Below are 57,671 nucleotides of genomic sequence, written 5' to 3'. Positions count from 1 at the left end.
GATGTCATGACCCCGGGCGGTATCCGTATTCGTCCGGGGACCCTGGCGGTCGATGCACTCAACCTGATGCAGTCGCGTCATATCACCTGTGTACTGGTTGCCGATGGCGACCAGTTACTGGGTGTGGTACATATGCATGATTTACTGCGCGCCGGCGTAGTGTGATAAAGGATAATGAAGTAAATGAATCACCAGACATCCACGGTTGAAACCTGCTATGGCCCGGTAAGCGCCAGCGTAATGGAAAAAGCGCGGCATATACGGCTGTTGATCCTCGACGTTGACGGCGTCATGTCCGACGGGTTGATTTATATGGGCAATAACGGTGAAGAGCTGAAAGCATTTAACGTACGCGACGGTTACGGTATCCGCTGCGCGCTAACCTCCGGCATTGAGGTGGCGATCATCACCGGGCGTAAAGCAAAACTGCTGGAAGATCGTTGCCAGACGCTGGGTATTGCCCATCTCTATCAGGGGCAATCGGACAAACGTCAGGCGTTCGATGAACTGTTGAGTAAGCTGGCGCTGAGCGCCGACCAGGCGGCCTATATCGGCGACGATTTAATTGACTGGCCGGTTATGGAGCAGACCGGGCTCAGCGTAGCAGTCGGCGACGCGCATCCGCTGCTGTTGCCCAAAGCCGACTATGTGACCCGCATCAGCGGCGGCCGCGGCGCGGTGCGTGAAGTGTGCGACCTGATACTACTGGCGCAGGACAAACTTGATCAAGCCACAGGGCAGTCGATATGAGTAAAACCAGGCGCTGGATCATTACCCTGCTGGCACTGCTGGCGCTGATTCTGATCGGCGTCAACCTCGTCGATCGCGACGAAGCGCCGCCGCCGGTGACCAGCGACAATGAACCGACCTACAAAAGCGATCAGTCCACCACCCTGGTATACAGTCCGGAAGGCGCGCTGAGTTATCGCCTGGTGACGAAACACGTTGAATACTTCTCCTCAACCTCGGTATCGTGGTTCACGCAACCGATCGTGACCACCTATGACAGCGATCAAAAAGCCACCTGGTCAATCCGCGCCGATCGCGCCAAACTTACTCAGGAGCGCATGCTTTATTTATACGGCCATGTGGAAGTGAATGCGCTGAGCGCTGACTCGCAGTTGCGCAAAATCACCACTGACAGCGCCCAGATTAACCTTGTGACCCAGGATGTTACCTCTGATGACCTGGTCACACTTTATGGCACCACATTTAATTCCAGCGGCCTGAAGATGCGTGGTAATTTGCGCAGTAAAACCGCCGAGCTGATTGAAAAGGTTAGAACCTCCTATGAAATCCAGAATAAATAAACTCAGCCTTCACCTGGTACTGGCCAGCACCCTGCTGGCGGGCAGCCTTCCCGCCTTCGCGCTGACCGGCGATACCGACAAACCGATCCATATCGAATCGGATCAGCAGTCGCTGGATATGCAGGGCAATGTGGTGACATTTACCGGTAACGTGGTCGTCACCCAGGGCAGCATCAAAATTAACGCCGACAAAGTGGTCGTTACCCGCCCGGGCGGCGAAAACGGCAAAGAGGTGATTGACGGCTACGGCAACCCGGCGCGTTTTTACCAGATGCAGGATAGCGGTAAGCCGGTAAAAGGCAACGCCAGCCACATGCACTATGAGCTGCAGAACGACTATGTGGTGCTGACCGGCAACGCTCAACTGGAACAACTGGACAGCAACATTAAAGGCGACAAAATCACCTATCTGGTGAAAGAGCAGAAAATGCAGGCCTTTAGCGATAAGGGCAAACGCGTGACCACCGTCCTGGTTCCGTCGCAGCTCCAGGACAAGAGCAATAATGGCAATAACGCCACCCAGAAAAAGAGTCAGTAACTACCGATGGCAACATTAATTGCGAAAAACCTCGCCAAAGCCTATAAAGGCCGGCGCGTGGTGGAAGACGTGAGTCTGACGGTCAAGTCGGGCGAAATTGTCGGCCTGCTGGGTCCTAACGGGGCGGGGAAAACCACGACTTTCTACATGGTGGTGGGCATTGTGCCGCGCGATGCCGGCAATATCATCATCGATGATGAAGACATCAGCCTGCTGCCGCTGCACGCCCGGGCGCGTCGCGGCATCGGTTACCTGCCGCAGGAAGCGTCTATCTTCCGACGCCTGAGTGTATTCGACAACCTGATGGCGGTGCTGCAAATCCGTGACGATCTCTCCGCGGAGCAGCGTGAAGACAGAGCCAACGAGCTGCTGGAAGAGTTCCATATCGATCATCTGCGCAACAACCTCGGCCAGTCGCTGTCCGGCGGCGAACGCCGTCGCGTTGAAATCGCCCGCGCGCTGGCCGCTAATCCCAAGTTCATTCTGCTTGATGAGCCCTTCGCCGGGGTAGACCCGATTTCGGTTATCGACATTAAGAAAATCATCGAACATTTACGCGACAGCGGCCTGGGCGTGCTAATCACCGACCATAACGTGCGTGAGACACTGGCCGTCTGTGAGCGCGCTTATATTGTCAGCCAGGGGCACCTGATAGCCCACGGTTCGCCGGACGAAATCCTCCATAACGAGCAGGTTAAGCGCGTATACCTTGGGGAAGAGTTCAGACTCTGATAGGGTAAGGTTATTCACCAACTGGAACCCCGCAGCGCGGGAGATTCCGGCATGACGAATCGGCATGATTCGTTCTGAGAAAACGCCGCCAGTGACGGCGGCGTTATGATGACATAACAGACTGATATCGCGGCGCGCGGTATCCCGACCTGAGGATGTTTGCTCTGAATATGAAGCAAGGTTTGCAACTGAGGCTCAGCCAGCAGCTCGCCATGACCCCGCAACTACAGCAGGCAATTCGTCTGCTGCAGTTATCGACGCTGGAACTTCAACAGGAGCTTCAGCAGGCGCTGGAAAGTAACCCATTGCTTGAGCAAACCGATCCCCACCTGGAAGTGGAATCCCACAGCGCGCCGGAGCAGGAAGCCCTCGACACCCGCGAAGCGCTGGAACAAAAAGAGATGCCGGACGAACTGCCGCTGGACGCCAGTTGGGACGAGATCTATACCGCCGGCACCCCTTCCGGTACCCGCGCCGATTATCAGGATGATGAACTGCCCGTTTATCAGGGCGAAACTACCCAGACGTTGCAGGATTACCTGATGTGGCAGGTGGAGCTGACCCCCTTTTCCGACACCGATGCCGCTATCGCTACCTCCATCGTCGACGCGGTGGACGACACCGGTTATCTGACGGTGTCGCTGGAAGAGATCCGCGAAAGCATGGGCGATGACGAGATCACCCCGGAAGAGATCGAAGCTGTTCTCAAGCGTATCCAGCGCTTCGATCCGGTCGGCGTGGCGGCCAGGGATCTGCGCGATTGCCTGCTGGTCCAGCTCTCCCAGTACGACAAATCAACCCCCGGGCTGGAAGATGCCCGGCTGATCGTCAGCGACCATCTCGATCTACTGGCTAATCACGATTTCCGCACCCTGATGCGCGTCACGCGCCTGAAAGAAGAGGTGCTGAAAGCGGCGGTTAACCTGATCCAGTCGCTGGATCCGCGTCCCGGTCAGTCGATCCATACCAGCGAACCGGAATATGTTATTCCGGACGTACTGGTACGTAAACATCAGGGGCAATGGGTGGTCGAACTGAACGCCGACAGTATCCCGCGCCTGAAGATCAACCAGCAGTATGCGGCAATGTGCGGCGGCACCCGCAATGACAGCGACAGTCAATTCATTCGCAGCAATCTGCAGGAAGCCAAATGGCTTATTAAAAGTCTCGAAAGCCGCAACGATACGCTACTGCGCGTCAGTCGCTGTATTGTCGAACAACAGCAGGCTTTTTTTGAACACGGCGAAGAACATATGAAGCCGATGGTGCTGGCGGATATCGCCCAGGCCGTGGAGATGCACGAATCCACTATCTCGCGAGTGACGACGCAAAAATACCTGCACTGTCCGGCAGGCATTTTCGAATTGAAGTATTTCTTCTCCAGCCACGTGAATACCGAAGGCGGCGGCGAAGCCTCCTCCACGGCGATCCGCGCCCTGGTGAAGAAATTAATCGCGGCGGAAAACCCCGCGAAGCCGCTAAGCGACAGTAAGCTCACCGCTATGCTATCCGATCAGGGCATCATTGTGGCGCGGCGCACTGTCGCGAAGTATCGAGAGTCATTATCGATTCCACCATCAAACCAGAGAAAACGGCTGGTTTGACTCAACCGATAAGGAAGACACTATGCAGCTCAACATTACAGGACATAACGTCGAAATCACCGAACCGCTACGCGATTTTGTGAACACGAAGTTTGCCAAACTGGAGCAGTATTTTGAACGGATCAATCAGGTCTACATTGTGTTGAAAGTGGAGAAAGTCACCCAGATTGCTGATGCGACCCTGCATGTGAACGGCGGGGAACTGCATGCCAGCTCTGAGGGGCAGGATATGTATGCGGCCATTGACGGGCTGATCGATAAACTGGCGCGACAGTTAACTAAACATAAAGACAAACTGAAACAACATTAAATGGTCCGGGCGTTTATTGCTGCGTCAGCGGCCTGTTGTCTGCCGACGGCAGGCCGCAAGCGCAAAAATGCTTAGGTGAAACTATGACGAATAATGATTCCGCTCTCCAGTTGAGCAATGTACTGAACCAGGAATGTACCCGCAGCCGGGTACACTGTCAGAGCAAAAAACGCGCTCTGGAAATCATCAGCGAACTGGCCGCCAGGCAGCTCGGCCTGCCGCCGCAGGTGGTATTTGAAGCCGTTCTTACCCGGGAAAGGATGGGCAGTACCGGTATTGGTAACGGTATCGCCATTCCTCACGGTAAGCTTGAGGAAGACACGCTACGCGCCGTGGGGGTATTCATTCAACTGGAAACGCCGGTTGCTTTTGACGCGATTGATAATCAACCGGTCGATTTACTGTTCGCCCTTCTGGTGCCCGCCGACCAGACAAAAACGCATCTGCACACCCTTTCTCTGGTGGCAAAGCGTCTGGCGGACAAAACCACCTGTCGCCGCCTGCGAGCCGCGGCCAGCGATGAAGAGCTGTACCAGATTATTACCGAAACCAGCGTTCAGCAAAGTGAAGAAGAATAACAGCAATATTCCGGCCCGGTTGAGGAGCGATTTGCCGGCCGCTACGTGGGGGAGAAACTGTTCATGGTGCTGATGATTGTCAGCGGTCGTTCTGGCTCAGGGAAATCCGTCGCGCTGCGCGCGCTGGAAGATATGGGATTCTACTGCGTAGATAACCTGCCGGTCGTTCTGCTGCCCGAGCTGGCCAAAACGCTTGCCGAGCGCCAGATTTCGGCGGCAGTCAGTATTGATGTCCGCAACATGCCGGAATCGCCGGAAGTGTTCGAAAAGGCCATGCAGCAGTTGCCGGATGGTTTCTCGCCGCAATTGCTGTTCCTCGACGCCGATCGCAATACGTTGATCCGCCGCTATAGCGATACGCGCCGCCTGCATCCGTTATCCAGCAAGAATCTTTCGCTGGAAAGCGCCATCGATGAAGAAAACGATCTCCTGGAACCGCTGCGCTCCAGAGCCGATCTGATCATCGATACCTCAGAAATGTCGGTGCACGAACTGGCGGAAATGCTGCGTACCCGTCTGTTGGGTAAACGCGAGCGCGAACTGACGATGGTGTTCGAATCATTTGGCTTCAAACATGGCATCCCCATCGACGCCGATTACGTTTTCGATGTGCGCTTTTTGCCTAACCCCCACTGGGATCCCAAACTGCGCCCGATGACCGGTCTCGACAAGCCGGTTGCCGCCTTCCTCGACAGACACACAGAAGTTCACAATTTTATTTACCAGACACGCAGCTATCTTGAGCTATGGTTACCGATGCTGGAAACCAACAATCGCAGCTATCTTACGGTGGCTATCGGTTGTACCGGGGGTAAGCATCGTTCGGTTTATATCGCCGAACAGTTGGCAGATTACTTCCGCTCGCGCGGTAAGAATGTGCAATCACGTCACCGTACTCTGGAAAAGCGTAAAACATGACCGTCAGGCAAGTCGTAGAGATCACCAATAAGCTGGGCATGCATGCCCGCCCGGCGATGAAACTCTTTGAGCTGGTGCAAAGTTATGATGCTGAAGTGCTACTGCGTAACGAAACGGGCACCGAAGCCGAAGCCAGCAGCGTGATCGCGCTGCTGATGCTGGATTCGGCAAAAGGGGGGCATATCGAAATAGAAGCTAACGGACCTCAGGAAAGAGAGGCGCTGGACGCCGTCATCGCCCTGTTCAACGCTGGCTTTGACGAGGACTGATTACCTCAGCCCGTGCTGCGCCAGAAAAGACTCCCCGCCCAACTGGCGCATTTGCCGTAAAACCCACTGTTGGCGGTTTCTGACGTAGCCAGAAGGCGCGTCGGCTTTAAAACGAATTGGATTGGGTAATACCGCCGCCAGCAGCGCCGCCTCCGATTGAGTGAGATGGCTGGCGGGCTTGTGGAAATAACGGCGGGCCGCCGCTTCTACGCCGAACACCCCGTCGCCAAATTCGGCGATATTAAGATAGACCGTCAGAATGCGCCGTTTACTCCACACCGTTTCCATACTCAGCGTGACGCCGGCTTCCAGCCCTTTGCGCAGCCAACTGCGCCCATCCCATAAGAACAGGTTTTTCGCGGTCTGCTGGGAAATGGTCGATGCGCCGCGCACCCGCCCGTCGCCGCGCTCGTTGTAACTAATCGCCTGTTGGATCGCCGAAACGTCAAAGCCCCAGTGCTCCGGAAACTTTTGATCTTCCGCGGCGATCACCGCCAGCGGCATCCACGGCGAGATATCATCCATCCCCACCCAGTCAGAATGGGCGACATAGCGGAAATCCCCGGAAAACCAGGCGCTGAGCTGACGTTCGATCATGACGGCGGAAAAAGGGACCGGTAAAAAACTGAACATCACAATACCGGCGACCCACAAACCGATAATGCCCAGCGCCAGGCGCCACAGTACGCGCCTGATGCGCCGCCCGATACCTGGCATCACGCCGTCAAATCCAGTACCCGAGCCACCAGTTTTTCTATCCCCAGCGCCGCTTCATCAATGCTTTTAGCCAGCATATACGCCGGCGTACTGACCACCTTTTGCTCTTCATCCACCACAATGTCATCCACCGGACAGGGGATATGCTCGCCACCCATCTCTTCAATCACCTCCGCGGTATCCACGTCGGTGCCGATGGTCAGGCGCAGCGGTTGCTCCAGCAACTTAGGCAGCATTGCCGGCGCGATACACATAAATCCCAGCGGTTTACCTGCCGCATGGCAGGCCTGCACCAGCTGTTTTAAAGACTCATCCGCCACGCAGGCGCTGCCCTGGCTGGCGAAATTACTGAGGTTTTTCGCCGCGCCGAAGCCGCCGGGCACAATCACGGCATCCAGCTCTTCCGCCCGGGCCTGAGAGAGCGGGCGAATATCGCCGCGGACAATTCGCGCCGCTTCAATCAAAACATTACGGTTTTCCACCATCGGCTCGCCGGTCAGATGGTTAATGACATCAAGCTGCGGTTTATCGGGAGCAAAACAGACGGCCTGCGCGCCATGACGGGCGATAGCCAACAACGTCAGCACCGCTTCATGAATTTCAGTGCCATCATAGACGCCACAGCCACTAAAAATGACGCCGATCTTTTTCATACGTGCTCCTTAACATTCTTTGCTGTAAATCACCTGAAATCGCCGATTTGGGCGCTACGCTTCACACATTTTACTGATCCATGTAACAAATCATTTAAGATTTGCTATCTTATGGGTCTGCAACCCATCGATATCACGCGGCGCTGTACCCAGAACAGCTAATGACTAACAGCGGCGCTAATGTTTCCCTGGTGTTGGCGCAGTATTCGCGCACCCCGGTTCCACCGGGGTCATTTTTTGCCTTGCGCTTCTACCCACGTTTTCAGCCTGGCGACATCGTTTTGCCACTCTTGCTTCAGCTCTTCCACCCAATCGCCAACGTTATCCCACCACGCCGGTAAATCGGGAGACTGTATCTGTTGCGCCACCTGCTGGAGATGGCGCAGCCCGACGGAACCGGCCGCTCCTTTGATCTTATGACCCTCTTCGACAATCCCTTTCTGATCGCGCGCCGTCAGATTCGATTCCAGAATACTCAAATATCCCGGCATCATTTTCTCGAACACCGCCAGGCCGTCAGTAATCAGTTTCGGCCCGACCAGCTCGATATATTGCTCCAGCATGGCCAGATCGAGTAACGCCTCATCGGCATTATCAGTATGTTTCTCAGTGGTCATGGTGTTCTCCTCTTCTTCCGGGGCATCCCAGTATTTTTTGATCATTGCCGTCAGCGCCGGCACCGCCAGCGGTTTACTGAGCACATCATCCATACCGGCATCCAGGTACTCACGCTTATCTTTCAGGACATTCGCCGTCAGGGCCACCAGCGGCGGCAGCTCATCGCTCTGGTAGCGCTGACGCAGTTCTCTGGCGATATCCAGACCGGTCATATCCGGCAACTGGATATCCAGCAACGCCAGGTCAAATTCCCCGGGCTGGAACTTCTCCAGCGCTTCTTTACCGGTCATCGCCACTTCCACGCTACTGCCGAGCTTTTCCAGCACCGAACGGGCGACAATCACGTTGAGCTCAATATCTTCCACCAGCAACACATGCAAGGCCGGCAGCGGCATCTCATCCGCCGGCAGAGTATCATCCACTTCTTCCGCCACCCGCGGCGCATGGACCGTCAGTACAAACAGCGAACCCTGCCCCGGCGTGCTGCTGACGACAATGTCGCCGCCCATGTTTTTCGCCAGCCGGCGCGACACCGCCAGGCCAATGCCGGTACCGGTAGCCGGTTTCCCGCCCTGACTGTCTTTCACCTGGTAATACATGGCGAAAATTTTATCCTGCTCTTCCTGGGGGATACCGATCCCGGAATCCTGCACTTCAAAACGCAGCATATCGCCATCTTCATAACGTACCCGCAGCGTGACCTGCCCCTGCTGGGTAAATTTGACGGCGTTGCTAATCAGGTTCCAGAGGATTTGCCGTAGCCGGGTACCATCGGTAACCACCTGATGAGGAATCGGCGGCGTCGGCTCCATGATAAAGCGCAGCCCCTTTTGCTGGGCCTGCAGACCAGATAAATTCTCCAGATCGGACAGGAAACCGGTAAAGTCGATCGGCTGATTATCCAGTTGGACTTTGCGGCGCTCCATTTTGTCCATGTCGATAATATCGTTGAAGATATTACCCAGCGTGACGGCGGAGACGTGGATAGTTTTAAGATACTTCTCCTGCTCGGGCGTTAAATCGGTATCCAGCAGGATGCGGCTCAGGCCGACAATGCCGTTGAGCGGGGTACGCAATTCATGGCTGATGGTGGAAATAAAGGTGGTCTTGTCACGGCTGGCGCGCTCCAGGGCATCCTGATAACGCTTACGTTCAGTAATATCACGGCCAAAACCCATCAGACCGTGGCGCTTGCCCACCCGGTCATAGTAGGGCACTTTGCGGATCTCAAAACAGGCTTTACGACCGTCCGGATAGTCCAGCCATTGCTCGTAAGTCAGCGACACATTGTGGCGGAACACTTTTTCATCGGTTTCAATCACTTTTTCCGCCGCTTCCGCCGTATAGACATCTTTAGGTTTCAGGCCGATAAGCTGCTTTTCACTTTTCCCGGTCAGCAGTTCCACCGCCCGGTTGCAGCCGGAAAACGCCTGCTCTTCATTGCGATAAAAGACCAGATCCGGCGAAGCATCAAGAAAAGAACGCAGGAAAGAGGACTGCTGTTCCAGTTGAATCTGCGTTTGTTCGCGCTCCTGCATCTCAACCTGCAGTTGTTCGAGCATGGTATGGCGTTCGGCTTCTGCCTTTTCACGCTCGGCGATTTGCTGGTTCAACTGGGCAATATTGTCTTTCAGTTGCACATTGAGCATCAAATCCCGCTCGCGCATCTCTTCAAGCTTTTCCACCAGCCGGGAAAGGCGCTGGCGGGACTCTTCAAGCTGTTCCACCACCACCGAAAGGAAATAGACCGCCCACGGGGTAATCACCAGGCCAAAGAAGATAGAGCGGATCGCGTCGATACTTTCCACTTCGCCACGCAGCAGCATCGTTACCGCCATCTGCACCACCATGGCGAGGATCATCAGCGCCAGTGCCAGCAGCAATGAGAAGCGAACCAGCCCCAGCTTCATCATCAAATCCACGTAATACTGCGCCAGTAAACGTATTTGCTTCATGAAAAAAATCCCGGATGAAGTATGCCCATGGAATCACAGGAGTAAACTAACCGCTACATTACCACTCCCGGGGGCAGAGATCCTGCTTAACTAAAGCGCAACATCACGATATACCGCACAAATATTCTGTTAACTAACCATCCACCAATTTGCCATCCGTTAACAAACAGCCGCCGCCCTGGCCTGCTGCCGAAACGGGTTACAGCGCCGACCCCTGCCCGCCGTGCAAAGTCAGGTAACGTGAAATTTCCACCATCCCGGTCCAGCGATTTTCACACCACAGCGGCGCCAGCAGGGTTGGCCGTCGCGCGCTGGCGGAAACCCGGTGATAAACTATCTCCAGCGGCGTATGGCGAATCATCTCGCCGGCCGTCATCGCGTATTCATCCAGTTCAATGGCGCCGATCCTGCCCGCCTGCCAGGCTTTGGCCATAATGCTACCCTGAACGATATGCAGCGGATGCAGCTTGATACCGTCGACGCCAGTCTCCACTACCCGGTCAAGGGTATTCAGATTATGCTGCGCCGTTTCGCCAGGCAGTCCGACAATCAGGTGACTGCACACTTTCAGCCCGCGCTCCCGGGCCCGGCGCGCGGTCTGCTGATAACAGGCGAAATCATGTCCGCGATTGATACGGCGCAGCGTTTTGTCATGAGCGCTCTGCAGACCCAGCTCCAGCCAGACTTCATAACCGGCTTCCCGATAGCCGTTGAGCAAATCCAGCACACTGTCCGGCACGCAGTCCGGACGGGTACCTACGCACAGTCCGACGACGCTGGTCAGTTCGATAGCCTGCTGATACATGGAACGCAGCACCTGAACTTCCGCCCAGGTGCTGGTGTAGGCCTGGAAATAGGCCAGATAACGGCTGGCGCGGTTAACACGTTCGGCCTGGCTGGCCAGTTGCCGGGCAATGGAATGGTGCTGCGAAGATTCATCGGCAAAAGAGGCGACATGACAGAATGTGCAGCCGCCGCGCCCGATCGTGCCATCGCGGTTCGGGCAGCTAAACCCGCCATGCAGGCTCAGCTTATGGACTTTTTGCCCATAGCGGCGCGCTAAATCACCGCCAAACATATTGACTAATTTCTGTAACTGCATAATCTGATGGGCCGGCCCGTAAAAAGGGGCCCAGCCTGCCATTTTTTATTCGTGCTGGCGATGACCTGGATCAATCGCCGGATGAAGCACATCCATTGCATATTCATGCGAAATAAATGATATTTCATTCAAAGAAAAATTAATGATTTTTTCTTATGACACAGAGGATTATTTAAAAAATATTGTCCACGGTACAAAACAGGCATATTAATCGGAGTTAAAATAATCACCAGCATATCATGCTGGAAGTTTTCTTATTGTTAGCATGCAATGGCGATCGCGCCGCTTTCATATAGTGAGACAGATCACAGCCTGCCACCCGGCTTAATCTTATTCCACTGGTCACACAAAACAACAAAAACATTAACATTCAATAAATTATAAAAAAATCCCGACAAAAATAACAAATAAGGAAGCCATTTGACCTGGATGCGGATTCCCGATAAGTTGGGAATCCGCTGGAAGCTTTCTGGATGGGTGTTCTGCCCATCATATTTATGCAGTAATTGAGATTCCCTCTTATTAAGCAAGTCCTCAATACTTGTGACAGCCGATGCAAAGGATGAAGAGGGCGACTGCGAGGCGCGTACTGAAGCGCCATCTGGTCGCTACGCTTTTTGACGCCCCTGCGCAATCGGTATCGGGGGGATCCGCAAGAGCCTGGGGAGGTTCACTGATATGTTGTACGATAAATCCCTTGAGAGGGATAACTGTGGTTTCGGCCTGATCGCCCACATAGAAGGCGAACCTAGCCACAAGGTAGTGCGTACCGCCATTCACGCACTGGCCCGCATGCAGCACCGCGGCGCGATCCTCGCCGACGGTAAAACCGGCGACGGTTGTGGCCTGTTATTACAAAAACCGGATCGTTTCTTCCGTATTGTGGCGCAAGAGCGCGACTGGCGGTTAGCGAAAAATTACGCCGTCGGTATGCTATTTCTTAACCAGGATGAAGCCCTGGCCAGCGCCAGCCGAAAAATTGTTGAAGAAGAGCTGCTCCGGGAAACACTGTCCATTGTCGGCTGGCGTGAAGTCCCCACCAACCCGGATGTGTTAGGTGAAATCGCCCTCTCCTCTCTGCCGCGTATCGAGCAAATTTTTGTTAACGCCCCGGCAGGCTGGCGCCCCCGTGATATGGAACGACGTCTGTTCATCGCCCGTCGGCGCATAGAAAAGCGTATCCAGGACGATAAAGACTTCTATGTCTGCAGCCTGTCGAATCTGGTCAACATCTATAAAGGTCTGTGTATGCCGGCGGATCTGCCGCGCTTCTACCTCGACCTCGCGGATTTACGTCTGGAATCGTCCATCTGCCTGTTCCACCAGCGTTTTTCGACTAACACAGTCCCGCGCTGGCCGCTGGCCCAGCCGTTCCGCTACCTGGCACATAACGGCGAAATCAACACGATTACCGGTAACCGCCAGTGGGCACGAGCCCGTACTTATAAATTCCAGACCCCGCTGATCCCGGATTTGCACGACGCCGCGCCGTTCGTCAACGAAACCGGCTCCGACTCCAGTTCGATGGATAACATGCTGGAACTGTTGCTGGCAGGCGGGATGGATATCGTCCGCGCCGTGCGCCTGCTGGTGCCGCCGGCATGGCAGAACAACCCGGATATGGATCCGGAACTGCGCGCCTTCTTCGACTTTAACTCCATGCATATGGAGCCCTGGGACGGCCCGGCGGGGATCGTCATGTCCGACGGGCGTTTCGCCGCCTGTAACCTGGATCGTAACGGCCTGCGCCCGGCGCGCTATGTGATCACCAAAGACAAGCTGATCACCTGCGCTTCCGAAGTGGGGATCTGGGACTACCAGCCGGATGAAGTCGTCGAAAAAGGCCGCGTCGGCCCTGGCGAACTGATGGTGATCGACACCCGTGCCGGACGTATCCTGCACTCGGCGGAAACCGATGACGATCTGAAAAGTCGCCATCCGTACAAAGAGTGGATGGAGAAAAACGTCCGCCGCCTGGTGCCGTTTGAAGATCTCCCCGACGATCAGGTCGGTACTCGCGAAATGGACGATGACCTGCTCGCCAGCTATCAGAAGCAGTTTAACTACAGTAATGAAGAGCTGGATCAGGTGCTGCGGGTTCTCGGTGAAAACGGTCAGGAGGCCACCGGCTCAATGGGCGATGATACCCCGTTCGCCGTGCTCTCCAGCCAGCCGCGCATTATCTATGACTACTTTCGTCAGCAGTTCGCCCAGGTGACCAACCCGCCTATCGATCCGCTGCGCGAAGCCCACGTGATGTCGCTGGCCACCAGTATCGGCCGCGAAATGAACGTCTTCTGCGAAGCTGAAGGCCAGGCGCATCGTCTGAGCTTTAAATCGCCGATTCTGCTGTACTCGGATTTCACTCAGCTCACTACGCTGAAAGAAGATTACTACCGCGCCGATACCCTCGACATCACCTTTGACGCGACCCAAACCTCGCTGGAAGAGACCGTCCAGGCGCTGTGCGACGAAGCCGAACGGATGGTGCGCAATGGTACCGTGCTACTGGTGCTGTCGGACCGTAATATCGCCAAAGATCGTCTGCCGGTACCAGCGCCCATGGCCGTCGGCGCGATCCAGACGCGTCTGGTGGAACAGAGCTTACGCTGCGACGCGAACATTATTGTCGAAACCGCCAGCGCCCGGGATCCGCACCACTTCGCGGTACTGCTCGGCTTTGGCGCAACGGCTATCTACCCGTACCTGGCCTATGAAACGCTGGCCAGACTGGTGGATACCCGCGCCATTGAGAAAAGCTACCGTACTGTGATGCAAAACTACCGTAACGGTATCAACAAAGGCCTGTACAAGATCATGTCCAAAATGGGCATCTCGACGATTGCTTCTTACCGTTGCTCCAAGCTGTTTGAAGCGGTCGGCCTGCATCGCGACGTATCCGAACTGTGCTTCCAGGGGGCGATCAGCCGTATCGGCGGCGCCAGCTTCAGCGATTTCCAGCAGGATCTGTTGAACCTGTCGAAGCGCGCCTGGCTGGCCCGCAAACCCCTCTCCCAGGGCGGTTTGCTGAAATACGTTCACGGCGGCGAATACCACGCCTACAACCCGGATGTGGTGCGCACGCTGCAAAAAGCGGTCGAGAGCGGCGAGTACAGCGATTATCAGGAATATGCGAAGCTGGTGAACGAACGCCCGGTGGCGACGCTGCGCGATATGCTGTCCATCACGCCGCAGGGAGAAGCCATCGACGTCAGCGCCGTAGAGCCGGCGACTGAGCTGTACAAGCGTTTCGACACCGCGGCAATGTCCATCGGCGCCCTGAGCCCGGAAGCCCACGAGTCGCTGGCTGAGGCGATGAACAGTCTCGGCGGTTATTCCAACTCCGGCGAAGGCGGGGAAGATCCGGTCCGCTACGGTACCGGTAAAGTCTCGCGCATTAAGCAAGTAGCCTCCGGACGCTTTGGCGTAACGCCGGCGTACCTGGTCAATGCGGATGTGATCCAGATTAAAGTCGCCCAGGGGGCGAAACCGGGAGAAGGCGGTCAGTTACCGGGCGATAAAGTGACGCCGTACATCGCCAAACTGCGCTATTCAGTGCCGGGGGTGACGCTGATTTCACCGCCGCCGCACCACGATATCTACTCGATTGAAGATCTGGCGCAGCTGATTTTCGACCTCAAGCAGGTTAACCCGCAGGCGATGATCTCCGTGAAACTGGTATCGGAACCTGGGGTCGGTACTATCGCCACCGGGGTGGCCAAAGCTTACGCGGATCTGATAACTATTGCCGGTTATGACGGCGGTACCGGGGCCAGTCCGCTGACCTCGGTAAAATATGCCGGCTGTCCCTGGGAGCTCGGGCTGGTGGAAACCCAGCAGGCGCTGGTGGCTAACGGCCTGCGTCACAAAATTCGCCTGCAGGTGGACGGCGGCCTGAAAACCGGCGTCGATATCATCAAAGCGGCGATACTTGGGGCGGAAAGTTTCGGCTTTGGCACCGGACCGATGGTGGCGCTGGGCTGTAAGTATCTGCGCATCTGCCACCTGAACAACTGCGCTACCGGCGTAGCGACCCAGGATGAGAAACTGCGTAAAAACCATTATCGCGGTCTGCCGTTCAAAGTGACCAACTACTTTGAGTTTATCGCCCGCGAAACCCGCGAGCTGATGGCGCTACTGGGTGTCACCCGCCTGGTGGATCTGATTGGCCGCACCGATCTGCTCAGCGTGCTGGAGGGCTTCAGCGCCAAACAGCAGAAACTGGAACTGCACCGTCTGCTGGAAACCGCCCAGCCGCACCCAGGTAAAGCGCTGTACTGTACAGAGAACAACCCGCCGTTCGACAACGGTATCCTCAACGCCCAGTTGCTCAGCCAGGCGAAGCCTTTTGTCGACGAGAAGCAGAGCAAAACGTTCTGGTTCGACATCCGCAATACCGACCGCTCCGTCGGCGCCGCGCTGTCCGGCTATATCGCCCGGAACCATGGCGACCAGGGGCTGGCGGCGGATCCGATTAAAGCGCATTTTAACGGTACCGCCGGGCAGAGCTTCGGGGTATGGAACGCCGGGGGCGTGGAGCTATACCTGACCGGCGATGCCAACGACTATGTCGGTAAAGGGATGGCCGGCGGCCTGATCGCCGTCCGTCCTCCGGTAGGCTCTTCGTTCCGCAGCCATGAAGCCAGCATTATCGGCAACACTTGCCTGTACGGCGCCACCGGCGGTCGTCTGTATGCCGCAGGACGTGCCGGCGAGCGTTTCGCGGTTCGTAATTCCGGGGCAATTACCGTGGTGGAAGGCATTGGTGATAACGGCTGCGAATACATGACCGGTGGTATCGTCTGTATTCTCGGTAAAACCGGCGTTAACTTCGGCGCCGGCATGACCGGCGGCTTCGCCTATGTCCTTGATGAGGACGGCGAATTCCGCAAACGCGTCAATCCGGAACTGGTGGAAGTGCTTGATGTCGACAGCCTGGCTATCCATGAAGAACATCTACGCGGGCTTATCACTGAACACGTACAAAATACCGGTTCCCAGCGCGGTGAAGAGATCCTGGCCCACTGGCCGGCGTTCTCAGCAAAATTTGCACTGGTGAAGCCGAAGTCCAGTGATGTTAAGGCACTATTAGGTCACCGCAGTCGTTCCGCAGCCGAGCTGCGGGTGCAGGCGCAGTAAGGGGTTGTTGCTATGAGCCAGAATGTTTATCAATTTATCGACCTGCAGCGCGTTGATCCGCCGAAGAAGCCGCTCAAGATCCGCAAGATTGAGTTTATCGAGATCTACGAACCATTCTCAGAAAACCAGGCCCAGGCCCAGGCAGACCGCTGCCTGTCCTGCGGTAACCCTTACTGTGAGTGGAAGTGTCCGGTACACAACTACATCCCCAACTGGCTGAAGCTGGCCAACGAAGGACGTATTTTCGAAGCGGCGGAGCTTTCGCACCAGACCAACACACTGCCGGAAGTGTGTGGCCGCGTCTGCCCTCAGGATCGCCTGTGCGAAGGCTCCTGTACCCTGAACGATGAGTTCGGGGCGGTCACCATCGGCAATATCGAGCGCTATATCAACGATAAAGCCTTCGAAATGGGCTGGCGGCCGGATATGTCAGGCATTAAGCAGACCGGGAAACGCGTCGCCATCATTGGCGCCGGTCCGGCCGGACTGGCCTGCGCCGATGTACTGACCCGCAATGGCGTGAAAGCGGTGGTCTACGATCGCCATCCGGAAATCGGCGGTCTGCTGACCTTCGGTATCCCGGCCTTTAAGCTGGAAAAGAGCGTCATGACTCGTCGTCGTGAAATCTTTACCGGTATGGGCATTGAGTTCCAGCTCAATATCGAAGTGGGCCGCGATGTCGCGTTCGACGATCTGCTGAGCGACTATGACGCGGTGTTCCTCGGCGTGGGGACTTATCAGTCAATGCGCGGCGGACTGGAAAACGAAGATGCGCCGGGCGTTTATGACGCGCTACCGTTCCTGATCGCCAATACCCGACACATTATGGGATTTGGCGAAACCAGCGATGAACCGTACACCAGTATGGAAGGTAAGCGCGTCGTGGTGCTGGGGGGCGGTGACACGGCGATGGACTGTGTACGCACATCAATACGCCAGGGAGCTACCCACGTTACCTGCGCCTATCGCCGCGATGAAGAAAACATGCCCGGCTCAAAACGTGAAGTGAAAAACGCCCGCGAAGAAGGGGTGGAATTTCAGTTCAACGTGCAGCCGCTGGGAGTGGAAATCAACGCCAATGGTCGGGTGTGCGGCGTGAAGCTGGTGCGTACTGAGATGGGCGCGCCGGACGCCAAAGGCCGCCGTCGCGCCGAAATCATCGCCGGCTCTGAGCATGTGTTGCCCGCCGACGCAGTGGTGATGGCGTTTGGCTTCCGTCCCCACAGCATGTCGTGGCTGGAACAGCACAGCGTGGAGCTCGACGGCCAGGGACGTATTATCGCCCCGGAAGGTAGCGATAACGCTTTCCAGACCAGTAATCCGAAAATCTTCGCCGGCGGCGACGCGGTACGGGGTTCCGATCTGGTGGTTACAGCGATTGCCGAAGGCCGTAAAGCGGCGGATGGTATTCTGAATTACCTGGAAGTATAACGTTAGCCTGGGCCGGTTTTTTTACCGCTTAACGCGCAGAAAACCCGGCCCTGTTTCTTATTTACCTTTCAGCATTACACATCAACATCTGACGCTGGGTCAGCGTTTACCTACGCCGGAGAGTAAACAGCAAGCCGGGCGACAGTGACGGTTGAACCTGAATTTCAAATGAATCCACTACCGATACCACAGAATTGTGCCGGTCATAACGATAATATTCAGGCTCAGGATGGCAGCAATCCTGTTGCTGTCAGCACGGTAGGTTCAGCGTCGGTCGATTGCCACACTTGCCGCACTGCCTTCCGATATGGCGTATTACTCTACTTTTACCCATAAAAACACCACAACTGTGCAGCCGATAACCACAGCAACGGTGCCCTTAAAGGTATCGGCCACCATCGCCAGCGATCTCTCTTCCGGGAATACCATTCAGTTGAACGGGCAGGCAACAATCAGTCTGATTTATCTTTAAATAACCATCGCCACCTCCTGAGGGGTGACCGGAGAATGGCAATAAAAAAGCCCAAAAAACTGTGATTTTTGGGCTTTTCTAAGATTGAAAAACGATACTTATTTCACGACCCGCAATGCCGGACGGCCCCCACGCGGCGGCGGAGGTTCATCATCCGAACCGTCATCATCGCGATCCGGGCGATCGCCATCAATAACCGACATCACGGGTTCATCATCCGGCGCCAGTCCGGTATCCTCATCCGCGGATTCCAGCGCCATCTCGTCATACGCCGCTTCCGGCTCAAACATGGTGCCAGCCCCATTCTCCCGGGCATAAATAGCCAGCACTGCCGCCAACGGTACCGATACCTGCCGCGGTACGCCGCCAAAGCGCGCATTAAAGCGCACTTCGTCATTCGCCAGCTCCAGATTGCCCACTGCGCGCGGCGCAATGTTCAGCACAATCTGCCCGTCGCGCGCGTACTCCATCGGCACCTGAACGCCAGGCAACGTCACATCCACCACCAGATGCGGCGTTAATTGGTTATCCAGCAGCCAGTCGTAGAAGGCGCGCAGCAAATAGGGGCGACGCGGAGACAGTTGCGACATCTCCATCCGGATCAGCCCCGCCCCTGCAGACGCATTTCACGCTCTGCTTCGGTTAAAGAGGCAAGGAAGGAGTCACGCTCAAACACGCGAGTCATATAGCCTTTCAGCTCTTTGGCGCCGGCGCCGCTGAGCTCGATACCCAACTGAGGCAAACGCCACAACAGCGGTGCAAGATAGCAGTCCACCAGGCTAAATTCATCGCTCAGGAAATAAGGTTTCTGAGTAAATACCGGCGCAATGGCCAACAGCTCTTCACGCAACTGTTTACGCGCCGCATCGGCTTCCTGGGCGCTGCCGTTGATGATGACCTGCATCAGCGAATACCAGTCTTTTTCGATACGATGCATGTACAGACGACTCTCGCCGCGGGCAACCGGGTAAACCGGCATCAGCGGCGGATGCGGAAAGCGCTCATCCAGATATTCCATAATGATGCGCGATTCCCACAGGGTCAGCTCCCGATCCACCAGAGTGGGTACGCTCTGGCTGGGGTTGAGGTCAATCAGATCCTGAGGTAGGTTATCTGTTTCCACATGCTCTATCTCAAAGCTGACACCCTTTTCCGCCAGCACAATGCGCACCTGATGGCTATAAATATCAGTAGGACCAGAAAACAGCGTCATTACCGAACGTTTGTTGGCAGCGACAGCCATGAAAACCTCCAGGTATATTCAGTATATTACTTCGACCAGCCACACCCGTGGCTGGTTTGACTCATGAGCCCCTGGCTGCAATTGCCTGCACGCCGCCCAACAGTGGACGAAATCTGAACAAACGCCAGCATCCGGGCACAAAATTGGCTGATAGTTTACCAGATTTTAGCGCTGATGTGGTGGAGTGATTCTTGATTTCGCCAGAAAGAGTTTGTATTCATCAGGTTACAATGAACATTTTAAATTTCTGGTATAAAAAAACCCGGCGCCAGGCCGGGTTTTTTCGCCAATCGCTCTGCCGTAGCAGAAAGCCATTAACGCTTGGAGTACTGCGGACGACGACGTGCTTTGCGCAGACCCACTTTTTTACGTTCAACCTGACGCGCGTCACGGGTGACGAAGCCAGCTTTACGCAGTTCGGAGCGCAGAGACTCATCGTACTCCATCAGAGCGCGGGTGATACCGTGACGGATAGCACCAGCCTGACCGGAGATACCACCACCTTTAACGGTGATGTACAGATCCAGTTTTTCAACCATGTCGACCAGTTCCAGAGGCTGGCGAACTACCATACGGGCAGTTTCGCGGCCAAAGTACTGTTCCAGAGTACGCTGGTTGATAGTGATTTTACCGTTGCCCGGTTTGATAAATACGCGAGCGGCGGAACTTTTGCGGCGACCAGTGCCGTAGTATTGATTTTCAGCCATTGCCTGTAATCCCGATTAAATGTCCAGAACTTGCGGTTGCTGTGCCGCGTGGTTGTGCTCGTTGCCCGCGTAAACTTTCAGTTTACGGTACATAGCACGACCCAGCGGGCCCTTCGGCAGCATGCCTTTAACCGCGATTTCAATCACACGCTCAGGACGGCGGGCAATCATCTCTTCAAAGGTCGCTTCTTTGATACCACCGATGTGGCCGGTGTGGTGGTAGTACATTTTGTCTTCACGCTTGTTGCCGGTTACAGCAACTTTTTCTGCGTTCAGAACGATGATGTAATCACCGGTATCAACGTGCGGAGTGTATTCCGCTTTGTGCTTACCGCGCAGGCGACGAGCCAGTTCAGTAGCCAGACGGCCCAGAGTTTTACCGGTCGCGTCAACAACATACCAGTCGCGTTTTACGGTTTCTGGTTTAGCTGTAAAAGTTTTCATTAAAAGCTTACCCAATAAATAGTTACACGTTGGTGAACGCCCAAACGCTTTCAATCAGTTGAGGTTCACACGACATTGTCCAGTAAACCTACCCCCTCGGATAGTTTCCACCGGCACTCTAAAGTTTCGGGAAAAAAACTTTGTTGTAACGTGGGGTCGCAGGATTATAGAGAAGTCACCACCAAAGATCGACCCCTTTGTGTGATTTGACCCGGTTTTTTCCACCGGACCGTCGTCGGGGAAAACATCGCTGGCGCGGCAAAATCGCATTTATCCGCCACGGCCAGATGTCTTTGCCTCACTTTCCCGCTCTCAGGGCATATGCGGCTGTTTCAAATACTCTTCGCTCTGCATCTCCTGTAGACGCGACAAACAGCGCTGGAATTCAAACTTCAGCCGCTCTCCCTGATAAATCTCATACAGCGGCGCCGCTGCCGAGACGACCAGCTTCACCCGTCGCTCATAGAATTCGTCCACCAGGGCGATAAAGCGCCGGGCCTCATTTTCCATACGCGTATCCATCACCGGAACGTGGTACAGGAACACCGTATGAAACAGCCGTGACAACGCGATGTAATCATGCTGGCTACGGGCGTCGACGCACAGTGTGGAAAACGCCACCGCCAGCGTCTGGTTGGCAGCCCCCAGTATCGCCAGTGGGCGGTGGTTAATTTCCAGAACCGCCGCCTCGCCCTGCGGGCTACCCGCCAGTCCCTGCCAAAGACGAGCCATTTGCTGCGAACTTTCGGCATTCAGCGGCGCTATCCACAGGTGCGCCTGCGTCAACGTACGCAGACGGTAATCAATACCGGCATCAACGTTCATAATGTCGCAGTGTTGTTTAATCGCTTCAATCGCCGGGAGAAAGCGCGCGCGCTGCAAACCATTGCGGTACAGTTCGTCCGGCGGGATATTCGAGGTTGCCACCAGAGTGATGCCCCTGGCGAACAGCGCCTTCATTAGCCCGCCCAACAGCATAGCGTCGGTAATATCGGAAACGAAGAATTCGTCAAAGCACAGCACATCGGTCTGGTCTTTAAAATCATCGGCGATTTTTTCCAGCGGATCGGCAAGCCCCTGCCGCGCCGTCAACTCCTCATGGACTCGCAGCATAAAGCGGTGAAAGTGCAGGCGCAGCTTACGATCCCCGGGCAGACTCTGGTAAAACAGATCCATCAGCCAGGTTTTGCCTCGTCCGACCCCGCCCCACATGTACAATCCGCGAACCGGGCGTCGCGTCTCCGGCGCAGCTCGCTTACCAAACCACTTCCCGATAGTTGACGTCAGTCCACCTCCCGCCGCGGCGGATGGCGGCTTTTGCGCCGTCAGTTCCTGGAAGATAGTATCCAGCCGGTTTACGGCTTCCCGCTGAATATCGTCAGGCTGGTAGCTGCCCTCATCAAGGGCCAACTGGTATCGCGATGTCGGAGAAAGGCTTTGCATGGTGTTATTTTTATTCCTCGGCCCCCGTTTGCCGGGGGTCACGGTTGTCGAAAAAAGTGCCGTTCTACACTAAGCGATAGCGCCTCAGGATTCCACTTCTGCAGCATTAACGGTTATAGTGCTGGTATCGCGCGTAGGCATGGAAATAATAAACGCACGCCTCGCAGTCACCCCTACGGACTCACAAGACAACGGGAGAAGTTCATGACCTGGGAATATGCGCTAATTGGGTTAGTGGTCGGCATTATTATTGGCGCCGTCGCTATGCGTTTTGGCAACCGGAAACTGCGCCAGCAGCAGGCCCTGCAGTTTGAGCTGGAGAAAAATAAAGCCGAACTTGAACAGTATCGTGAAGAGTTGGTTGGTCACTTCGCCCGCAGTGCGGAATTGCTGGACAACATGGCCCACGACTATCGCCAGCTATATCAGCACATGGCAAAAAGCTCCAGCAGCCTGCTGCCGGAGATGAACGCGGAAGCCAACCCGTTCCGAAATCGCCTCGGAGAATCCGAAGCCGGTAACGATCAGGCACCGATACAGATGCCGCGAGACTACTCTGAAGGCGCTTCCGGCCTGCTGCGTACCGATCGCAGCAAAGTCGACTAATCTCTTCTGCCGACGGAGCGTCGTCCCGCTCCGTCATCTCTCCCGCCAGGCACTATGCTTAATAGAGTACGATCCCGCTAAAACGTCGTTGTGACGCTTCGGGGAATTCAATACTATCAAAACGTTTTTAGCCCCTTTCCTTATTCGGTTGCGAGAGTGCGCGTCAATGAACAAAAAGAACCTGCTATTAAGTGCGTTAACGTTAAGTCTCGGGTTATCTCTTTCCACGCCGGTTTCCGTCATGGCCGCGCTACCGACCCAACTCCCGGGGCAGTCAGCGCTGCCCAGTCTTGCGCCGATGCTGGACAAAGTGCTACCGGCGGTAGTCAGTATTCAGGTTGAAGGCACCGCCTCCCGCAGCCAGTATATTCCCGAGGAACTGAAAAAGTTTTATGGCGAAGATTTACCGGGCCAGTCCCCTCAGCCTTTTGAGAGCCTGGGGTCCGGTGTGATCATTGATGCGGCGAAGGGCTATGTGTTGACCAACAACCATGTTATCAACCAGGCCCAGAAAATCAGCGTTCAGCTCAATGATGGCCGGGAGTTTGACGCCAAACTTATCGGCGGGGACGTTCAAAGCGACATTGCCCTGTTACAGATCCAAAACCCCCAGCGCCTCACCCAGATAGCTATTGCTGATTCCGATAAACTACGGGTCGGCGATTTTACGGTTGCAGTAGGCAACCCCTTCGGCCTCGGGCAGACGGCGACTTCCGGGATCATCTCCGCCCTGGGGCGCAGCGGGCTCAACCTTGAGGGGCTGGAAAACTTTATCCAGACCGATGCCTCAATTAACCGCGGTAACTCCGGCGGCGCACTGCTCAACCTGAATGGCGAGTTGATCGGTATTAATACCGCAATTCTGGCTCCCGGCGGCGGCAGTATTGGTATCGGCTTCGCTATCCCCAGCAATATGGCCCGCATCCTGGCGAATCAGTTAATTCAGTTCGGCGAAATTAAACGCGGGCTGCTGGGGATCAGAGGTACCGAAATGACCGCTGAGCTGGCCAAAGCTTTTAACCTCAGCGCGCAGCGCGGGGCGTTTATTAATGAAGTGTTGCCCCAGTCGGGTTCGGCAAAAGCGGGCATAAAACCCGGCGACGTTATCGTCAGCCTCAACGGTAAACCGCTGGCCAGCTTCGCCGAACTGCGTGCCAAAATCGCCACCACCGAACCGGGAACAACGGTCAAACTCGGTCTACTGCGCGAAGGCAAACCGCTGGAAGTCGATGTGACGCTGGATAAAAGCACCGCTTCTTCGGCCAGCGCCGAACAAATTACGCCGGCCCTGAGCGGCGCGACGCTGAGCGACAGCCAGTTAAAAGACGGCGCCAAAGGTATCGCAGTCGACGAGGTGGAAAAAGATAGCCCGGCCGCCCAGGCGGGGCTCAAAAAAGGCGATATCATTATCGGCATTAACCGCGACAGGATCCGTACTATCGCCGAAATGCGCAAGGCGCTGGAAAGTAAGCCTCAGATCATCGCGCTGCGGATAGTGCGTGGCAATGACAGTATCTACTTGCTGTTGCGCTAAAAATCCCTTCGGATACGGGCATCCAGCATGGGATGTCCGTATAACTCGTGCTATGCTGCGTGCGATTCCCGTTTGACTAGCCTTAATCCATGACTCTTAAGTTTTTACGCCCGGTAATAATTGGTCTGATTGTGGCAGGCCTGCTGCTGACGCTGGTGCCGTCGCTGCGGGTAACCAGGCCGCTTTCTGCGCCAAAATACGACAGCGCTGACGATACCCCGGCGAGCTACAACCCGGCGGTGCGTCGTGCGGCGCCCGCCGTTGTGTACGTCTATAACCGGAGCCTGAACAATGCCACCCGTAATCAACTGGAGATCCGCACCCTGGGATCTGGCGTTATCATGGATGAACGCGGTTACATTATCACCAATAAACATGTTATCAACGACGCGGACCAGATCATCGTCGCCCTGCAGGATGGCCGGGTGTTCGAAGCGCTACTGGTCGGCTCCGACAGCCTGACCGACCTCGCGGTACTGAAAATCAACGCCACCAGCCTGCCGGTGATCCCGATTAACCCGAAACGTACCCCGCATGTGGGCGATGTGGTTCTGGCTATTGGTAACCCGTACAACCTCGGGCAGACCATTACTCAGGGGATTATCAGCGCCACCGGGCGTATCGGCCTTAACCCCTCCGGCCGGCAGAACTTCCTGCAAACCGACGCCTCAATTAACCACGGTAACTCCGGGGGCGCGCTGGTGAATTCGCTGGGTGAACTGATGGGCATCAATACACTCTCGTTCGATAAGAGTAATGACGGCGAAACGCCGGAAGGCATTGGTTTCGCCATCCCGACCCAACTGGCTACCAAGATTATGGATAAGTTGATTCGCGACGGGCGGGTTATTCGCGGTTATATCGGCATCGGCGGCCGCGAAGTGATGCCAATGCATGGGCCGGGCAACAGTCTCGATCAGTTGCAGGGTATTATTGTTAACGAAGTGGCGCCAGACGGCCCGGCAGCGCGCGCCGGTATCCAGGTGAACGATGTGATCATTTCGGTTAACAATAAGCCGGCGATATCAGCGCTGGAAACCATGGATCAGGTCGCTGAAATTCGGCCAGGGTCGGTGATTCCGGTTGAAATCATGCGCGATGACCAGCGCATTACTCTCCAGGTCACTATTCAGGAATACCCTTCAACCAGCTAACATCGTAAAGGAGGCAGAGCCTCCTTTACCCTACTCAATCCTGCTGATGCCCACCACGCGCTAAACCCCCTGAGCGGCGCGCGGCGATGCCGCAGCCGGGATTTTGCGACAATAAAAAACCGGAACCTGAGTTCCGGTTATACCTGGCAGACTTGCTGATGTGAATCAACGATTCACAAAGTCCTCGCCCAGGGCGATGTCTTTCTTCAGCGTATCCAGCATCCCTTCCAGCGCTTTTTGCTCAAATGCGCTCAGGTTGCCAATCGCTTTACGCTCTTCGACGCCGTTTTTACCCAGCAGCAGCGGCTGAGAGAAGAAACGGGCATACTGACCGTCGCCTTCCACATAGGCGCATTCCACCACACCCTGCTCGCCGCTCATGGCGCGAATCAGCGACAGACCAAAGCGCGCTGCGGCCTGGCCCATTGAGAGCGTCGCGGATCCGCCGCCGGCTTTCGCCTCCACCACCTCGGTACCCGCATTCTGGATACGTGTGGTCAGATCGGCGATTTCCTGATCGGTGAAACTGACACCCGGGATCTGCGACAGTAAAGGCAGGATAGTAACCCCGGAGTGGCCGCCGATAACTGGCACTTCAATAGCCGTCGGCTGCTTACCTTTCAGCTCCGCAACAAAAGTATTAGAGCGAATGATATCCAGCGTGGTTACGCCAAACAGGCGGTTTTTGTCATAGACACCGGCTTTCTTGAGCACTTCCGCCGCAATAGCTACCGTGGTGTTTACCGGGTTGGTGATAATACCAATGCAGGCTTTCGGGCAGGTTTTGGCAATCTGCTGCACCAGGTTTTTAACAATACCGGCGTTAACATTAAACAGATCGGAACGGTCCATGCCGGGCTTACGGGCCACGCCGGCAGAAATCAGAACCACATCAGCGCCTTCCAGCGCCGGGGTTGCATCCTCGCCAGAAAAGCCTTTGATTTTCACATCCGTGGGAATATGGCTCAGATCGACAGCCACCCCGGGAGTCACAGGGGCGATATCGTAGAGAGAGAGTTCTGAACCTGAAGGCAGCTGGGTTTTTAATAGTAGGGCAAGCGCCTGGCCAATACCGCCAGCAGCGCCGAGGACTGCAACTTTCATCCTAAACTCCTTATAATCGTTAGCAAAATTGCGCCATTACTTCTTCTGAAGCGACGATAATTCAGACCCGGAAGTATGACAATCTTCCTGCGGCAGGAATGCGATATTACGCAGTCCTTTCCCTGAAAATTTTTCATCCCTCAGGTAACTAAAGGTAGCCTGTTCGGCTCATCGCGCCAGAGTTTGTCGTACTGGCAACTGGTTACATTACACTCACTTTGTTCAGCATAACAACATCAAAACAATAACATTTACGTTACTTTTATCGAATTTATGAGCTATGACACACGGCATGTCTATTCACAGCATATTTTGGTAAGATCGCCGCCTTTCATAACATTATTTCCCGCTTTCTGTGGTTACGCTATTTGAATAAAAATTCATATAACCGCATAATAATGTTAATCCTCAGCCTGATTATCGGTGACTTATGCGAAGCTCCTCTAAACAAGAAGAATTAATCAAAGCCTTTAAGGCCCTGCTTAAAGAAGAGAAATTCAGTTCTCAGGGAGAAATCGTCCAGGCTCTGCAGGAACAAGGTTTTGAGAATATTAACCAGTCCAAAGTATCGCGCATGTTAACCAAGTTCGGAGCAGTACGCACCCGCAACGCAAAAATGGAGATGGTTTACTGTCTGCCGGCCGAACTGGGCGTTCCAACCACCTCCAGCCCACTAAAAAATCTGGTGCTGGATGTCGACTATAACGATGCGGTGGTGGTGATTCACACCAGCCCCGGCGCAGCGCAACTTATCGCGCGATTGCTGGACTCACTGGGTAAAGCTGAAGGCATTCTCGGGACCATCGCCGGGGATGATACGATCTTCACCACGCCGGCACGTAACTTTACTGTTAAACAACTGTATGAAGCGATCCTCGTTCTGTTTGACCAGGAACTGTAATCGCCCCCGGATACTTCTCCCGGAGTATCCGGCCGCTTTCCCCACAATTTCATCAGCATAAAACACCACTCATCCGCCAAACGTCTGCGTTGTCACATTCAAAACATCCTCTGCGCTGAAAACCGCACGAAACGCAAATGGGTTCCATCTCCATGATTTTACACATTATTAACATGACCTGCGTAATAATACAGCTATTTTAATAACTGAAATGAATAAATAAAAGATATCCTTATGATAAAGTTTCATTGATAACAATTAGCAGAGTATTAATTTTTTACGTTATTAGTGTATACTTGTTTTTGTGATGAGAGTCACGAAACGATGACTCCATAAAAGAATACGACGAGGAAAAAATCATGAGCATTAAAACTACTGTTGCCACATTAAGTGTTCTGTCCATGCTGTCTTTTGGCGCTTTTGCCGCTACGCCAATCAACGCTGAGCAGGCCCAGAATCGTGAATCTATCGGCACTATTTCAGTCAGCGAAGTCGGCAGCACACCCATGGATATGAATACCATGCTGAGCAAAAAAGCCGATGAGCACGGCGCTTCTTCCTACCGCATCATTGAAGCGCGCAGCGGCGACCTGTGGCATGCCACCGCAGAACTGTACAAATAATCGTCTTCAACACGCTATCTGAGCAATATAGTCATTCTCAACCACAACGGTCCCAGGCAGAACAATCAAAATCCTCCCCGACCGTTGTTCATACCGAACTCTGGAGTTATGTCGATGAAAACTAAATTAGCAATTGCCGCACTGAGCCTTTTTTCTGTGATTTCTTTTGGCGCCAGCGCCGCAGCTCATCAGGTGAGCAGCGAGCAGGCCCAGAATATGCAGTCCCTGGGCACCATTACCGTTGATGAGATAGGCAGTACACCGATGGATATGAATGAAAAACTAGCACAAAAAGCCGATGCCAAAGGCGCTTCCGCTTACCACATTATTGAGGCACGCACTGGCGACCACTGGCATGTCACTGCAGAACTCTATAAATAAACCCTCGTCGTCTGATCTGACGACTTGCCCCCGCCGCTACGCGGGGGCTTTTTTATCTTAACGAATATTAAAACGCAGCTGACCTTCCAGCTCCTCCTCCGCTTCCTCAAACAACAGAATCAGCGCACCGTAACGCCGGCGTCCCGACTCCGTGAGGTGGATAAATTCTATCTCCAGCGGTAACGGCAACGCGCCGGCGGTGATGATATCCCACAGTGTATCCAGATCGTGAACCGACTGGGTTTCCAGAGCAAATAACCGGGTAAAACTGCGATAAAACTCCCCGGTACTGGTTATCTGTTTAAAATCGAAGGTAAAGATTTTCATTCAGTCACCGCTGCGGAACCATCATAAACCGCCCAGATGCCAGGTCTTCACTTCCATAAACTCCTCCAGCCCGAGCACCGACCCTTCGCGACCGAGTCCTGACTCTTTGACGCCGCCAAACGGACCCAGCTCGGTGGAGACGGCGCATTCGTTAATTCCCACCATGCCACACTCCAGCGCTGACGCCACACGGAATACGCGCTGCAAATTCTGGGTATAGAAGTACCCAGCCAGACCATAAGGCGTGTTATTCGCACGCGCGATCACCTCCTCTTCAGAGGTAAATCGGAAACAGGCCGCCACCGGGCCAAAGGTCTCTTCGCGAGCCAGTAGCATCTCATCGGTGACGTCAACCAGTACTGTCGGCTGCCAGAAATTACCGCCCAGTGGATGGGGTTTCCCGCCCGCCACAACGCGTGCGCCCAGTTCGACGGCATTGTCTACATGCTCGCGCACTTTATCCACGGCGGCAGGCTCAATCAGCGGCCCAACCACTACGCCATCCTCTAACCCATTACCGACCTTCAGAGCATTAACCGCTTCGGCCAGTTCATGAACAAAATGGTCGTAGACGGCATCATGAATAAAGAAGCGGTTAACGCTGACGCACACCTGCCCGGCGTTACGGAATTTATTGGCAATCGCACCTTTCACCGCCGCCTCAATATCCGCATCGTCAAACACGATATACGGCGCGTTGCCCCCCAGTTCCATGGAGACTTTTTTCATGGTCTGAGCGGCATTACGCATTAACGTTTTCCCCACCGCCGTTGAGCCGGTAAAGGAGATCTTCCGTACCTGTTCGCTGGCCATGATGGCGTCGCTGATTTCAGCCGTATTACCGGCTACGGCATTCAGGACGCCGTCCGGCACTCCCGCTTTTTTGGCCAACTCCAGCAGGGCGAAAGCAGAGAGCGGAGTGTTATTTGCCGGCTTGATAACTCCGGTACATCCCGCCGCCAGCGCTGGCCCCAGTTTACGGGTCAGCATCGCCATCGGAAAATTCCACGGGGTAATCGCGGCCACGACGCCGACAGGCTCACGCGTCGCCAGAATACGCGAGCCCGGCTTCACCGGCGGAATAATCTCGCCATTGGCGCGCTTGGCCTGCTCGGCAAACCACTGAATAAAGCTGGCGGCGTACTCGACTTCGCCGGCGGCTTCTTTAAGGGGTTTGCCCTGTTCAGTGGTCATCAGTTCCGCCAGCCAGCGTTTATTTTCGAGAATCAGCTGGTACCAGCGGTAGAGAATCTCCGATCGTTCTTTAGCGGTTTTTGCCCGCCAGCCGGGAAAGGCCTGGCTTGCCGCGGCGATAGCCGCCTCAGTCTCCTGGCGGCCGGCTTTTGCGACCTGAGCGATCACTTCGCCGCTGGCCGGATTAACAACCTCAAAGGTATGGTGTGCCGTATGCCAGACGCCATCGACCAGATAGCCGGTGCGGAAAAGTTCGCTGTCCTGAAGAGTTGTCACCATTTTTGCCTCCTGACGAATAGATGATCCCGTTGTCCGCAGTTAAGTATAGAAAAGCCGACGCAGAGCGTCGGCTTTTAGCTTTCGGGACACACTCAATTATCCGTCAGGGCATTCTGATATTTATTGAGAATATCGGTAAGTCTGCGCACTGGCTCTGTCACCTGCGGCGATGCGTCCCAGACGTGGAGTTTTTGCTGATAAACCTCTAACTCCTCCAGCAGGCGTCCAAAGTAACGCCGCCGTTTATCATCACTGGAGGCGGAGATCACTTTGTCCGCGGTGCGACGCAGCTGGCGGTGAAACGCCGAGAGATCGTCATTGACCGGCACCGGCGCATCCCGCAGTCGTTGATGGGCAATAATCAGCGTCAGCGCGAGGCGGAACTTAGCGATATCCCCGGGGAACTTATTCAGCAACAGGAACAACTGCTGGTATAGCGCCGGCAGGTGGTTTTCATTACGACGCGCCATATTGGTGGTCAGTGAAGACACCGCCGCCGACATGAACTGGTTGAGTATCGTGCGACCGGTACGCTCCCGGGAATTATCCCGGATAAGTAAGATAACCAGCATCGCCACAAAGCAACCCACCAGTTGCCCCAGCGCACTGTCGAGAAAGGTACTGAAATGAAAGGTCATGGGGTTATCCAGCACAATAATGTTGATGGTGCTGGCCAGCGCGCCGAGCGAGCCAAGCCGCCGCTTCTGCACTTCGATCCCGATAAAAAATCCTAACAGCGCGAGGCTGATACACAGCAGCAGCATACTCTGCTGGGTATTGGGGATCACCACCAGGAAATACAGCGCCCCCAGCGGCAACGCAAAGAGAGTCCCCAGTAAAAAGTCGATGGCAACCATGCGCGGGTTCGGCAGGCGCATCGCCAGTGAAGTCACCACGGCGATCATGACCATCGCGCCGCTGCCGGAAGTCCAGCCGGTCCACAGCCAGAATAACGCCCCCAGCATGCAGGAAATGGTCGTGCGCCAGAAATTTACCATCGCGTGATGACGTTCGGCTGATTCAGGTTTCACCACCACTTCGCCGCTCAGAACTCCCTCTTCCACCGCGCTGATTCTGGTATTGGAAATCACGCCGCGGCGCAGCAGGAGGTAGCGGGTCGCAGCGCCAACCCAGGCGTAAATCGTTACCGGCGTGTTATGTTCACCGGTCCAGGCGATGATGCGCCGCAGCCGCTTCAGGTGCTGGTGTAATGCGCTAACGCTATCGATAGGTTTGGTAAACTCTTCACGAAACTCAACGGGAATCGACTCCGGACGGGTATTCTGAATCAGGAAGGTTTCACAGGCCTGGGTGATCAGCGTCAGCGACAGAGTATTCAGCGCTTTCAGGCGCCGGTTGGCGCGTCCCCAGCGCGATGACTCCATATTCAGATTAGTGCGCATACCGTCCAGCGCCGTGGTGCGCCTCACCAGACCGCTCCAGGCATTATCCACCTCTTCACGATCGCCGTGGGCGATACAAAGCTGCATCAGGCGATACTGTGCCAGCAACAGGCTGTCGAGCTCCTGATCAATTTCATGCTTGATAGATCGCGGCGAGAACAGCAGATCCGCCACAATGGCGCACACAATGCCGATAACGATCTCACTACAGCGCTCCACGGCAAACTGCGGCGTCAACAGCGGCTCAGTCTGAATGGTGATGACAATAATCAGCGCCGTATACCCGGAAAGCCCCCATGCGTAGGAGTTCTCCACCCGCACCAGCGACGAGATCCAGGTGCAAAACCCCGCCCAGATACAGCACACCAACAGCATCACGACCGGCGCGCGAATGAGCCCGATAATGATTATCAGAGCGGCGATACAGCCGATAAACGTTCCAATAATACGCAGCATGCCACGATAGCGTATAGCGCCGGACCAGGGCTCTCCACCGGCGGCAAAGGCCGGTCCGGCGGCCACGATTGCCGCCGTCAGCACTGCCCAGCGCGGGGTTTCCAGTTGAAAATGGAAACCCACAAACAGCGCCAGTACGATGGCGCAGGCCAGCTTAACCGCAAAGCGCAGGTGCAGATGAGAGATAAAGTAAAGGCCCATGACGATTAACCGAATTCACGCAGGCGATGCATCGTCTTGATAAAGAAAGATTCATGCTCGCTATCGCGATCCCGGGTACCGGTGACAACGATAGTCGCGGTAGTGCCCGCCGGGTACAGATTGCCGGTCTGTTCATCAAGACGAATGCGCACCGGAACGCGCTGAGCCAGGCGTACCCATTCCAGATTCGAATCAACCGTCGCCATACCTTTCGCATCGCGACTGCTGCTGGCGTTAGTCACCCCGGCGGCGACACTGTCCACGGTGCCGCGCAGCACCCGATTGCTGCCCAGCGGGATAATTTCCACCCGATAGCCGGGACGAACGCCGTCCAGCTTAGTTTCTTCCATATAGGCCTGAATGAAAAAGGTATTTTGTTTTACCAGCGCGACGGCGGTGGAACCGCGAGTAATAAACTCCCCGGCGTAAACATTCAGGTTAGTCACCCAACCGTCGGACGGAGCGCGGATCACAGTACGTTCAAGATCGAGTTTAGCCAGATCGCGGGTGGCCTGCGCTTTCGCCAGTTGGTGCTGTACGGTCTGCAGGACGTTATTGGCCTGGTCTATCTCTTCCCGGGACATCGCCTGAATGCCCAACTGGTTACGGCGCCCGGCTTCACGCCGTTTTTCACTGGCCAGCGCCTGGTAGTAAGCGACATCCGCCTCCGCCTCTTCCAGCGCTTTGACATAGCGCGGCTGGTCGATGGAGAACAAAACCTGACCTTTTTTCACCAGTTGATTATCGTGAACCTCCACACCGGAGATCAGCCCTTCGACATCGGGAGCGATAGCCACAATATCTGCGCTGAAGCGAGCGTCGCGGGTCCATGGCGACTCGGTATAGAAAACCCAGGTCCGGAAAATAGCGATGAAGGCAATAACCACCAGCACCAGTGTGATGGCTGTGCGGCTCATTTTTCTTGTTAGTGTTTTCACATCAACCTCAAACAAACAGGCGGGATATCAGCCAGAACAGGCAGCAATATAGCGCGGTATTAAAAAGCGCAGGGTGCCAGACAAAATCATAGATCCCCGTCGGGGTCAGCGCCCTGCGTACCAGCCAGAAGAGGGCCAGAGACAAAAGCAACTCAAAAAATATCGGTGGAAAGGACAGGCCGAATACCACGATAACCGGAAATAGACTCATAGTGATCCTGGGTAAAACTTATGCAGGTGATACATCGTTTTTCTTAACAACATCACGCAACAGGATAGAATGGCCAGAAGGGCCGGGCGAGAGTGCGGTGTTGGTTGTGTTAATAATAATATATTAACGTAACTGTTATCCTGTTATCTATAATTTGTGATCTAAATCACTTTTAACTCAGAGTTAACAATGGAACGTCTGAAACGCATGTCGGTTTTCGCCAAAGTGGTCGAGCTGGGCTCTTTTACCGCCGCCGCCAGGCAGTTGCAAATGAGCGTCTCCTCGATCAGCCAGACTGTCTCGAAACTGGAAGATGAGTTACAGGTCAAGCTGCTAAACCGCAGTACCCGCAGTATTGGTCTGACGGAAGCCGGGAAAATTTACTACCAGGGCTGCCGACGGATGCTCCATGAAGTGCAGGAAGTTCACGAGCAGCTTTACTCGTTTAACAACACCCCCATCGGCACCCTGCGCATCGGCAGTTCTTCAACCATGGCACAAAATGTGCTGGCCGGTATGACGGCAAAAATGCTGCGCGAATATCCCGGGCTGACGGTCAATCTGGTTACCGGTATTCCGGCTCCCGACCTGATCGCCGACGGCCTCGATCTGGTGATTCGGGTAGGCGCGCTCCAGGATTCCAGCCTGTTTTCCCGGCGCCTCGGTTCCATGCCAATGGTGGTTTGCGCCGCCAAAAGCTACCTGGCGCAGAATACCGCGCCGGAGAAACCGGCCGATTTGGCTAACCATTCGTGGCTGGCCTACAGCGTACGTCCCGATAATGAATTCGAACTGGTAGCGCCGGAAGGACTCTCCACCCGGCTGACCCCCGAAGGGCGCTTTGTCACCAACGATCCGATGACCCTGACCCGCTGGCTGCGCGCCGGAGCCGGAGTTGCCTATGTCCCGCTGATGTGGGTGATCGATGAGATTAACCGCGGAGAGCTGGAGATCCTGTTTCCGCGCTACCAGTCCGATCCGCGTCCGGTTTACGCCCTGTATACCGAAAAAGACAAACTGCCTCTCAAAGTGGAGGTGTGTATTAATTATCTGACGGAATACTTTGTTGAAGTGGCGCAGTTGTATCAGGCGGTCAGAGCCCGCAACGGACGCGCTCAGGAAAGCAGCCGGGAATAATCCCGGCTGTAAACAGCAGAATCAGGCAGTACCGCCAACGGTCAGGTTATCCACCTTCAGCGTAGGCTGACCCACGCCGACCGGCACACTCTGCCCTTCTTTACCGCAGACGCCGACGCCGTTATCAAGACGCAGATCGTTACCCACCATGGAGATCTGCTGCATGGTTTCAATACCGGAACCAATCAGCGTCGCCCCCTTCACCGCCTTCGTTACTTTGCCTTTCTCAATCAGATAAGCTTCTGAGGTAGAAAAGACAAACTTACCGGAGGTGATATCCACCTGGCCGCCGCCAAAATTGGGAGCATAAATGCCATAGTCAACGGACTCGATAATCTCCTGCGGCGTGGATTTACCGGCCAGCATATAGGTATTGGTCATACGCGGCATCGGCAGATGGGCATAAGATTCCCGACGACCATTTCCGGTGGGGGATACCCCCATCAGACGCGCGTTCAGCTTATCCTGCATATACCCTTTCAGAATACCGTTTTCAATCAGTACGTTGTACTGGCCCGGCACACCTTCATCGTCAATGCTCAGGGAGCCGCGACGATCGGTGATAGTGCCGTCATCCACCACAGTACACAGCTCAGAGGCTACCTGCTGCCCCATCTGGCCGCTGAATACCGAAGTGCCCCGGCGGTTGAAATCCCCTTCCAGGCCATGTCCCACGGCCTCGTGGAGCAAGACTCCCGGCCAGCCGGCGCCCAACACCACCGGCAGCATCCCGGCAGGCGCAGCGATAGCCGACAGATTCACCAGCGCCATACGTACCGCTTCTTTGGCCCAGGCATCGGCGCGAACATCACCGTCTACCGGCTCCAGGAACCATTCATAGCCAAAACGACCGCCGCCGCCGCTGGAACCGCGTTCCCGCTTACCGTCTTCTTCCACCAGTACGCTCACCGACAGACGTACCAGCGGACGTATATCCGCCGCCAGAGTACCGTCTGTGGCGGCCACCAGAATCATTTCATACACGCCGCTCAGGCTGGCATTGACTTCCTGGACCCGCTTGTCCGCCGCTCGCGCCACACTGTCTACCCGCTTGAGGATATTCAGTTTCTCTTCACGGCTCATACTCTGTAACGGATCGACGGCGGTATACAACGCCTGATGCTCAACGGCCCCCAGAACGTGCGCTTTACCTTCCCCCTGCTCGCGCACAATGCTGCGCGCCGCCGCGGCGCTTTGCTCCAGCCCCTGACGGCCAATTTGGTCGGCATAGGCAAAGCCGGTTTTCTCTCCGCTTACAGCCCGAACCCCGACGCCCTGATCAATATTGTACGATCCGTCTTTAATGATCCTGTCTTCCAGCACCCAGGACTCATGATAGCTGGACTGAAAATAGAGGTCGCCGTAATCCAGACGGCGCTCGGAAAGCAGATTAAGGATAGAAAACAGATCCTGATGATTCAGGCCATTCGCAGTCAGTAACTGCTCAGTTACCAGGTTCAGACTCATTATTACGCTACTCTTCTGAATACCCGCCTGACCCGGCGGTAAAATGGTTTTATCTATTGAGCTTGCGGTAATTAATCGCTCACGTCAAATTATTGATGTTTATCAACCCGCGGCTGGCGTAATACCTCATTAATCTGCGGCTTGTCGATTGGCCCGCTAATACGGTAACGCAACACCGAGATTTTACTCCACAGCGGCCCGAGCACTTTACTGGCGGCAAACACCGCCGCGCCAACGATCGGGTTAACGGCAAACGCCGTCGCTACGCCAACCGTCGCGGAAATCTCCGGCGCGACTACGGCTTCCATATCCAACTGGCGGCGCACCAGATCCACCGACCCCTTCATGGCGATATCCGCCTCCAGGCCATCCACCAGCATATTATCGGTATGCAGAACACCGTCTTTAATCCATGCGGTACTGCTAATGGAGTCGAAATAGAAGCCGCTACCAAACGTATCGCTGAAATCGAAACGCAGTTTGCGTAATAGTGCGTCAAAACTGACCAGACGCAGCAACTGACCAGCGTGGCCAGTTCCCAGCTCGGCGATCTGGCCCTTGCCAAGATGTGCTTTCAGGATACCGTTCAACGAGGACTCCTGCGGGTGCCAGGGTACATCCCGCCAGTGCAGATCATAATCCACATCGAACGGCGAACCCTGGATCGGCGTATTCACGCCAAAGAATCCGGTCGCGGCATCAATCTTTTCTCCGTGCAATTTGCCTTTCAGCGACGTGCGCACGCCGCCGCGCTGGTTGACCCACTCTCCTGCGACGCTCAGGCGCGCGAAACCAGTATCCAGCAAACCATCGGAGAGCGTCAGTGTCTGGCCTTTCACTGCCAGATCGGCGTCGATACGCCCGTACTTTTGCCCCCACAGCCAGCATTCGCCGCAGCGCAGTTGTAAATCCGGCCAGCGGCTGAAATCAACGTTCTGGACGGCTGTCACGCCGCCAGCGCCCGCCACGTCGGCCGGGCTGGTCCAGCTCGGGTTAAAATACAGATATTTAATCGCCGCCTGCCATGGCGCCCGATCGTACATGTTCAGAGTCGCATTGATTTCCCGCCCCTGGGCCTCCACCACCGTACCGCTACTGGCCGGGCGCGAGACCAGGCTCAGGTTATTCCAGCGCTGGCCGCCCAGCGTCAGCGCCGGAGTACGCAATGTGATACGTGAAGGAAATTCCACGCTGTGGCTGACGCCATCCGCGGCCCCCTGGCTAAACAACGCCAGCCACCGGGCGCCATCCATTTCCGGGAGATTCAGTTCCACGCCGGCGGTTTCCGGCAAAGGCGGGATGCTGCGGCTATCCGCGGCCAGCATCGCCCGATCGAGCGTAAGTTTCTGCTTCAGCAGCCAGCGGCTGTTAAAATAGTTATGGCTCCCGACATTGCCGGTAATATCGAATCCCTGCAGATCGCCCTTCACCAGCACTTTTACCGGTAGCGCCTCGCCGGGCGACTTATTCAACGGCGCCGGCAGGTCGCTACGCAGGGTTTTCATGTCGCCAGTCAATTCGGCGCTGTAACCCGGGCTGCCACGGTAGGGTAATTGAATATCCACTTTCCCTTTCCACGGCAGACTGCCGCCGATCGCTTTATCCAGCGCGCCAGGCAACACACCGGTTTTCGTCGGCTGCCAGTTGCCGCTCAGATTGACGCCCACCTGATAGGCTTTATCGCCTTCCCGGGTCGAAAAATCTACCTGTACCGGCTGATTAAACCACACGGCCTGTAGCGGTTGGCTCTGCAGATTGCCATTCTCAAAGCTGAACTGGCCGCTGAGTTTGCTGAGCGTGGTTTCCAGCGGCACGACTTCCAGCGTGTTGTCTTTCAGACGCACCTCCCCTTTGGCGGTGGTCATCTCGCCGTCCAGCGGAATATCGAGATGCAGCCGGGCATTCACATCGCCGTTCAGCTTCAGTTGCTCAAGGGTTGCCGCCAGCGAATCTTTCAGCGGCGTATCGTGGAAATAAGGCCCGACGGCGTTCCCGGGGCCGGCGATATCGGCATCGATCAGCAGTTTTTCTTCGCTATAGTCCGGAATAATCGCGGTCAGGTTACGGGCTTTCACCCCGCCGAGAGCGAGTTCATCGGTTTTCATCCACAGGCCGTCATTAATAAAGTCCAGCTCCAGATTCAGGTTCTGCAGCGCCGGCCAGTCCGGCTGGAAAGCGAAAGTCGCATTACGCAACGGTACCAGAACTTCAAACTGCCCTTCGTTATGCTTATAGGGGAACAACTGCGGATTACCGCCATAAACCAGGGTGGCATTATCCACCTGACCGCCCTGAATCGCGCCGCTCAGGTAATCCACCAGCGCGCCGCCCATCAGATTTTCCGGAAAATAACGCCACGCCTGCCCGGCATCATCAACGCGAATACCGGCCAGAATACTCAGCCAGGGCTGCTCGTCCTCACCCTGCGGCTGCTGGTAGCTGAAATCGCCACGCGCCCACAGACCGGGAGCGCTCACGTCGATATTCTCTCCTTCCAGCGTCCAGCCCTGCGGCCCGTCACGCCAGTTCAGGGTTGCCAGACCGTGGCGAATTTCCAGCGGCGCGCGGAATACGCCTTCATAAGGCATTTTCGCGTCATCCATGCGGGCAACCAGTCGCCCATTCTCCAGACTCCCGCTGATCTCGCCGGAAAAATGCTCGGCGCCGGGCAATAGTTTCCACTGCCGCCAGGAGAGATCCTGCCATTTGCCCTGCAGGCGAGTTTTGGCGGTTTGCTGCAAAGGGATATCCAGCGCCAGCGACGCAACCTGCCCCTGAGGCTGCAAAGCGCGCCAGATTTCGCCCAGTTGCGGTGAGATTTTCTCCGCCAGCGGCAACAGCGGCTCGAAACGTTCCGGGCGCATGTTGTTGGCGCGAATGCGTAATTCGTCGCTACGCTGACGATCTTTCCCGCCAACATCCTGGCCTGCTATCCAGGCGAAGGCCAGCCGACCTTTCGGCCAGGGATTGTCATCAATGCTGATATTGGTTGCCGGAACCTCTGCCTGCCAGCCCCCGGAGATTTTACTGATATGGGCCGTCAGGTTATCCACCGTCAGCCGATGCGTCTGGTTGTCGCCCTGCCAACTGGCTCCCCCCTTGCGCAGCCAGATATCGCCGCCGCTAATCTCACCATCCTGCAGAGTCATCCACGCGCTCAGACTGAAGCGCGCAGTAGCCAGATCGACATTGTCCTGCGCCCACTGATTGAGCCACGGCTTCACGTCCACATCATCCGCCTGCATCCAGACAGTACCGTTATTCAACAACCCATCGTCATCACGCAGATCCATGCGTACCTGCACCACGCCGTGCTGGCCATTGAAACTGGAAAGACTGACCTGCCCTTCGGCACGATGGCGGTTGCGGCCGTTAAGCCAGGTCAACTGGGGGATGGTCAGTTCAGCGCGCTGGCCGGAAAGCGTCAAAAAGCTGATGGTACTGTCGCGCAGGTCAAAGTGGTCGAACTGGCGCAGGAAAAGATCGCTAAATTTGCCGGGCTTGATATCGCCCTTCTCCTCGCCCAGCGAAATCGGAGTATTGGTACGCGCCTGTAATTGATAAAAGGTCAGATCCCGGAACTGCCAGCGCAGGTGCAACAGGCTCTGCCAGATATCCAGCGCCATCGTCACGCGCCCGACTGACAACGTGCCGCCATCTTTCAGGCCTACGGAGAGGGAGCGTATATCCAGCGTCGGGCCAAAATTCTGCCAGCTCGCCTCAATTTCCTGGATGTCCACCGGCACGCCGGCGGCGGCTTCGATTTTTTCCACCAGTGCCGGACGCCAGCTATTGAGATGAGGCAGGAGCAGGCGTAGTCCGCTAATCAGCAGAGCAACCACCACGACCAACGATACGCCAGTAATCAACAAAATACCCGGCAGTCGCCTCACGTCTCTCTCCTTGTCAGCCGCCGCAGCGGTGCCTCACCCTCACGCAAACCCCGCAGGACTTACATCATGACCACATCGAACTGTTCCTGGTTGTATAACGGTTCGATCTGCACTTTAACCTGCTTGCCCACGAAGATCTCCACTTCCGCCAGCGCGTGAGACTCTTCGCCTTTTAGCGCTTCGGCCACCGCAGGCGAGGCATAAACCAGAAAACGATCGGAGTCATAGGCGTGATGAACCCGGACAATCTCGCGCATAATTTCATAGCAGACGGTTTCCACGCTCTTCACCGTCCCCCGACCGTGACAGGTTGGGCACTCGTGGCACAGAACATGCTCCACGCTCTCCCGGGTGCGTTTGCGGGTCATCTCCACCAGCCCGAGCTGGGAAAAACCGTTAATGCTGGTTTTCACCCGGTCCTTGCTCAGGGCCTGCTCCAGCGAGTGCAGCACCCGACGGCGATGATCGTCATTATTCATGTCGATAAAATCGATAATAATGATCCCCCCCAGATTGCGCAGCCGCAACTGGCGGGCAATGGCCTGGGTCGCCTCAATATTGGTATTAAAGATAGTGTCATCGAGATTGCGGTGGCCGACAAAGGCGCCGGTATTAATATCGATAGTAGTCATCGCTTCCGTCTGATCGATAATCAGATAACCACCCGATTTCAGCTCCACTTTGCGCTCCAGCGCGCGCTGGATCTCGTTCTCGACATCAAACAGATCGAAGATCGGCTGCTGGCCGGTGTAGTGTTCCAGCTTGTCGGTCATTTCCGGAATGTATTCCGCGGTAAACTCGAGCAGCATCTCCCAGGTCAGACGCGAATCCACGCGGATACGGTCCAGAGATTCATCGGCAAAATCACGCAGTACGCGCTGAGCCAGGGCCAGTTCACCATACAGTCGATAACGGGTCTGATTGCGCTTCTTACGCTCCATGACCTTGGTCCATACCCGCTTCAGATACGCCGCATCGGAAGCCAGATCTTCTTCGCATACGCCTTCCGCGGCGGTACGGATGATAAAGCCACCCTGCTCATCACAATAGCTGGCGACAATCGCTTTAAGCCGCTCGCGCTCTTCTTCGCTCTCAATGCGCTGGGAAACGCCGACATGGGAAGCCCCGGGCATAAATACCAGATAGCGCGAAGGAAGGGTAATGTCGGTAGTCAGGCGGGCGCCCTTGGTGCCGAGCGGATCTTTGACCACCTGCACCATTAGATCCTGCCCCTGGCGCACCAGCTCGGAAATGTCGCGCACCGTGAAGTTTTTCTGTTCTTCCCCGGCCACGCATTCGGTATGAGGCATAATATCGGAAGCATGAAGAAAGGCGGCCTTATCCAGGCCAATATCTACAAATGCCGCCTGCATCCCCGGCAGAACCCGGCTGACGCGACCTTTGTAGATATTCCCTACGATCCCCCGCCGGGCTTCGCGCTCGATGTGAATTTCCTGCAGGATACCACCATCAATATAAGCCACCCTCGTCTCCGAGGGTGTAATATTCACCAACAATTCAGCCGCCATGTTTTCCTCTATCCATCCCGCAATGCACGAAAATTACTCAGCAACTCCCAGGTTTCCACCAGCGGTAAACCAACCACCGCGTAGTAGCTCCCGTTTATTTTCCTGACAAAACAACCGCCGATGCCCTGAATACCATAAGCGCCGGCTTTGTCCATCGGCTCTCCACAGGCAATATAGTCCGCGATATCGGCTTCCGAGAGCACCCGGAACGTCACCTGGGTTTCCACCAGGCAGTCGAGCAAATGCTGACTGTCCGCCACTGCCACCGCGGTCATGACCTGATGCGTCTGTCCGGAGAGCATACGCAGCATCTGCGCCGCATGATCTGCGTCGCGCGGTTTCTCCAGCACTTCGCCATTAAGAATAACAATGGTATCTGCGCCCAGAACAGGCAAGTCGCATGGCGCCATTGCCACCCCCGCCCGCGCCTTATCCCGGGCCAGACGCAGCACGTACTGCGACGCGCTTTCCTGGGCCAGACGCCGTTCTTCAACCCCGGTGATGAGGCGTTCAAACTCAACGCCGAGCTGGGTTAACAGCTCCTGACGTCGCGGAGAACCAGAGGCAAGATAGAGAGTTGTCATAAGAAACCTTTACTGCACGGCAAACTGTTGGCGAATTTTACGCATCAGCAGGAAAATCCACGGCCAGAGCACTCCGTTTACTACACTACTCCAGAATACTTCCGGCCGGAAAGAGACGTTGATCACTAAAAACTCGGCCCAGAACACAACGATATCCGTCGCCAGGGAGAGCAAAATCACCACCAGCGCCTGCTGCCACAGCGCCAGGTTACGAAATAACTGGTACTTCAGCGCCACCAGATAAGCAATCACGCTCAGCGAGAGCGCGCGTACTCCCAGTGTGGAACCGCTGATCAAATCGAGAATCGCCCCCATCACGAAGCCGGTCCCCACATTCACCCGGTGTGGCAGGGCGAGGATCCAGTAGATCAGGATCAATAATACCCAATTCGGCCGGAAGACCATGATTTCATCCGGCCATGGCATGACCTGCAGCAGCAGAGCCACCAGGAAAGAGAGCCAGATGACCCAACGCCCCTGGCTACGATAGCTCGCCACTAGTTGTTACCTCCCGGAGGCGCTGCGGGCGGCGGTACGTCACCAGCGCCGGGAGGAGCCGGAGGCCCCATGGCATCCGGAGGCGGAAGAACCTGAGGCATCATCTGCATCAAACGTTCATTAGCCACCCGGTGCACCTCTTCCGGCGTCATCGGGTTCGCGCCATTGCGGTCGGCGCCCCACAGCAGCAACAGATAGCGCAGACGCTGCAACCCCGCAGTCGGACGCGCCTGGATCACCGTATAAGCGCGCTGAGTATCCAGTTTCACTGACGAGACCACGGCAACCGGGTACCCCTCAGGAAAACGGCCGCCCAGACCAGAAGTGACCAAAACATCCCCGGGACGAATATCAATATTGGCGGGCAGATGCTCCAGTTGCAGATCGTCGGTACAGCCGTTGCCGGCGGCAATCACCCGAATATCATTGCGCAGCACCTGAATAGGCAGCGCATGCGTGGCGTCGCAAATCAACAACACCCGGCTGGTGAGTTTCGCCACCGCCACCACCTGGCCGACCACGCCTTTGTCGCTGATAACCGGCTGGCCTTCATAAACGCCGTTGACGCTGCCTTTATCAATGACCACCTGGTCGCTGTAAGGATCGTTCACCGTAGAGATAACCTGGGTCACCATCTTCTGCTCATCCTGGCGCAATGGCGAGCCCAGTAATTCACGTAGCCGCGCGTTTTCCTGCTTATATTGACCGAGCAGCAGCAGTTCGCTGTTTTTCAGGATCAATTCCTGACGCAGCGCGCGGTTTTCAAGTTCAAGCTGGTCACGGGAGGCAAATGTCTGCGAAACGCTGTCGAGAAGCTCACGGGGACCATTAGAGACAAAATAGAAAGGACTGACGGCGGTATCCATATACGTTCGAATCTGACTGAACGTACCCAGACGGCTGTCGGCGATGATGACGCCAAGCGCCACCAGCACCGCCAGAATAAGGCGGATCTGCAGCGACGGGCCACGGCTAAAAATTGGCTTCATAGGCTATGCGTTTTCCCGGGCCGACACAGAGAGGCAACGGGCCCGTTGCCTCTCTGTACGGCGGATTACTCTTCGCTGAACAAATCGCCGCCATGCATGTCGATCATTTCCAGAGCCTTGCCGCCGCCCCGCGCTACGCAGGTCAAGGGATCCTCTGCAACTACAACCGGAATTCCTGTTTCTTCCATTAACAGACGATCAAGGTTACGCAACAGCGCGCCGCCGCCCGTCAGTACCATACCGCGCTCCGAAATATCAGAAGCCAGTTCCGGCGGGCACTGTTCCAGCGCCACCATAACCGCACTGACGATACCCGTCAGCGGTTCCTGAAGCGCTTCAAGAATCTCATTAGAGTTCAGGGTAAAGCCGCGCGGTACGCCTTCTGCCAGGTTACGGCCGCGAACTTCGATCTCGCGCACTTCGTCACCCGGATAGGCAGAGCCGATTTCATGCTTAATACGTTCGGCGGTCGCTTCCCCGATCAGGGAGCCATAGTTACGGCGCACATAATTAATGATAGCTTCATCAAAGCGATCGCCGCCAATACGTACCGAAGATGAGTACACCACGCCATTCAGGGAGATAACCGCCACTTCCGTGGTACCGCCGCCGATATCCACCACCATAGAACCGGTCGCTTCAGATACCGGCAGGCCAGCGCCGATCGCCGCGGCCATCGGTTCTTCTATCAGGAATACTTCGCGGGCGCCGGCGCCCTGCGCGGATTCACGAATCGCGCGGCGCTCAACCTGGGTCGCCCCAACCGGTACGCAGACCAGCACGCGCGGACTTGGGCGCATAAAGCTGTTGCTGTGAACCTGTTTAATAAAGTGCTGCAGCATTTTCTCGGTGACAAAGAAGTCAGCGATAACGCCGTCTTTCATTGGACGGATAGCGGCGATATTGCCCGGCGTACGCCCGAGCATCTGTTTAGCATCGTGGCCGACGGCCGCAACGCTCTTCGGAGAACCGGCACGATCCTGGCGAATAGCCACCACGGATGGCTCATTCAGTACGATGCCTTGCCCTTTTACATAAATGAGGGTATTCGCAGTACCCAGGTCAATGGACAGGTCATTGGAAAACATGCCACGAAATTTTTTCAACATACTAAGGGATAATCCTGAAAGCTGGGGCGGAACAAAATCCGCTTACTTTACCAACCACACGCGGCAGCGACAAGGCGCAAAAGTGTTCTGTCGCGGTGAAAAATAGCGCAGTTAATTACCTGTGTTACACGCCGTTTAACTCCTGTCTGCCTCACAGAAAAATTCCCTTAGAGGTACATGTAACGTATACCAGCAATTCACTGTCGTACACGTGCTGCGATATATTCCGTTCGGCTGGCGTGAACGCCCCCTCCGGGATGCAGCGCGCAACATTCTACGTGAAAACCGCCGTAACGGCAGGTCAAACCGAATATCTTTGCAAATATTTTTTCACGCTACTGTCAAGAGGCTGAGATCCGGCAAAAAAGTCGCCCTGGGCCCCATCGATTCCCCGCTCAAGCAGCGTTTCCCATTCACCGCGCGTCCGTAAGCCAGTTGCAAACACGCGAGTGCGGGTATCTTTACAGGCTTCAACCAGACTCTGCACAAAGAGTTGGTTCTCAGTGCGCTTATCTATATTTCTGACCAACCCGGGATCGAGCTTGATCAGTTCGATACCCAGTTCATGAATATATGTGGTGCTGACAATCGTCAAACCGGCATGAACCACCGCGACCCGAGCCCCCAGCGCCTTGATTAACCTGATAACATTTTGCAGGCGACCGATATGTTGACACACATCCGCCTCATCTAGTTCCAAAATAATTCGCCGCCGCGTCGATTTTTCACACTGCATAATGGTATCGCGCAGCCAGCGCTGGAACGGCGTACGAATCAGCGACTCGACGGTGACCGGGATCGCCAGCGTAACATCAGGCCAGAAGCCCAGTAAGGGTATCGCACGGGTCAGTACCTGGCGATCGTACTGTTCCGATAACCCAAACTGTTGCACCATCGGCAGATACTCGGCGGAAACCACCTCCAGATCGCCGTCGAAAATCCGGCACATAATCTCCCGGTGATGCACCTGACCGGAGCGCAGTACCGCCGGCTTCTGGTAAAAACGCGGGCCGCCGTGCTGCAGCGCCTGTTCAACAAGGGTACGCCAGCGCACATTGCCGCGCCCTTTTTCCGGCAGCGTATCATCATACACGGCCCAGCTGTTCCCGCCCTGTAGCATGGCGTTGCGGGTCGCTTCGCTGGCATGGTCCATGACCTGCTCCGACGTCTGCCCGCTACGCCACGCACAAATGCCGATATGCAACATATCATCACTGTCGACCATTTTAGTGGGCGGCAGCGTATCCACCGCTTTCAACAGCTGGCTGGCGATGCTATCCGCCTCTTTCAAAGTACGGTGCGGCAATAAAACGGCGAAATCGCTGCGCGAGTAGCGCGCCAGCAGGGCGCCAGGATAGCGCATAATAAAGGTGGAGAGCAGATTAATCAGGGTATAGAGGTATTCTTCAACCGCCGCACTGCCCCAGGTATCGCGCAGAATGTCGAAATCCGGGAGGCGGATCATCATCACAATGCCGTAGGTTCCCACCTGTTCCGGATCCTCCAGCAGCATCGCTAACTGGTTTTCAAAAAACAGGCGGTTATTGAGACCGGTTTTCGCATCCTGCGCGGCGTAGGCGCGGATCAGGGTATTCACCCGGCTACGACGCTCCCCGGCATCCTGCAATTCATTCAGTAACAGATCCAGCGCGCTGCTGGCGCGGGAGGGCCACTCCTGGCTGCTGCCGCGCACTTCTCTGCCGCGCTCGCCGTTAAGAATGCGCGCCGCACGGCTTTCCAGTAATTCCTGGCCGTACAATTGCCGACGCACCCAGTGCGACGCGGCAAACACCACCACCACCATCAATAAAACGGAAAGCGTTAACGGCGCCATGCTGAACAGCGACTGATAGTTCCCGGCCACCGGATCGCGATAAGTCATTTCCAGCAACATCCCCGGATGTTTCAACAGTTCAACCGTAAGGGTGCGTTGGCGATCCGGCATCCCGGAGGAGGAGCGGTAGCCCGTTTGCATACTGTGATCCAGCAGCACATACTGGCCGGCGCGTAGCTGGATGCGGGTAATATCCAGCGGCACCATCATACCGTTAAGTCGGGCGTCAAGAGCATCGGGCGACTGGCTGATAAGCGCATTGTCAATCAGTGTCGCTACCGCCTCGACCCGGCCAAGTACCCGGTCCTGTATTGAGTTATAAAAGCTCAGAGATGCGCCCGTCAGCGTCACCAGGATGGCCAGCCCGGTCAGTAGCGTGAAGAAGGCGGAAAATTTCGTCGTTAAGCGCATCCTTGTGTTAACTCCGTACGTCTGAGGAAAGCCCTGTGAACAAAAAATAGACTACAGTACTTCGGGGTAGTAGTGAGCACTCACATCTATACATAATTTCCGTCGCATACTATCAAACCCTGGCGGAATTATCAGAGTTTTATTGCGATAAATCGCATCACTAACCTGGTAGTGAGTATAGTCTTTCAGAACGATTTTCCTATCTATGCACTTTTGAGGAACATGTTATGCAAGCTCTGATCCTTGAGCAGCAGGAAGGTAACACCCTGGCAGCACTGAAAAATATTGATGAAAACCAGCTACCGGAAGGCAATGTGACGGTGGATGTGGAGTGGTCCAGCCTCAACTATAAAGACGCGCTGGCGATCACCGGCAAGGGGAAAATTATTCGCCAGTTCCCGATGGTGCCGGGCATTGATTTTTCGGGTACTGTGCGCAGCAGCAGCGATGAACGCTTCCGGCCGGGACAGCAGGTTCTGCTGACCGGATGGGGGGTGGGGGAAAACCATTGGGGCGGCCTGGCGGATGTTGCCAGAGTGCAGGGCGACTGGCTAGTGCCGCTGCCGCAGGGCCTGAATGGCCGCAATGCGATGATCATCGGCACCGCGGGTTTCACTGCGATGCTGTGCGTCATGGCGCTGGAAGATGCCGGTATCACGCCGCAGAGCGGCGAGATACTGGTGACCGGCGCCAGCGGCGGAGTGGGCAGCACTGCAGTGGCGCTACTGCATGAGCTCGGTTACCCGGTTGTCGCGGTCAGCGGTCGCGAATCCACCCATGACTATCTGCGCCAGTTGGGTGCCGGTCGTATCCTGCCCCGCGATGAATTCAATGAAACCCGCCCGCTGGAAAAACAGCTCTGGGCCGGCGCCATCGATACCGTCGGCGACAAGGTGCTGGCAAAAGTTCTGGCCCAGACGCAATATGGCGGTTGCGTAGCGGCCTGCGGCCTGGCTGGCGGATTCGCACTGCCCACGACCGTCATGCCGTTTATTTTACGTAACGTGCGCCTGCAGGGCGTCGATTCGGTCATGACCCCGACATCGCGTCGCCTGGCGGCATGGGAGCGCCTGGCTCGTTCTCTTCCGCAGAACTTCTATCAGCAGGCGGCTACCGAGATCCCGCTGGCTAAAGCGCCGGAGTTCGCTGCGGCAATCATTGGCAATCGTATCCAGGGACGAACACTGGTAAAAATTAAATAACATTATTTACATTTTATGATCGGCGGTATTAGCAGATTGACAGACTCCCTGCCATGATTAATGGCGCATCATCATCCCCTCTGTTTTTCGGCAGAGGCGACCGGGAGTCCAGCCATGAAAAAATATCCACGTTTAACCGAGGCCGACGTTACTGCCGAGTCGGCTTTCTTTATGCAACGCCGCCAGGTGCTGAAAGCGCTTGGCATCAGCGCCGCCGGACTGAGTCTCCCCGGCCTTGCGCACGCCGATCTCCTTGACTGGTTTAAAGGCAACGACCGCCCCAAAGCGCCAGCCGGCCGCCCTCTCGATTTCGGGCGCCCCGAACAGTGGCAAGCCGCATTACCGTTGACCCCTGAAGAGAAAGTGACGGGTTACAACAATTTTTATGAGTTCGGCCTTGATAAAGCCGATCCCGCTGCGAATGCCGGTAGTCTGAAAACCGACCCCTGGACATTAAAAATCGATGGCGAAGTGGCGAAGCCATTAACCCTCGATCACGACGATCTCACCCGCCGTTTCGCGCTGGAGGAACGCATTTACCGTATGCGCTGCGTGGAAGCATGGTCGATGGTGATCCCCTGGGTGGGCTTCCCCCTCCATCAATTACTGGCGCTGGCGGAGCCCACCAGCAATGCCAGATATGTCGCATTCCAGACCCTGTACGATCCGCAAACAATGCCGGGGCAGAAAGATCGCTTTATCGGCGGCGGCCTGAAGTACCCCTATGTCGAAGGCCTGCATCTTGATGAAGCGCAACAGCCGCTGACGCTGCTTGCCGTTGGGGTTTATGGCAAAGCGCTGGCGCCGCAAAATGGCGCCCCCGTACGCCTCGTTGTTCCGTGGAAATACGGCTTTAAAGGAATAAAATCGCTGGTCAGTATCACGCTGACCCGCGATCGCCCGCCCACCACCTGGAATATGTCAGCGCCGAATGAATATGGTTTTTATGCCAACGTTAATCCGCACGTCGACCATCCACGCTGGTCCCAGGCCAGCGAGCGGGTTATCGGCCCCGGAGGCGTTCTGGATGTTAAACGTCAGCCAACGCTGCTGTTCAATGGCTATGCCGATCAGGTTGCCGGGTTATACCGGGGGCTGAATCTGCGGGAGAACTTCTGAATGCGGTTAACGGCAAAACATATTATCTGGCTGAAAGTCATTCTCCATCTGGCGGCATTTGTCCCCTTCTTATGGCTGGTGTGGGCTGTTAATCAAGGGTTATTCAGCGCCGATCCCGCCAGGGATATCCAGCATTTTACCGGCCGAATGGCCCTCAAGTTGCTACTCGCCACGCTGCTGGTCGCTCCGCTGGCCAAATATGCTAAACAGCCTCTTTTGATACGCGCCCGCCGGCTATTGGGGTTATGGTGTTTTGCCTGGGCGAGCCTGCACCTGACGAGTTATAGCCTGCTGGAGCTGGGTATCGACCATCTGGGGCTGCTGGGTCAGGAACTGGTTAAGCGCCCTTACCTTACGCTGGGAATGGCCTGCTGGCTGATTCTGCTGGCGCTGGCGTTGACTTCCACCCGGGCGGCGCAGAATCGGTTGGGAAAACGCTGGCAATATCTGCATAATGGCATCTATCTGGCGGCGATCCTCGCGCCGGTTCATTATATCTGGTCAGTGAAAACGCTCTCCCCGCAGCCGCTGATCTATGCCTTACTGGCCCTGGCGCTTTTAAGCTTGCGTTTCAAAAAGTTCCGCCAGTGGTGGAAATAATCGCCAGTTATGTGCAGCTTTCCGCAGAAATGTTACCTGCCAGCGCTGGCGAACAGATATCGGTTGATCATCTTCCCTGATAAGACCAGTATTTAGCTGCCAAATGCGACGAAATAGTTATAATGTGCGACTTTGGTTTTTCTCTGGCAGGTTTTTTGGCTCTGTCAGGTGACAACCGACCAGTGAAGGTATATTTTGTCGAATACCTGGATATTGCGGGAGATAGCGGCACGATGGCTGACAAATTCCACATTTTGCTTTTGAACGGACCGAACCTGAACATGCTCGGCGCCCGGGAACCGGAGAAGTACGGTAGCCAAACGCTGGCGCACATCGTCGGCCAACTCGAGACGGAAGCAAAAGCGCTGAATGTGTCTCTGGAGCACCTGCAATCTAACGCGGAGTATGTGTTGATTGACCGAATTCATCAGGCTAAAGGTCATGTGGACTATATCCTGATTAATCCGGCCGCATTTACCCATACCAGCGTGGCGTTACGTGACGCGCTGCTGGCAGTAGAGATTCCGTTTATCGAAATCCACCTCAGCAATGTCCACGCTCGCGAACCTTTCCGCCATCATTCCTATCTCTCTGATATCGCAAGCGGCGTCATCTGCGGTTTTGGCGCCGATGGCTATTCCTGGGCATTACAGACGGCGGTGAAACGCCTGTCACAATCAAACTAAACAAGAGTACGGAACCCACTCATGGATATTCGTAAGATAAAAAAACTGATCGAACTGGTTGAAGAATCAGGCATCGCTGAACTGGAAATTTCTGAGGGCGAAGAGTCTGTGCGTATCAGTCGTGCGGTGGCAAACCCTGCGCCGATGATGCAGCAGGCCTACGCGGCGCCGATGTACCAGCCGCAACCTCAGCCGGCTATTGCGCCGGTAGCCGCTGCAGCGGTGGAAGCGCCGGCCGCAGCAGCAGAAGTCAGTGGTCACATCGTACGTTCCCCGATGGTTGGTACTTTCTACCGTACCCCAAGCCCGGACGCGAAAGCCTTTGTGGAAGTGGGTCAGAAAGTCAGCGTGGGCGACACCCTGTGCATTGTTGAAGCAATGAAAATGATGAACCAGATCGAAGCCGACAAAGCAGGCGTGGTAAAAGCCATTCTGGTCGAAAATGGTCAGCCGGTAGAATTTGACGAGCCGCTGGTCGTCATCGAGTAATACGAGGCGAACATGCTGGATAAAATTGTTATCGCTAACCGTGGTGAAATCGCTTTGCGTATTCTGCGTGCCTGTAAAGAACTGGGCATTAAGACTGTCGCTGTGCACTCCACCGCGGATCGCGATCTGAAGCACGTACTGCTGGCGGATGAAACGGTCTGTATCGGGCCGGCTCCGTCGGTGAAAAGTTATCTGAATATCCCGGCAATCATCAGCGCCGCCGAAATTACCGGCGCCGTTGCCATTCACCCAGGATATGGTTTCCTGTCGGAAAATGCCAACTTCGCCGAACAGGTCGAACGTTCCGGTTTTATCTTTATTGGCCCGACCGCGGATACCATCCGCATTATGGGGGATAAAGTTTCCGCCATTAGCGCCATGAAAAAAGCCGGCGTCCCTTGTGTTCCGGGCTCCGATGGCCCGCTGGGCGACGATATGGATAAAAACCGCGCGATTGCCAAACGTATTGGTTATCCGGTGATTATCAAAGCCTCCGGCGGCGGCGGCGGTCGCGGTATGCGCGTGGTGCGCAGCGATGCCGAACTTTCCCAGTCAATTTCCATGACCCGTGCCGAAGCGAAAGCGGCATTTAATAACGATATGGTCTACATGGAAAAATATCTGGAAAATCCGCGCCATATCGAAATCCAGGTGCTGGCCGACGGCCAGGGGAACGCTATCTATCTGGCCGAGCGTGATTGCTCCATGCAGCGCCGCCACCAGAAAGTGGTCGAAGAAGCGCCGGCGCCGGGTATCACCCCGGAACTACGTCGCTACATCGGCGAGCGCTGCTCAAAAGCCTGTGTCGATATCGGCTACCGCGGCGCTGGCACCTTCGAATTCCTGTTCGAAAACGGTGAATTCTACTTCATTGAAATGAACACCCGTATCCAGGTTGAGCATCCGGTCACCGAAATGATCACCGGTGTGGATCTGATCAAAGAGCAGTTGCGCATCGCTGCGGGCCAACCCTTGTCCATCAAGCAGGAAGAAGTTGTGGTTCGCGGCCACGCGGTTGAGTGCCGTATCAACGCCGAAGATCCAAACACTTTCCTGCCAAGTCCGGGGAAAATTACCCGTTTCCACGCGCCTGGCGGTTTTGGCGTGCGCTGGGAGTCGCATATTTACGCAGATTACACAGTGCCTCCATATTACGACTCCATGATTGGCAAGCTGATCTGCTACGGCGAAAACCGCGACGTCGCCATTGCACGCATGAAGAATGCTCTGCAGGAATTGATCATCGACGGTATTAAAACCAACGTTGATTTGCAGATGCGCATTATGAGCGATGAAAATTTCCAGCACGGTGGCACAAATATCCACTATCTGGAGAAAAAACTGGGTATGCAGGAAAAATAATTCCCATACCGCATAGCACAGGGCCAGCCGAACGCTGGCCTTTTTCTTTTATCAACCTCTCCCCCCTGAGTTACAATCGCCCCTTTACCGACAACCGCGGGAACCCATGATGGACAAACGTTTTGTTCAGGCCCATAAAGAAGCGCGCTGGGCGCTGTGGCTTACCCTGTTTTATCTTGCCGCATGGTTAGTGGCTGCTTACTTACCTGATGATACACAGGGCATCACCGGACTGCCGCACTGGTTCGAAATGGCCTGCCTGTTGGTGCCGCTGCTGTTTATCGGACTGTGCTGGCTGATGGTCAGAGTGATATTTAAAGATATTCCGCTGGAGGACGATCGTGCAGCCTGAAGTCCTTCTCCCGCTGATCGCCTATCTTCTGGTGGTATTTGGTATCTCGCTATACGCCATGCGCCGCCGTACCCAGGGAAATTTCCTGAACGAATATTTCCTCGGTAGCCGTTCTATGGGCGGCGTTGTCCTGGCGATGACCCTGACAGCCACCTATATCAGCGCCAGCTCTTTTATCGGCGGGCCAGGAGCCGCCTATAAATATGGCCTCGGCTGGGTGCTTCTGGCCATGATCCAGCTACCAGCCGTCTGGCTATCACTGGGGATTCTGGGGAAAAAGTTCGCCATTCTCGCCCGCCGTTATAACGCCGTCACCCTGAATGACATGCTTTACGCCCGCTACCACAGCCGGTTGCTGGTATGGCTGGCCAGTCTGAGCCTGCTGGTGGCCTTTATCGGAGCAATGACGGTCCAGTTCATCGGCGGCGCCAGGCTGCTGGAAACCGCCGCCGGTATTCCTTATGAAACCGGGTTGCTTATTTTTGGTATCAGCATTGCACTGTACACTGCTTTTGGCGGTTTCCGGGCCAGCGTGCTGAATGACACCATGCAGGGGCTGGTGATGCTGCTGGGAACCCTGCTGCTGCTGGCCGGCATAATCCATGCGGCAGGCGGGCTGCACAGCGCGGTAGATAAGCTTCAGCAAATCGACCCCAAACTGGTCACCCCTCAGGGGGCCGATGATATTCTCTCTCCGGCGTTTATGGCCTCCTTCTGGGTGCTGGTTTGTTTCGGGGTGATCGGGCTGCCACACACCGCGGTGCGCTGTATCTCATATAAGGACAGCAAAGCGGTACATCGTGGCATCATTATCGGCACCATCGTAGTCGCAATACTGATGTTCGGCATGCATCTGGCTGGCGCGCTCGGCCGGGCGATACTGCCGGATCTCCATGTTCCGGATCTGGTGATCCCCACACTCATGGTCACGGTGCTGCCGCCAGTCGCCGCCGGGATCTTTTTGGCCGCGCCGATGGCGGCGATCATGTCGACGATTAATGCACAGTTGCTGCAATCATCGGCGACGATCGTCAAAGATCTGTGGCTTAATATGCGCCCGGATCAGATCAACAACGAAAAAGCGCTCAAGCGTCTGTCAGCAAGCATTACTCTGACGCTGGGCGCCCTGCTGCTGTTGGCCGCATGGCGACCGCCGGAGATGATTATCTGGCTCAACCTGCTGGCTTTCGGCGGTCTGGAAGCCGTGTTTCTGTGGCCGCTGGTACTCGGCCTGTACTGGGAAAAAGCTAATGCCACAGGCGCGTTGAGCGCGATGATCGTCGGAGGGGTGCTGTACGCAGTACTGGCGACGCTGAATTATCAGTTCCAGGGCTTTCATCCCATTGTGCCTTCGCTATTGTTAAGTTTACTGGCTTTTCTGATCGGTAACCGTTTTGGTGATTCCCGTTCAGCCACAGCCGCTATTTCATCCACCGATCAATAAAGAGTTTTGCCATGCCATGGATTCAACTGAAAATTAATACTACCGGCAGCCACGCTGAAGAGCTGGGAGATGCCCTGATGGAGAGCGGCGCGGTTTCCGTCACCTTTCAGGATACCCATGACACACCGGTTTTCGAACCGCTGCCAGGCGAAACTCGCCTGTGGGGTGATACGGACATCATCGGCCTGTACGATGCGGAAACCGATATGAAAACGGTGGTGGCGATGCTTGAGCCCCATCCACTGCTTGGCGCAGGCTTTCATCACAAAGTCGAACAATTGGAAGATAAAGACTGGGAACGGGAGTGGATGGATAATTTCCACCCGATGCGTTTCGGGCAGCGGCTGTGGATCTGCCCGAGTTGGCGCGAAGTGCCGGACGCAAATGCTGTTAACGTCATGCTCGACCCCGGTCTGGCTTTCGGCACAGGCACCCACCCAACCACCTCACTGTGCCTTGAGTGGCTGGATAGCCTTGATTTGTCCGGGAAAACAGTAATCGACTTTGGCTGCGGCTCAGGAATTCTGGCTATTGCCGCCCTGAAGCTGGGTGCCGCCCGGGCAATCGGCATTGATATCGATCCTCAGGCTATCCAGGCCAGCCGCGACAACGCGCAGCGCAATGGCGTGGCAGACCGTCTTGAGCTCTACCTGCCACAGAACCAGCCAGAAGCCATGAAAGCCGATGTCGTGGTCGCAAATATCCTCGCTGGCCCGTTACGTGACCTGGCGCCCTTAATCAGCGTACTGCCCGTTCAGGGAGGTTTACTGGGGCTTTCCGGTATTCTTGCCAGCCAGGCGGAAAGTGTCTGCGAAGCCTACCAACCACTGTTCACTCTCGATCCGCTGGCCGAAAAAGAAGAGTGGTGCCGAATTACCGGTATTAAGAACTGACATGGCGGGACGCGACCGCGTCCCGTTTATGCATTTGCACAGAACAATCATCAATACTGAGAGACAGATCTCATAAAGATGCGCTAATTTGCACAGAAAAACAGCAGATTATCATTCTGCCCCCTCTATCACTGCCAGAACTATAGAGAACTTTTGAGAAAAATAAAAAGAGCACAAAATCGCCAGACATCCGTAACTCAATGATTTAGATGTACTATTATAAGATTTTTTTTTAGCCAACCGCGATTCATTGATCCAGGACAGAGGATTGTTCAAAGTTTGGCCTTTCATCTCGTGCGAAAAATGCGTAATATACGCCGCCTTGCAGGTCACAGTATGGTCATTTCTTAATTCATGCGCATTGGACATTACCAGCTCAGAAACCGTCTGATCGCCGCTCCGATGGCCGGTATTACCGACAGGCCGTTCAGGAAGTTGTGCTATGAGATGGGAGCCGGATTGACCGTATCGGAGATGATGTCATCAAACCCGGAAGTCTGGGCCAGTGATAAATCTCGCTTACGGATGGTTCACGTCGATGAGCCTGGCGTCCGCACCGTGCAAATCGCCGGTAGCGTGCCAGAAGAGATGGCTGAAGCTACACGTATTAACGTGGAAAGTGGCGCCCAGATTATTGATATCAATATGGGTTGCCCGGCCAAAAAAGTGAATCGGAGACTAGCAGGTTCAGCCCTGTTGCAACACCCGGAACTGGTGAAAGCCATTCTTTGCGCGGTGGTTAATGCGGTGGAGGTTCCCGTGACGCTGAAGATTCGCACCGGCTGGGATCCCGGGCATCGTAACTGTGTAGAAATTGCCCAACTGGCTGAAGATTGTGGCATTCAGGCCCTGACAATACATGGTCGCACCCGCGCCTGTTTATTTAACGGGGAAGCTGAATACGACAGTATTCGGGCAGTTAAGCAGACAGTTTCCATTCCGGTTATCGCGAATGGCGACATAACAGACCCGCTTAAAGCCAGAGCTGTGCTTGACTATACGGGAGCTGACGCTCTGATGATAGGCCGCGCAGCTCAGGGAAGACCCTGGATCTTTCGGGAAATCCAGCATTATCTGGACACCGGAGAGCAGCTTGACCCTCTGCCACTGGCGGAAGTTAAGCGTTTGCTTTGCACGCATGTTCAGGCATTGCATGACTTTTACGGTCAGGCAAAAGGCTATCGCATTGCGCGTAAACACGTGGCCTGGTATCTCCAGGAACACGCTCCAGATGACCAGTTTCGGCGCACATTCAACGCCATTGAGGACGCCAGCGAACAGCTGGAGGCGTTGGAGGCATACTTCGAAAATTTTGCGTAAACAGAAATAAAGAGCTGACAGAACTATGTTCGAACAACGCGTAAATTCTGACGTACTGACCGTTTCTACCGTTAACTCTCAGGATCAGGTAACTCAAAAACCTTTGCGTGACTCGGTAAAACAGGCACTGAAGAACTATTTTGCTCAACTGAATGGTCAGGATGTTAATGACCTGTATGAGCTGGTACTGGCTGAAGTAGAACAGCCCCTGTTGGACATGGTGATGCAATACACCCGCGGCAACCAGACCCGTGCTGCTCTGATGATGGGCATCAACCGCGGTACGCTGCGTAAGAAATTGAAAAAATACGGCATGAACTAATTTTCGTTCTTTGCTCGTTCAAAAGGCGCTGACCGGCATGGGAAAGCGCCTTTTTGTTATATACATCTTTTCTCACCTGATATTCACTTTCCACACTCTGTCATCTGTGCTGTGGCATACGCGTCAGCATAACAACATCTCCTCTGATGTTTCCTGATTTCCAGCAGATTTCACGACTTCCGTAATATCGCCTGTCGCAGGATGAGATGAGAAAGCATAGCGCTGCGGCTCGTTACGCTCCGGCAAATGACATTTTCGTTGTTGACCCGAAGTGGAACGCCATACATCCACCATGTTTACGATGGCGCTGATGCTGGTAGACAGTCGATAAATAGCGCTGAGATGCAATCTGAAACGCTTTATGATCGGAGACAATTCAGCGCCATAAAGGCCAACTGGAACAGCCTCAGTAGGTTCTGGTAAGTATTGTCTGATGATTCTGCAAACCGGGAAACTCGCGGAAGGAAATGACAAAAAGGCCCGATCAGATGATCGGGCCTTCTTTAATTGATGTCTGGCAGTTCCCTACTCTCGCATGGGGAGACCCCACACTACCATCGGCGCTACGGCGTTTCACTTCTGAGTTCGGCATGGGGTCAGGTGGGACCACCGCGCTCTTGCCGCCAGACAAATTCTTTTCTTCGTGCCGAACTTTAACCAATATTACTGGTGCTGATACCCAGAGTCGAACTGGGGACCTCACCCTTACCAAGGGTGCGCTCTACCAACTGAGCCATATCAGCACACTTAATCCAATACCTGCTGTTGATCAATCACTGCGTGATTCACCCTTCGGGCCGTTGCTGCGCAACGTTCAAAAGCTTCCGCTTTTGTCCCACTCTCTGACGAGTAGCGAACTGCCCCGAAGACTGGTGCAGGTCTTTTAATTTGATGCCTGGCAGTTCCCTACTCTCGCATGGGGAGACCCCACACTAC

General features: G+C 55.3%; 52 protein-coding genes, 1 tRNA gene, 1 rRNA gene and 1 pseudogene (1 of these 55 running past the window's edge). 30 read left to right on the top strand and 25 right to left on the bottom strand.

Annotated elements, in window-relative coordinates:
* From kdsD to npr, 10 genes are all read left to right on the top strand, one after another.
* Positions 1–165 carry the 3' portion of an arabinose-5-phosphate isomerase KdsD gene (gene kdsD / locus AQ981_RS05830; protein WP_058911080.1) on the top strand. The gene continues 822 nt to the left of window position 1, outside the view, so the window shows 165 of its 987 coding nt (coding positions 823–987); its start codon lies beyond the left edge, outside the window; the stop codon is at positions 163–165.
* A gap of 18 nt (positions 166–183) precedes the next feature.
* Positions 184–750 (top strand): 3-deoxy-manno-octulosonate-8-phosphatase KdsC, encoded by a 567-nt coding sequence (gene kdsC, locus AQ981_RS05825; protein ID WP_058910820.1) that lies wholly within the window; start codon positions 184–186, stop codon positions 748–750.
* Positions 747–1,310 (top strand): LPS export ABC transporter periplasmic protein LptC, encoded by a 564-nt coding sequence (gene lptC, locus AQ981_RS05820; protein WP_058910819.1) that lies wholly within the window; start codon positions 747–749, stop codon positions 1,308–1,310. Before kdsC ends, lptC begins: the two co-directional genes overlap by 4 nt.
* Positions 1,291–1,848 carry a lipopolysaccharide ABC transporter substrate-binding protein LptA gene (gene lptA, locus AQ981_RS05815; protein WP_058910818.1) on the top strand — a complete coding sequence of 186 codons (558 nt, stop codon included), beginning with the start codon at positions 1,291–1,293 and terminating at the stop codon, positions 1,846–1,848. The genes lptC and lptA overlap by 20 nt, the downstream gene beginning before the upstream one ends.
* Positions 1,849–1,854: 6 nt before the next feature.
* Complete coding sequence (lptB, locus tag AQ981_RS05810; RefSeq protein ID WP_058910817.1) at positions 1,855–2,580, top strand: LPS export ABC transporter ATP-binding protein; 726 nt, start codon at positions 1,855–1,857, stop codon at positions 2,578–2,580.
* A 170-nt stretch (positions 2,581–2,750) separates the two neighbouring features.
* Positions 2,751–4,184, top strand: a complete 1,434-nt coding sequence (gene rpoN, locus AQ981_RS05805) for an RNA polymerase factor sigma-54 (RefSeq protein WP_058911079.1) — start codon at positions 2,751–2,753, stop codon at positions 4,182–4,184.
* Positions 4,185–4,206: 22 nt separating this feature from the next.
* Complete coding sequence (gene hpf / locus AQ981_RS05800) at positions 4,207–4,494, top strand: ribosome hibernation promoting factor (protein WP_058910816.1); 288 nt, start codon at positions 4,207–4,209, stop codon at positions 4,492–4,494.
* 83 nt (positions 4,495–4,577) lie between these two features.
* Entirely contained in the window at positions 4,578–5,072 is a 495-nt protein-coding gene (gene ptsN / locus AQ981_RS05795) for a PTS IIA-like nitrogen regulatory protein PtsN (protein WP_058910815.1), read from the top strand.
* Positions 5,073–5,135: 63 nt separating this feature from the next.
* Positions 5,136–5,990 (top strand): RNase adapter RapZ, encoded by an 855-nt coding sequence (rapZ, locus tag AQ981_RS05790; RefSeq protein ID WP_058911078.1) that lies wholly within the window; start codon positions 5,136–5,138, stop codon positions 5,988–5,990.
* Entirely contained in the window at positions 5,987–6,259 is a 273-nt protein-coding gene (gene npr, locus AQ981_RS05785; RefSeq protein WP_058910814.1) for a PTS phosphocarrier protein NPr, read from the top strand. The genes rapZ and npr overlap by 4 nt, the downstream gene beginning before the upstream one ends.
* Here npr and mtgA read toward each other — a convergent pair whose 3' ends face one another.
* From mtgA to mnmL, 4 genes are all read right to left on the bottom strand, one after another.
* A complete protein-coding gene (gene mtgA, locus AQ981_RS05780) occupies positions 6,260–6,976 on the bottom strand; it encodes a monofunctional biosynthetic peptidoglycan transglycosylase (RefSeq protein WP_058910813.1) in 717 nt (238 codons plus the stop codon). It lies immediately after the preceding gene.
* Positions 6,976–7,629 carry an isoprenoid biosynthesis glyoxalase ElbB gene (gene elbB, locus AQ981_RS05775; RefSeq protein WP_058910812.1) on the bottom strand — a complete coding sequence of 218 codons (654 nt, stop codon included), beginning with the start codon at positions 7,627–7,629 and terminating at the stop codon, positions 6,976–6,978. The genes mtgA and elbB overlap by 1 nt, the downstream gene beginning before the upstream one ends.
* A gap of 230 nt (positions 7,630–7,859) precedes the next feature.
* Positions 7,860–10,202, bottom strand: coding sequence for an aerobic respiration two-component sensor histidine kinase ArcB (gene arcB, locus AQ981_RS05770; protein WP_058910811.1), 2,343 nt, complete (start codon positions 10,200–10,202; stop codon positions 7,860–7,862).
* A 199-nt stretch (positions 10,203–10,401) separates the two neighbouring features.
* Positions 10,402–11,304: a tRNA modification radical SAM protein MnmL/YtqA gene (gene mnmL, locus AQ981_RS05765; protein ID WP_154675911.1), complete on the bottom strand. Its 903-nt coding sequence runs from the start codon at positions 11,302–11,304 to the stop codon at positions 10,402–10,404.
* Between the two features lie 678 nt (positions 11,305–11,982).
* On the opposite strand from mnmL, the gene gltB reads away from it, so the two are divergent.
* Positions 11,983–16,443, top strand: coding sequence for a glutamate synthase large subunit (gene gltB, locus AQ981_RS05755; RefSeq protein WP_058910808.1), 4,461 nt, complete (start codon positions 11,983–11,985; stop codon positions 16,441–16,443).
* 12 nt (positions 16,444–16,455) lie between these two features.
* Positions 16,456–17,874, top strand: a complete 1,419-nt coding sequence (locus tag AQ981_RS05750) for a glutamate synthase small subunit (protein WP_058910807.1) — start codon at positions 16,456–16,458, stop codon at positions 17,872–17,874.
* A gap of 570 nt (positions 17,875–18,444) precedes the next feature.
* Here AQ981_RS05750 and sspB read toward each other — a convergent pair.
* The 5 genes from sspB to zapE all read right to left on the bottom strand — a co-directional run bounded on the left by sspB (position 18,445) and on the right by zapE (position 22,183).
* Positions 18,445–18,942 (bottom strand): ClpXP protease specificity-enhancing factor, encoded by a 498-nt coding sequence (gene sspB, locus AQ981_RS05745; RefSeq protein ID WP_058910806.1) that lies wholly within the window; start codon positions 18,940–18,942, stop codon positions 18,445–18,447.
* A gap of 5 nt (positions 18,943–18,947) precedes the next feature.
* Positions 18,948–19,589 (bottom strand): stringent starvation protein SspA, encoded by a 642-nt coding sequence (sspA, locus tag AQ981_RS05740; RefSeq protein ID WP_058910805.1) that lies wholly within the window; start codon positions 19,587–19,589, stop codon positions 18,948–18,950.
* A 314-nt stretch (positions 19,590–19,903) separates the two neighbouring features.
* Complete coding sequence (gene rpsI, locus AQ981_RS05735; RefSeq protein ID WP_058910804.1) at positions 19,904–20,296, bottom strand: 30S ribosomal protein S9; 393 nt, start codon at positions 20,294–20,296, stop codon at positions 19,904–19,906.
* A 15-nt stretch (positions 20,297–20,311) separates the two neighbouring features.
* Complete coding sequence (rplM, locus tag AQ981_RS05730) at positions 20,312–20,740, bottom strand: 50S ribosomal protein L13 (protein WP_002918559.1); 429 nt, start codon at positions 20,738–20,740, stop codon at positions 20,312–20,314.
* Positions 20,741–21,052: 312 nt separating this feature from the next.
* Positions 21,053–22,183, bottom strand: a complete 1,131-nt coding sequence (gene zapE / locus AQ981_RS05725; protein WP_058910803.1) for a cell division protein ZapE — start codon at positions 22,181–22,183, stop codon at positions 21,053–21,055.
* 204 nt (positions 22,184–22,387) lie between these two features.
* Between zapE and zapG the strand changes: the two genes are divergently transcribed.
* From zapG to degS, 3 genes are all read left to right on the top strand, one after another.
* Positions 22,388–22,789, top strand: a complete 402-nt coding sequence (zapG, locus tag AQ981_RS05720) for a Z-ring associated protein ZapG (protein WP_058910802.1) — start codon at positions 22,388–22,390, stop codon at positions 22,787–22,789.
* Positions 22,790–22,955: 166 nt separating this feature from the next.
* Complete coding sequence (degQ, locus tag AQ981_RS05715; protein ID WP_058910801.1) at positions 22,956–24,323, top strand: serine endoprotease DegQ; 1,368 nt, start codon at positions 22,956–22,958, stop codon at positions 24,321–24,323.
* 89 nt (positions 24,324–24,412) lie between these two features.
* The gene (gene degS / locus AQ981_RS05710; RefSeq protein WP_058910800.1) at positions 24,413–25,477 is read left to right on the top strand and encodes an outer membrane-stress sensor serine endopeptidase DegS; all 1,065 of its coding nucleotides are present in this window, start codon (positions 24,413–24,415) and stop codon (positions 25,475–25,477) included.
* 165 nt (positions 25,478–25,642) lie between these two features.
* Here the strand turns inward: degS and mdh are convergent, their stop codons facing one another.
* Positions 25,643–26,581 (bottom strand): malate dehydrogenase, encoded by a 939-nt coding sequence (mdh, locus tag AQ981_RS05705; RefSeq protein ID WP_058910799.1) that lies wholly within the window; start codon positions 26,579–26,581, stop codon positions 25,643–25,645.
* Between the two features lie 430 nt (positions 26,582–27,011).
* Here mdh and argR point away from each other — a divergent pair, with 430 nt between their 5' ends.
* The 3 genes from argR (at position 27,012) to yhcN (AQ981_RS05690) (ending at position 28,486) form a co-directional block, all read left to right on the top strand.
* Positions 27,012–27,482 carry a transcriptional regulator ArgR gene (argR, locus tag AQ981_RS05700; protein WP_058910798.1) on the top strand — a complete coding sequence of 157 codons (471 nt, stop codon included), beginning with the start codon at positions 27,012–27,014 and terminating at the stop codon, positions 27,480–27,482.
* Positions 27,483–27,841: 359 nt separating this feature from the next.
* Complete coding sequence (yhcN, locus tag AQ981_RS05695) at positions 27,842–28,105, top strand: peroxide/acid stress response protein YhcN (protein ID WP_058910797.1); 264 nt, start codon at positions 27,842–27,844, stop codon at positions 28,103–28,105.
* A 114-nt stretch (positions 28,106–28,219) separates the two neighbouring features.
* Complete coding sequence (yhcN, locus tag AQ981_RS05690; RefSeq protein ID WP_058910796.1) at positions 28,220–28,486, top strand: peroxide/acid stress response protein YhcN; 267 nt, start codon at positions 28,220–28,222, stop codon at positions 28,484–28,486.
* Positions 28,487–28,543: 57 nt separating this feature from the next.
* Here the strand turns inward: yhcN (AQ981_RS05690) and AQ981_RS05685 are convergent, their stop codons facing one another.
* The 5 genes from AQ981_RS05685 to aaeX form a co-directional block, all read right to left on the bottom strand.
* Positions 28,544–28,813 (bottom strand): barstar family protein, encoded by a 270-nt coding sequence (locus AQ981_RS05685; protein ID WP_058910795.1) that lies wholly within the window; start codon positions 28,811–28,813, stop codon positions 28,544–28,546.
* Between the two features lie 21 nt (positions 28,814–28,834).
* Entirely contained in the window at positions 28,835–30,283 is a 1,449-nt protein-coding gene (locus AQ981_RS05680; RefSeq protein ID WP_420809742.1) for an NAD-dependent succinate-semialdehyde dehydrogenase, read from the bottom strand.
* A 95-nt stretch (positions 30,284–30,378) separates the two neighbouring features.
* The gene (aaeB, locus tag AQ981_RS05675) at positions 30,379–32,346 is read right to left on the bottom strand and encodes a p-hydroxybenzoic acid efflux pump subunit AaeB (protein ID WP_058910793.1); all 1,968 of its coding nucleotides are present in this window, start codon (positions 32,344–32,346) and stop codon (positions 30,379–30,381) included.
* Positions 32,347–32,351: 5 nt separating this feature from the next.
* Positions 32,352–33,284, bottom strand: a complete 933-nt coding sequence (gene aaeA, locus AQ981_RS05670) for a p-hydroxybenzoic acid efflux pump subunit AaeA (RefSeq protein ID WP_058911077.1) — start codon at positions 33,282–33,284, stop codon at positions 32,352–32,354.
* A gap of 7 nt (positions 33,285–33,291) precedes the next feature.
* Entirely contained in the window at positions 33,292–33,495 is a 204-nt protein-coding gene (gene aaeX, locus AQ981_RS05665; protein ID WP_058910792.1) for a p-hydroxybenzoic acid efflux pump operon protein AaeX, read from the bottom strand.
* A gap of 189 nt (positions 33,496–33,684) precedes the next feature.
* Here aaeX and aaeR point away from each other — a divergent pair, with 189 nt between their 5' ends.
* The gene (gene aaeR, locus AQ981_RS05660; RefSeq protein WP_058910791.1) at positions 33,685–34,632 is read left to right on the top strand and encodes an HTH-type transcriptional activator AaeR; all 948 of its coding nucleotides are present in this window, start codon (positions 33,685–33,687) and stop codon (positions 34,630–34,632) included.
* Positions 34,633–34,653: 21 nt separating this feature from the next.
* Here aaeR and tldD read toward each other — a convergent pair whose 3' ends face one another.
* The 8 genes and pseudogenes from tldD to csrD form a co-directional block, all read right to left on the bottom strand.
* Positions 34,654–36,099, bottom strand: coding sequence for a metalloprotease TldD (gene tldD / locus AQ981_RS05655; RefSeq protein ID WP_058910790.1), 1,446 nt, complete (start codon positions 36,097–36,099; stop codon positions 34,654–34,656).
* 89 nt (positions 36,100–36,188) lie between these two features.
* Positions 36,189–39,992, bottom strand: a complete 3,804-nt coding sequence (gene yhdP, locus AQ981_RS05650) for an AsmA2 domain-containing protein YhdP (protein WP_058910789.1) — start codon at positions 39,990–39,992, stop codon at positions 36,189–36,191.
* Positions 39,993–40,051: 59 nt separating this feature from the next.
* Positions 40,052–41,521: a ribonuclease G gene (gene rng, locus AQ981_RS05645; RefSeq protein ID WP_058910788.1), complete on the bottom strand. Its 1,470-nt coding sequence runs from the start codon at positions 41,519–41,521 to the stop codon at positions 40,052–40,054.
* Positions 41,511–42,105, bottom strand: a pseudogene (locus AQ981_RS05640) (Maf family protein). The gene rng and the pseudogene AQ981_RS05640 overlap by 11 nt, the downstream one beginning before the upstream one ends.
* A 9-nt stretch (positions 42,106–42,114) precedes the next feature.
* Positions 42,115–42,603, bottom strand: coding sequence for a rod shape-determining protein MreD (gene mreD / locus AQ981_RS05635; RefSeq protein ID WP_058910786.1), 489 nt, complete (start codon positions 42,601–42,603; stop codon positions 42,115–42,117).
* A complete protein-coding gene (gene mreC, locus AQ981_RS05630) occupies positions 42,603–43,592 on the bottom strand; it encodes a rod shape-determining protein MreC (protein ID WP_058910785.1) in 990 nt (329 codons plus the stop codon). The genes mreD and mreC overlap by 1 nt, the downstream gene beginning before the upstream one ends.
* Before the next feature lie 65 nt (positions 43,593–43,657).
* Positions 43,658–44,701, bottom strand: coding sequence for a rod shape-determining protein MreB (gene mreB, locus AQ981_RS05625; protein WP_000913396.1), 1,044 nt, complete (start codon positions 44,699–44,701; stop codon positions 43,658–43,660).
* 301 nt (positions 44,702–45,002) lie between these two features.
* Positions 45,003–46,946 (bottom strand): RNase E specificity factor CsrD, encoded by a 1,944-nt coding sequence (csrD, locus tag AQ981_RS05620; RefSeq protein ID WP_058910784.1) that lies wholly within the window; start codon positions 46,944–46,946, stop codon positions 45,003–45,005.
* A gap of 227 nt (positions 46,947–47,173) precedes the next feature.
* Here csrD and acuI point away from each other — a divergent pair, with 227 nt between their 5' ends.
* The 11 genes from acuI (at position 47,174) to fis (ending at position 56,735) form a co-directional block, all read left to right on the top strand.
* Entirely contained in the window at positions 47,174–48,148 is a 975-nt protein-coding gene (acuI, locus tag AQ981_RS05615; protein WP_058910783.1) for an acrylyl-CoA reductase (NADPH), read from the top strand.
* A gap of 114 nt (positions 48,149–48,262) precedes the next feature.
* On the top strand, positions 48,263–49,267 hold the full coding sequence (gene msrP / locus AQ981_RS05610) for a protein-methionine-sulfoxide reductase catalytic subunit MsrP (protein WP_058910782.1): 1,005 nt from the start codon (positions 48,263–48,265) through the stop codon (positions 49,265–49,267).
* Positions 49,268–49,867 (top strand): protein-methionine-sulfoxide reductase heme-binding subunit MsrQ, encoded by a 600-nt coding sequence (msrQ, locus tag AQ981_RS05605; protein WP_058910781.1) that lies wholly within the window; start codon positions 49,268–49,270, stop codon positions 49,865–49,867. It abuts the gene before it with no gap.
* 233 nt (positions 49,868–50,100) lie between these two features.
* Positions 50,101–50,553, top strand: a complete 453-nt coding sequence (gene aroQ, locus AQ981_RS05600; protein ID WP_058911076.1) for a type II 3-dehydroquinate dehydratase — start codon at positions 50,101–50,103, stop codon at positions 50,551–50,553.
* 21 nt (positions 50,554–50,574) lie between these two features.
* Entirely contained in the window at positions 50,575–51,042 is a 468-nt protein-coding gene (gene accB / locus AQ981_RS05595) for an acetyl-CoA carboxylase biotin carboxyl carrier protein (protein WP_058910780.1), read from the top strand.
* A 12-nt stretch (positions 51,043–51,054) separates the two neighbouring features.
* Positions 51,055–52,404 (top strand): acetyl-CoA carboxylase biotin carboxylase subunit, encoded by a 1,350-nt coding sequence (gene accC, locus AQ981_RS05590; protein ID WP_058910779.1) that lies wholly within the window; start codon positions 51,055–51,057, stop codon positions 52,402–52,404.
* A 109-nt stretch (positions 52,405–52,513) separates the two neighbouring features.
* Entirely contained in the window at positions 52,514–52,756 is a 243-nt protein-coding gene (locus tag AQ981_RS05585) for a YhdT family protein (protein ID WP_058910778.1), read from the top strand.
* A complete protein-coding gene (gene panF, locus AQ981_RS05580) occupies positions 52,746–54,200 on the top strand; it encodes a sodium/pantothenate symporter (protein ID WP_058910777.1) in 1,455 nt (484 codons plus the stop codon). Before AQ981_RS05585 ends, panF begins: the two co-directional genes overlap by 11 nt.
* Before the next feature lie 11 nt (positions 54,201–54,211).
* Positions 54,212–55,093, top strand: a complete 882-nt coding sequence (gene prmA / locus AQ981_RS05575) for a 50S ribosomal protein L11 methyltransferase (protein ID WP_058910776.1) — start codon at positions 54,212–54,214, stop codon at positions 55,091–55,093.
* Positions 55,094–55,447: 354 nt separating this feature from the next.
* A complete protein-coding gene (gene dusB / locus AQ981_RS05570) occupies positions 55,448–56,413 on the top strand; it encodes a tRNA dihydrouridine synthase DusB (RefSeq protein WP_058910775.1) in 966 nt (321 codons plus the stop codon).
* A 25-nt stretch (positions 56,414–56,438) separates the two neighbouring features.
* On the top strand, positions 56,439–56,735 hold the full coding sequence (fis, locus tag AQ981_RS05565; protein WP_000462905.1) for a DNA-binding transcriptional regulator Fis: 297 nt from the start codon (positions 56,439–56,441) through the stop codon (positions 56,733–56,735).
* 512 nt (positions 56,736–57,247) lie between these two features.
* On the opposite strand, the gene rrf is transcribed toward fis, so the two are convergent.
* Together rrf and AQ981_RS05555 are read right to left on the bottom strand one after the other, a co-directional pair.
* Positions 57,248–57,363: ribosomal RNA gene (rrf, locus tag AQ981_RS05560) — 5S ribosomal RNA — on the bottom strand.
* 39 nt (positions 57,364–57,402) lie between these two features.
* Positions 57,403–57,478, bottom strand: a tRNA-Thr gene (locus AQ981_RS05555).
* Positions 57,479–57,671 lie beyond the last annotated feature (193 nt).

This window comes from Entomohabitans teleogrylli (assembly GCF_001484765.1).
GTDB lineage: Bacteria > Pseudomonadota > Gammaproteobacteria > Enterobacterales > Enterobacteriaceae > Entomohabitans > Entomohabitans teleogrylli.
The sequence above is the reverse complement of the archived record's forward strand: the minus strand, read 5'-3'. Positions and strand labels throughout refer to the sequence as shown.

Bases quoted from the DNA above. Each gene is read 5' to 3' on its own strand.
- kdsC (WP_058910820.1), top strand. From the start codon at position 184: ATGAATCACCAGACATCCACGGTTGAAACCTGCTATGGCCCGGTAAGC.
- lptC (WP_058910819.1), top strand. From the start codon at position 747: ATGAGTAAAACCAGGCGCTGGATCATTACCCTGCTGGCACTGCTGGCG.
- lptA (WP_058910818.1), top strand. From the start codon at position 1,291: ATGAAATCCAGAATAAATAAACTCAGCCTTCACCTGGTACTGGCCAGC.
- lptB (WP_058910817.1), top strand. From the start codon at position 1,855: ATGGCAACATTAATTGCGAAAAACCTCGCCAAAGCCTATAAAGGCCGG.
- rpoN (WP_058911079.1), top strand. From the start codon at position 2,751: ATGAAGCAAGGTTTGCAACTGAGGCTCAGCCAGCAGCTCGCCATGACC.
- hpf (WP_058910816.1), top strand. From the start codon at position 4,207: ATGCAGCTCAACATTACAGGACATAACGTCGAAATCACCGAACCGCTA.
- ptsN (WP_058910815.1), top strand. From the start codon at position 4,578: ATGACGAATAATGATTCCGCTCTCCAGTTGAGCAATGTACTGAACCAG.
- rapZ (WP_058911078.1), top strand. From the start codon at position 5,136: ATGGTGCTGATGATTGTCAGCGGTCGTTCTGGCTCAGGGAAATCCGTC.
- npr (WP_058910814.1), top strand. From the start codon at position 5,987: ATGACCGTCAGGCAAGTCGTAGAGATCACCAATAAGCTGGGCATGCAT.
- mtgA (WP_058910813.1), bottom strand. From the start codon at position 6,976: ATGCCAGGTATCGGGCGGCGCATCAGGCGCGTACTGTGGCGCCTGGCG.
- elbB (WP_058910812.1), bottom strand. From the start codon at position 7,629: ATGAAAAAGATCGGCGTCATTTTTAGTGGCTGTGGCGTCTATGATGGC.
- arcB (WP_058910811.1), bottom strand. From the start codon at position 10,202: ATGAAGCAAATACGTTTACTGGCGCAGTATTACGTGGATTTGATGATG.
- mnmL (WP_154675911.1), bottom strand. From the start codon at position 11,304: ATGCAGTTACAGAAATTAGTCAATATGTTTGGCGGTGATTTAGCGCGC.
- gltB (WP_058910808.1), top strand. From the start codon at position 11,983: ATGTTGTACGATAAATCCCTTGAGAGGGATAACTGTGGTTTCGGCCTG.
- AQ981_RS05750 (WP_058910807.1), top strand. From the start codon at position 16,456: ATGAGCCAGAATGTTTATCAATTTATCGACCTGCAGCGCGTTGATCCG.
- sspB (WP_058910806.1), bottom strand. From the start codon at position 18,942: ATGGAGATGTCGCAACTGTCTCCGCGTCGCCCCTATTTGCTGCGCGCC.
- sspA (WP_058910805.1), bottom strand. From the start codon at position 19,589: ATGGCTGTCGCTGCCAACAAACGTTCGGTAATGACGCTGTTTTCTGGT.
- rpsI (WP_058910804.1), bottom strand. From the start codon at position 20,296: ATGGCTGAAAATCAATACTACGGCACTGGTCGCCGCAAAAGTTCCGCC.
- rplM (WP_002918559.1), bottom strand. From the start codon at position 20,740: ATGAAAACTTTTACAGCTAAACCAGAAACCGTAAAACGCGACTGGTAT.
- zapE (WP_058910803.1), bottom strand. From the start codon at position 22,183: ATGCAAAGCCTTTCTCCGACATCGCGATACCAGTTGGCCCTTGATGAG.
- zapG (WP_058910802.1), top strand. From the start codon at position 22,388: ATGACCTGGGAATATGCGCTAATTGGGTTAGTGGTCGGCATTATTATT.
- degQ (WP_058910801.1), top strand. From the start codon at position 22,956: ATGAACAAAAAGAACCTGCTATTAAGTGCGTTAACGTTAAGTCTCGGG.
- degS (WP_058910800.1), top strand. From the start codon at position 24,413: ATGACTCTTAAGTTTTTACGCCCGGTAATAATTGGTCTGATTGTGGCA.
- mdh (WP_058910799.1), bottom strand. From the start codon at position 26,581: ATGAAAGTTGCAGTCCTCGGCGCTGCTGGCGGTATTGGCCAGGCGCTT.
- argR (WP_058910798.1), top strand. From the start codon at position 27,012: ATGCGAAGCTCCTCTAAACAAGAAGAATTAATCAAAGCCTTTAAGGCC.
- yhcN (WP_058910797.1), top strand. From the start codon at position 27,842: ATGAGCATTAAAACTACTGTTGCCACATTAAGTGTTCTGTCCATGCTG.
- yhcN (WP_058910796.1), top strand. From the start codon at position 28,220: ATGAAAACTAAATTAGCAATTGCCGCACTGAGCCTTTTTTCTGTGATT.
- AQ981_RS05685 (WP_058910795.1), bottom strand. From the start codon at position 28,813: ATGAAAATCTTTACCTTCGATTTTAAACAGATAACCAGTACCGGGGAG.
- aaeB (WP_058910793.1), bottom strand. From the start codon at position 32,346: ATGGGCCTTTACTTTATCTCTCATCTGCACCTGCGCTTTGCGGTTAAG.
- aaeX (WP_058910792.1), bottom strand. From the start codon at position 33,495: ATGAGTCTATTTCCGGTTATCGTGGTATTCGGCCTGTCCTTTCCACCG.
- aaeR (WP_058910791.1), top strand. From the start codon at position 33,685: ATGGAACGTCTGAAACGCATGTCGGTTTTCGCCAAAGTGGTCGAGCTG.
- tldD (WP_058910790.1), bottom strand. From the start codon at position 36,099: ATGAGTCTGAACCTGGTAACTGAGCAGTTACTGACTGCGAATGGCCTG.
- rng (WP_058910788.1), bottom strand. From the start codon at position 41,521: ATGGCGGCTGAATTGTTGGTGAATATTACACCCTCGGAGACGAGGGTG.
- mreC (WP_058910785.1), bottom strand. From the start codon at position 43,592: ATGAAGCCAATTTTTAGCCGTGGCCCGTCGCTGCAGATCCGCCTTATT.
- mreB (WP_000913396.1), bottom strand. From the start codon at position 44,701: ATGTTGAAAAAATTTCGTGGCATGTTTTCCAATGACCTGTCCATTGAC.
- csrD (WP_058910784.1), bottom strand. From the start codon at position 46,946: ATGCGCTTAACGACGAAATTTTCCGCCTTCTTCACGCTACTGACCGGG.
- acuI (WP_058910783.1), top strand. From the start codon at position 47,174: ATGCAAGCTCTGATCCTTGAGCAGCAGGAAGGTAACACCCTGGCAGCA.
- msrP (WP_058910782.1), top strand. From the start codon at position 48,263: ATGAAAAAATATCCACGTTTAACCGAGGCCGACGTTACTGCCGAGTCG.
- msrQ (WP_058910781.1), top strand. From the start codon at position 49,268: ATGCGGTTAACGGCAAAACATATTATCTGGCTGAAAGTCATTCTCCAT.
- aroQ (WP_058911076.1), top strand. From the start codon at position 50,101: ATGGCTGACAAATTCCACATTTTGCTTTTGAACGGACCGAACCTGAAC.
- accB (WP_058910780.1), top strand. From the start codon at position 50,575: ATGGATATTCGTAAGATAAAAAAACTGATCGAACTGGTTGAAGAATCA.
- accC (WP_058910779.1), top strand. From the start codon at position 51,055: ATGCTGGATAAAATTGTTATCGCTAACCGTGGTGAAATCGCTTTGCGT.
- AQ981_RS05585 (WP_058910778.1), top strand. From the start codon at position 52,514: ATGGACAAACGTTTTGTTCAGGCCCATAAAGAAGCGCGCTGGGCGCTG.
- prmA (WP_058910776.1), top strand. From the start codon at position 54,212: ATGCCATGGATTCAACTGAAAATTAATACTACCGGCAGCCACGCTGAA.
- dusB (WP_058910775.1), top strand. From the start codon at position 55,448: ATGCGCATTGGACATTACCAGCTCAGAAACCGTCTGATCGCCGCTCCG.
- fis (WP_000462905.1), top strand. From the start codon at position 56,439: ATGTTCGAACAACGCGTAAATTCTGACGTACTGACCGTTTCTACCGTT.